A 57671-nucleotide genomic window follows, 5' to 3' on the forward strand; every position below is an offset into this window, starting at 1 on the left:
TAATTTTCTGGAATGGAGAAAAGTTTTTTCAAACGAGTAATCGTTTCATTATGAACCGCATCATAATCTTTACTACGGTGGCTAAGTTCCATAACGGACATGCCAGTACCGTTAAAATCTAATAATTCTTTTTGTGCTTTTTCTAGTACTTCTAATGGTAATGCAGAAGGACCTGCATTAAAGTTGTAAGCGCGTTTGTTAGTACCCAATGAGAACACTCCCTAAAATATAAAATACTTTATGTTAATAGATAATAAACTTTTTTTAGAAAAATGGCAAAAGTCATTTTATTATGTAAAGTTGCCATAAAAGAAGTTAGAAATCTATGATTCACCAACTATATCGGGTGATACATTTTCTATTTTAAGAGTAATTGTGACAAAAAGTTCATTTTTATCTATGAAATAAAGCTCATTAGACCCTATAAAAGCTATTAATTCCATAATTAAAGGTATATTCCGCAAAATTAGTATATACTTATATGTATTATCTTTATTGGAGGAATTAAAATGAGTTTACCAAACTGCCCAAAATGTAATTCGGAATATACTTATGAGGATGGAATTCTATTAGTATGTCCAGAATGTGCGCATGAATGGTCAGCGGATGAAAGTCAAAATGATGAAGATGTGCTAGTTGTAAAAGATGCGAATGGTAACCTATTAGCAGATGGAGACACAGTAACAGTCATTAAAGACTTAAAAGTAAAGGGAAGTTCTCAAGCTCTTAAACAAGGGACGAAGGTAAAAAATATTCGACTTGTTGAAGGAGATCATAATATTGACTGTAAAATCGATGGATTTGGTGCAATGCAGTTGAAATCAGAGTTTGTTAAGAAAATTTAAAGCAAAATAAAACGCGTAAACAATCGATTACATTCGTTGTTTACGCGTTTTTTATAATAATTATTTAGCTTCTTCTTTATCAGTAGACTCTTCTGTTTCAGCTGGTAGGTAGTTAGCTAGAGCGCCTTTTAGATCTTCGTCTTTAATATCTACTTTCGCTCCACGTACTAATTCAATTAACTTTTCATTCGCTTTTTGGCCAACGAGTGTTTTACGAATATCAGCTTCTTTTTCTTCGAAAGTACCATAGTCTGCTACTTCTCGCTTGTCCGTTACTTCAATGATGTGGTATCCAAAGTCACTTTTCACTGGTTCACTGATTGTGTTTAAATCAAGGGCATAAGCAGCATCGTTAAATTCTGGAACCATACGTCCAACTGTGAACCAACCAAGTTCACCGCCATTTGCACCTGAACCAGGATCTGCACTATATTCTTGAGCTAGTGTTGCAAAATCTTCGCCATTTTGAAGTTTTTCATATACTTCATTTGCCGTTTTTTCGTCTTCTAATAAGATGTGACGAGCATTTAACTCATATTTCCCTTGTTCATATTGAGCTTTTACGTCTTCTTCTGAAACAGTTTTATCAACTTCTTCAGTTAACTTTTGACTAAGCATACCTAGTTTAATTTCTTCTTTGTAAGATGCTTCTGTTAAGCCATACATACCTAACATCATTTCATACGAATCACCGTATGTTTCTTTAAATGCATCCCATTCAGCATTTACTTCATCTTCAGTTACTTCGTAATTGTTTTCTAATACTTGAGTAATAACAACCTTTTCTAACGCTTGTTGTCCAGCTGTTGATTTTAATTCATTATAAAAATCTTCTTTCGAAATATCACCATAAGATGTAGATACAACTACATCGTCTGTCGCTTGATCACTACAAGCTGCTAATGTGAATACAGAAGTTGCTAATCCTAGTGCTAATAATGTTTTCTTCATAAAGTAAGCTCCCTTAATTTCAGTATAAATGCAATAGATACTATAACATAAACGGTTAAAAAACGAAATGGTTCCATGTTGAATGCCCAAGGTACTATGATACATCCGCATAATATAGACCTAGAAAGGAGGTGTTCATGAATGGGCAATTCTTATAGCGGTGGTTACGGTCATGGTTCTGGATTCGCGCTATTAGTTGTGTTATTCATTCTATTAATTATCGTTGGTGCAGCGTTTATGTACTAATCGATTAAACTTAGAGTGAAACCTCTATCAGTTGGGTACGTCCAGTACTGGTAGTAAATTGAACCAATCTGCGTGATAGCGTCCGTTACTTGCACCTATCTTTCATAACATAGGTCCTCGAGTTTACGGACGCTTTTAACGAGAAAAAATTGGTATGCAAACTTAAAGAGAGAGCTAAAGGCAATATGTCTTTAGCTCTTTTTTTGTATTTTTTAGTATAGAATTACATAGCTAATGTAACCTCAACATAAAAGGAAACTAATAAAATTGTAATAAGTACGTTAATCGTACGGAAAATTTTCGGATGCTTTTCCTCAGGAATTTCTCTTTGCATAATTAATGCATAGGTCATTCGGTTAATTTGGAATAAATAAAATAATGAGAATAGTACTATTACTAAAAGTAGCAAGTCTATTCCTCCCCTCTTTCACTTCATTTTAGCATATCAAACGTTGATTCTAGTTACAAGTTAGAGACTACTTACACTAGGTGGAACTAAAATTTCATAACCTTTTGGTGTTTCCTCAATAAGCGCATTTCGAGGTGCCGGTAAAAGGTTTTTAACACATAATATGTCCATTAAACAAATACTACAGTGATACGCCAAAAGAATACTTGAATAATGTGTATATTGGGGAAGAGCATAAGCTACATACCCTAAAAGGACATTAATAAGTATGAATGGCAACAAAAGAACAATTATATAACGATTTTTTGGGATTAGATCTTTCAATCGCAATATAATGAAAGGAATAAAAGCAAATTCGAATTTAATTTTAAAATGCACATTTTTACGGTATTTGAATAATCCAAAGTAATGAATCAGTTTATGAATAGGGTATAGCAGTAAAAGTATAATTAAAAACAACCAAGTGTAATCATCAGAATAGACTAATGGTTTTAAGTAACCAAAAATAATAAAGGATAACGAAAATACAAGGACAAAGATTATGATAGACCATAGTGTTAAGCGAGTTATCCCATACTCATGTTTTATGTTTATTGTTTTCCAACAATGCATGTAGAACACCCTTTTTTTATCATCGTAAAATTAATTTTAATTTAAAATTTTATGTTATGCCACATTGAATGAATCTACACAAGTAAAAAATATGTAAATAAAAAAAGAGTGCTTTTTAGACACTCTTAAACTATCTATCTAGTAATCATTTCTTTCTCGTGAACCTCTTCAAATGCCCCTTTGTAATTATTGTGGGAACGTTCGAAAATTTCCACAAAATCGTCTCCATAAATATTACGAATAACGGCCATAACATCTAGGAATTCTGGGAATCTACCATACAACTCTTTTAATGGTAGTGAACCATCTAAGATTGTGTGTGGTGTATCTAGATAATGTCTGTTCATACGAAGGATTAACTCTGTTCCTGCCTCAGTTAGTTCAATATACGTATTTCGTTTATCATCATCGCGTTTTGAGAACTTTAAATAACCACGTTCTTCTAATTTTTTTGAGAAGTTAAATGCTGTGGAAACATGCATTACTCCAAATCTAGCAACATCAGAAATCGACGCGCCTTTTAAATGATAGGAGATCCATAAAATATGATGCTCGTTAATGTTTAAGTCAAACGGTTTAATCCACAATTGCCAATCTTTCTCTACTGCTTTCCATAGTGCTTTTGATAAATGTCCAATTCTTTGACTATAAAGCATTGCTTCTTTAATTGAATACGTTTCTTCAGACAAAGGAATCACCTTCTTCTTTCATGGCGTTTTAAATTATTATAGCAATAAAAGAATAAAGTTTAAAGTTAGAAAAGTTAAATAATTGAAAATAGATTAAAAAATATTATAATAATGTAAATTTTAATAGAAAAATAACATATTAAAATTAATGAATAGGTATAAATACACCGGCTAGTAATAGCTAAAATGTTTATTTTTTAGCCAATTTGTTTAAATTATTCTCGATTTCGGCAATAGAATTCTGTAATTCATCCAATTCTTCTTTTAACTTCGTTGCGTCAGGTTCTATTTCTTGGTTAAATTTAGAAATACTAGTTTTTAAATCGGATATTATTTTTGGTATATTATTTTTAGCTTCATTTTTCAATTCAATAATAGAGTCCTTCAAATAGGAAACCTGTTGTTTTACGTCATGTAAATTTTCCTTAGTTGTTTTTGCATTTCTTGTAACTGTTGATCGGAATTGTTCACCAGATTGAGGTGTCGTAAAAATAGTTGCTGCTAATCCACCTATTAAACCTACAGTAACCCCGATAAAGAACGTTTTTGCTTTCATTTTCATCCATCTCCTTACATTGTTAATTTGCGTAATATTGCTGAAAATTATGAATCGTAACAATTTAATCATATATTATATTATTTCCATTTGAAAATATAAAAAGCTATCCAAAGTAAATTGGATAGCTTAAATGGTTTTATTATTATGCAGGTGTTACTGCTGTATGGAATTTTGAACGTTTTAAAATGTTTGTAATGATTGGGAAAATAATGATAAATGCGATAGCATTCATAGCAACTGCTGGTAGTACAACAATTGTGTATAATACACCAAACGCATCAGGTAATCCGCCAATTAGTAATGCAGATGTTAAGAAAATCGCACCTGATAGAAGTGTTCCTAAACCAACTAAAATTACTCCAACAGCGATATTTTTAGATAAGTGTTTTAAAGCAAGTACAACAGCTAAAAATACTAAACCAGTAATCGCTTTATCAATAATATTTGGTACTAATCCGCCAGGGAATGTTGTAAAAATACCAGATAATACACCAGTTACTAATGATATTGAAAATGCTTCTTTAAATGTAGGGAATAGGAAGATCCCTATAAACATCATTGTTAGCATGAAGTCTGGCTTCATACCATTTCCGTAACCAGGAATTACAAAGTACAGTACCGTACCCACACCTACTAGAAGTGCCATTAAAACAAGATTTTTCGTATTCAATTCTCATCTCTCCTCATTCTTTTCTAAGCTCTCTCTCATTTCCTAACGTGTTCTCATAACCGTCAGCGAAATATTATTATGATTTTATACTTAATAGAAATATTTTGCAACTACATTTAATAGAATAAGATAGATAGTATTTCTTACAACTTATAGATTTAGATTTTCTCTAATTTGTGCACCAAATGTTTGTAAAACTTCTTGTGTTAATTCGCTTTGTTTTGTTTCCCATTTAACTTTTAATCCATCAGTTTCGTCATAACGAGGGATAAAGTGAAGGTGATAGTGGAAAACGGTTTGTCCTGCGAAAGAGCCGTTATTGTTAATTGTATTCATCCCTTGAGGGTTAAATGCTGATTTAATTGCATTTGCAATTTTCGGAGCTGCTGCATATAGATTTCTAGCAACATCCTCAGGCATTTCAAAAAGATCGGCAACATGTTGTTTAGGAACGAGTAGTGTATGTCCCTTTGTTAAAGGTGCAACATCCATAAATGCATACACATGATCATCTTCGTAGACTTTTATACTTGGAATCGAGCCATCAATGATTTTACAGAAAATACAATTAGACATAAAAAACATCCTTTCATTACAAGTTTTGTATTCATTTTAGCATATTAAAACTGTTTCCATTCACAATTTTTGCTAAACTGTAAATTAGAATAGGAGTGACGTGTAAATGGCAGTGTTAGAACTAATCAATGTAACTGGTGGCTATACTAGAAAACCAGTAATTAGAGATTTAAATTTCACCATTGGACAAGGAGAATTAGTCGGACTAATTGGTCTTAATGGGGCGGGGAAAAGTACAACGATTAAACATATCATCGGTACACTCATTCCTCAACAAGGAGAAATAAAAATTAATGGCATTACTTTAAAAGAAGATATCGATAACTACCGTTCTTCTTTTTCATATATTCCTGAAACACCTGTATTGTACGATGAACTAACTTTAAAAGAGCATTTAGAATTGACTGGAATGGCTTATGGCCTTGATGAAAAGACGATGAAGGAAAGAGCTAGTCGATTACTAAGTGAGTTCCGTATGGAAAAAAGATTGAATTGGTTTCCTTCACACTTTTCAAAAGGAATGCGTCAGAAAGTAATGATTATGTGTGCCTTTTTAGTAAACCCGCATTTATATATCATTGACGAACCTTTTGTTGGGCTCGATCCATTAGGAATTCAATCGTTGCTAGACCAAATGGATGAAAAGAAGCGGGAAGGTGCTTCTGTATTAATGTCAACGCATATTTTATCTACTGCTGAAAAACATTGTGATCGTATAATATTGCTTCATGATGGACGTGTACGAGCGCAAGGAACAATGAATGATTTACGAAGAGCCTTTAATATGCCAAATGCTACCCTTGACGATTTATACATTGCAATGACAAAGGAGCAGGACAATGAATAGTTTGTCGCAGATTTGGTCAAAAAGGTTTACTCACTATTTAACTGAAGTTCAAAAATATATGCGTTTTGTGTTCACGGGGCATTTAGCAATTGTTTTAGTCTTTGTATTTGGCGCTGTTGGTTACAATTATAGCGAATGGTTGAAAGTAGTTGAATCTAGCTTTCCAGCAGAATGGCTAGTTGCGGTTATTATAGGAGCTATATTAGCTTTTAGTAGACCGATAACTTTATTAAAAGAGCCTGATCAAGTGTATCTTTTACCTTTGGAAACAAAAATGGATTATTACTTTAAAAAGGCGCTGCAATGGACATTCTTTTCACAAATTGGTTTAGTAGCGGTGGCTTATATCGTTGGCATTCCGTTATTAAATGAAGTGACAGAACTTTCATCAGGACAAATATGGCTAGGGTTAGGGATTGTTGCAGTATTAAAATATTTGAATGTGCAAATTGAGTTTAACTTTAGATACGCTTTAAGAGGAAAATGGGTTCTCATTGATCGGTTAATCCGAATAGTTTTATCCATTTTAGCTATTCAAACGGCATTAACAGAAAATCTTTTATTCACAGTTATCTATTTAGTCATTTTCATAGTGTATAACTTAATTTGGAAAAAAAGTGTGAATGATCAACCGATTCCTTACGAACATTTCGTTAAATTAGAGCAAAACCGTATGATGGCGTTTTACCGATTTGCAAATTACTTTACAGATGTACCTCATTTAAGAGGGGCCATTCGTAGAAGAGCATGGCTCAATTTTATGTACTCACTAGTTCCATACACAAAAACAAATACCCAAGGTTATTTAGTATTCCATACATTTATCCGTACAGATGATCACTTTTATTTATGGGTAAGGTTGACAGCTATTTCGGCACTTATTGCAGCCTTTGTTAACTTACCTGTTGTTATTTTAATTGTAGCGGCAGCGCTATCGTTTGCGACTACAATTCAATTAAAATATGCTCTTTTGTCCTCTAAAGAATTTCGTATGGACATGTTGTTCCCAGTAGATCCTAGTTTACGAACGAAGGCAGTTCACAAATTAATTCGTACATTTGTATTCCTACAAGCAATTATTGTTTTAATTTGCTCAATTGGAGACTCATTATTTTACCTACCACCGTTATTAATCTTAATAGTAAGTGAACTAACATTTTATTTATCAAAAAATCCAAATAATCGATAATGATAGAAATCCTAATAGTAAGGATGAAACCTTATTATTGGGATTTTATTTTGCATTGTTGTGACTTTTGAGGTGTTGACCGAATATTCGGAAAAATGTAATAATTGGAAATGTAGACTAAGTGTTACTTCAAATTGTTGCAAGTGAAATTATCTTATTCTCATTCATTTAAGTAACACTTGAATTACTTACTTAAATATAAGGGGGATGTTGGATGAGCAAAAATCAAATGCGGAGAGTTTGGATTGCTAGTTTAGTAGGGAGTTCCATTGAATGGTTTGACTATTTTCTATATGGAACTGTAGCAGCATTAGTATTTAACCAAGCGTTCTTTGCTGCTGAAGATCCTACGGTAGGGTTAATGTTAGCATATGCATCATTTGCATTAGCTTTCTTCATTCGTCCGTTGGGTGGAGTAATTTTCGGTTACGTGGGAGATAGAATCGGTCGTAAAAAAACCCTTGTTATCACATTAACAATTATGGGAGTTGCAACCGTTTTAATGGGGTTACTTCCTACGTATCAAGCGATTGGTGTAGCTGCACCTATTATTTTAATTACATTACGTTTAATTCAAGGACTTGGAATTGGTGGAGAATGGGGCGGTGCAGTTTTACTTGCTGTTGAATATGCTCCGAAAAGTAAACGAGGATTTTATGGTGCTTTTCCACAAATGGGCGTCACTATTGGGATGTTCCTTGGATCGGGTGCATTAACATTTATTTCCTCAGTTGTTTCCCCGCAAGCCTTTATTGATTGGGGATGGCGAATACCGTTTATTGCAAGTGCACTATTGGTTGTATTCGGACTTTGGATTCGTAAAGGTATTGATGAAACACCATCCTTTAAAAGGGTACAAGAGTCTGGTGAAACTGCTAGATTGCCTTTTGTAGATATATTTAGAACACAATGGAAAGAAGTATTAATTGCTGTAGGTGGTAAAGTAGTTGAGACAGCACCTTTCTATATTTTCGGTACATTCATCGTTTCTTATGGGACGAATCAATTAGGATTCACGAATACACAAGTTCTTGTGTCAGTTATGATAGCAACAATTATTACAACGATCCTTATGCCATTTATGGGGGGCTTATCAGATAAAATTGGTCGTAAAAAAGTGTATATTTACGGAACCGTTGCTATGTTGCTATACGCGTTTCCGTACTTCTGGTTATTGCAACAAAAAACATTTGCTACTTTATTAATTGCAACAGTTTTAGGTTTAGGAATTATATGGGCGCCAATTACTGCTGTTTTAGGGACAATGTTCTCTGAAATTTTTGATGCAAAAGTTCGTTATACTGGAGTGTCATTAGGGTATCAGATTGGGGCAGCAGTAGCGGGTGGTACAGCCCCATTAATAGCAACGGCTTTACTAGTTCAATTTAATAATTCTTACGTTCCTGTAGCGTTTTATATTATTTTAACTTCGGTTATTTCTTTAATTGCAGTTTTCTCTGTCAAAGATAAGAGCAATCAGGAGTTAGATGAATTTACTGATTTAGAGACAAATTCAAACCAAGATGTGAAGGTGAGAGAAAAGACTACTACTATATAAACAGGTTAGTAGCAAGTATAAACAACGGAGAGTGTAGCTAATGATACTATTAAATCAAGAAGAAATTATGAAATTTTATACGATGGACGATGCGATTAGCGATGTTCGCAATACTTTAATAGCAAAAGTAGAAGGAAAAGTTCAATCACCACATCGAACTGTATTAGAATTCCCAGAACAGAGCGCATCTTCGATTTATATGCCTAGTAGTGATTTAGAAAGTAATGTTGCAGCAGTAAAGGTTGTAACGATTTTTCCAGACAATCCTTCAAAAGGAATGCCAACGACGCAAGGGATTATTATTTTAACGAGTACGGAAAATGGAGAGCATTTGGCTGTTATGAATGCATCCTATTTAACGAGGTTACGTACAGGTGCGATGACGGCTTTAGCAACAGATGCGCTATCTCGAAAGAGTGCTTCTGTTTTAACTGTAGTTGGAACAGGTGGAATGGCGTTTGAACAAACAATAGGAATATTAGCTGTTCGCCAGATTGAAAAGATTATTCTATATAATAGAACTATAGAAAAGGCACACAACTTTGCTGAAAAGCTAAAAGACTATGGGGTGGATGTGGAAATTGAGATTGCAAATGAAGTAAATGATGCCGTGAGTAAAGCAGATATCGTTTGTTGTGCCACAAAGTCACACACACCTGTATTTAATGGGGAATATTTAAAAGCTGGTACACACGTGATCGGTGTAGGTTCTTATTTACCACATATGCATGAAATCGATCAAACAACAATTACGAGAGCTTCGAAAATTGTAGTAGATGATTTGCACGGCGCAAAAGATGAGGCAGGCGAACTGATTAACGCTGAGGAAAAAGGGATTTGGTCCTTTGACAATGTTTACGGTGAATTAGAATCTTTAGTAAGCGGGAAAATCAGTGGGCGTGAAAATGATGAAGAAATCACGTTTTTTAAATCGGTTGGAGCTTCTTATTATGACTTAGCTGTTGCTAAAGGAGTTTATCAAAAAGCGATAAGTGATAGCATTGGATTGAGTATCAAAATCTAGAAATTAAAAAGACGGGATGGATTGAAAGTCAACCTTTCAAATCCATCCCGTTTTATTTCTTTTCAGGGAGTTTTCCAGAATACGTAGAAATATAGCTTGCAGCATTGAATATATTTTGTTTTTTTACACCGAGTTCAGGTGTTGGTTTTGAGTGTGCTTTCGCAAAAGCGTTTGATTCTTTCCAGTTGTCAAAAGCTTGTTTACTTTCCCACTGAGTTAAAACGATATACATTTCAGATTTAATAGGTCTCAATAATCGATATGCTACAAAACCAGGCATTTTTTCAATCTCTCGTGAGCGGCTTAAAAAACGTTGTTCAAATATTGGTCTTCCCTCATCATCAACGGGGATATTGTTAAATACAAAAAAACCTTTTTGCTCAATTTGATTGACTGAATCAATAACTTCAAACTTACGTGGGGAAGCAAAAACCGTTTTTCGTTCTGTTTCGTGTAAAAGCACTGTACTATCTGTTCCATATAAAATAAACATATTTTCCTTATCGTGCTTCTTCAATACTTTCTCCATAAAATCAGGTGTACCAAAAGTTAAATAAACATACATAAAAACACCCTCCCCTTTTAAATTCTGTTAATTTCATTTAATGCAAAGAGATAGATTAATGTCAAAGAAAGTGATTGGGTAAACCGATGGAGGAGGACAAATTTATGACAATTGCTTGATTAAACTATACAATATAATAAGAAAAGTTTATATTTGAAAACGGATAGCATTAGTAAAGTTTATAGATTAAGTATTAATCGTATGTAAAAAAATATTACAAAATCATATTTTGTAATAAAATTAACGAATAATTTGAGGGGCAGGTACAGATTAAAATGAGAGTAATTAATGATACACTACTGCGTGCTGCAAAAGGGGAAAGAACAGAGTATACACCGGTATGGTACATGAGACAAGCAGGTCGTTCGCAACCAGAATACAGAGCGATTAAAGAAAAGTATTCTTTAGAAGAAATTACTCAACAGCCTGAATTATGTGCATATGTAACTCGTTTACCAGTTGAAAACTATAATGTTGACGGAGCAATTTTATATAAAGATATTGTAACTCCACTACCGGGAATAGGTATTGATGTGAAAATTAAGGCTGGTGTTGGACCAGTTATTTCAAACCCAATTCGTACAGTAAGTGATATTGAAAAATTAGGTGAGTTTAATGCGAAAGCGCATACACCATTTGTATTAGAAACGATTAAATTGTTGACAGAGGAACAATTAAACGTACCACTAATCGGTTTTGCTGGTGCACCATTTACATTAGCAAGTTATATGATTGAAGGGGGACCTTCGAAAAACTATGCGAAAACAAAATCATTAATGGTGTCTGAACCAGTTGCATGGTTTGCATTAATGGACAAACTTGCGGATATGATCATCGCTGATATTTCTGCTCAAGTTGAAGCAGGTGCAAAAGCGGTACAAATTTTTGATTCTTGGGTAGGAGCACTAAATATTGAGGATTACCGTGTATTTATCAAGCCGGTAATGACGAGAATTTTTGCAGAGCTTCAAAAAGAAAATGTACCCTTAATTCTATTTGGCGTTGGAGCAAGTCATTTAGTAAATGAATGGAACGATTTAGATATAGATGTAGTTGGTTTAGATTGGCGTTTACCGATCAGAAGAGCACGTGAACTTGGAGTAACTAAGGCAGTTCAAGGAAACCTTGATCCAACACTTTTACTAGCAAATTGGTCAGTAATTGAACAACGTGCAAAAGAGATTATCGATCAAGGGATAGAAGTACCTGGACATATCTTTAACTTAGGACACGGTGTATTCCCAGAAGTGGACCCAGCAGTATTAAAACGATTAACAGCATTCATTCATGACTATAGTAGAGAAAGAATTGCACAAATAGGGCAATAATTTAATAGAGGTGAAAATCATGAAACCAATTCGTGGATTACTAGTAATGGCATATGGAACACCATATAAAGAAGAAGATATTGAAAGATATTACACACATATCCGTCATGGACGAAAACCGTCTGAAGAGCATTTAGAAGATTTAAAAAGCAGATATAAGGCAATTGGTGGAATTTCACCTCTTGCAAAAATGACACAAAAACAAGCTGAAACACTAGTGAATCGTCTAAATGAAATTCAAGACGAAGTTGAATATAAATTATTTATCGGTTTGAAACATATCGAGCCATTTATTGAAGATGCTGTAGAAGCAATGGTAAATGAAGGAATTGAAGAAGCTGTTTCAATCGTTCTTGCGCCACACTTCTCTACGTTCTCGATTAAGACATACAACGGTCGTGCACAAGAAACAATCGAAAAATTAGGTAGTTCGTTAAAACTTACTTCAGTAGAAGCTTGGTACGATGAGCCTAAATTTATCGAGTATTGGAAACAAGCGGTGAATGCAACGTTTGCTGAAATGGATGAGGAAGAACGTGAAAAAGCTTGCTTAATCGTTTCAAACCACTCACTACCAGAGAAAATTAAATTAGCTGGGGATCCATATGAAGATCAGTTAATCGAAACAGCTCGTTTAATCCAAGAAGCTACTGGTGTGAAAAATGTAGAAGTAGGCTGGCAATCAGCAGGTCAAACACCAGAACCATGGTTAGGACCAGATGTTCAAGATTTAACGCGTGAACTTTATGAAACAAAAGGATATCGTTCCTTTGTTTATATACCGGTTGGCTTTGTAACAGAACATTTAGAAGTTTTGTATGATAATGATTATGAATGTAAAGTGGTCTGTGATGAATTAGGTGCTAATTATCACCGTCCACCAATGCCAAATGTACATCCATTGTTCATTGATGCAATGGTCGATGCAATTTACAAGAGATTAGGTAACTAATTCAGGAAGTGTGATAAAGGTGACTTTAAGGAGAAAAAAGGTTGCCATAATAGGCGGTGGAATCACTGGCTTAACGGCAGCGTTCTATATGCAAAAAATGGCTGATGAGCACAATCTCCCTCTTGATATTATTTTAATAGAATCATCTTTACGATTAGGTGGGAAAATTCAAACTTTAAGAAGAGATGGTTTTATCATTGAAAGAGGGCCAGAGTCTTTTATAGATCACTCAAACAGTGTGCGTAATTTAGCTCGTGATTTAAATATAGAAGATCAAATGGTATGTAACAACGAAGGAAAAACCTTCGTAGCAGTTGGTAATGAGTTATATCCAATTCCGACAAACTTTATGTTTGGTGGCCCGCTTGAAGTCTCCACCTTCATCACATCTGGAATCATTTCCCTTGCTGGTAAACTTCGTGCTGCAGGTGACATATTATTGCCGAAAAGTACGGAGGATGATGAACCAATTGGCGACTTCTTCCGTCGGCGGTTTGGTAAGGAAGTGGTAGAGAACCTTGTGGAGCCATTACTTGCAGGAACCTTTGCAGGTGATATTGACCACTTAAGTTTGCAGTCGATGTTTCCGCAATTTTCCCAACTTGAAAAAAAACATCGTAGTCTAATTTTAGGGATGCGAAAAGCAAAACCAACTATTAGTAATCAAATGGTTGGATCTTATCAATCATTCCATAATGGACTTGAAACGTTGATAGAGACTCTTGAGAAGAAACTAGAGTCAAAGAACGTACTAAAAGGTGTTAAAGTTGAGAAAATCGAAAAAGAAGAAGAAAAACTCAAGATTATATTGAACAATATGTCACCTATTAAATGTGATTCAGTAATATTAACTACGCCGTTTAATGTAGCTAAAGATATTTTGAGCGAAGTACATCTAATGAATGAAATGCCAAACATGAACTACGCAACAATTGCAACTGTTACAATGGCTTTCAAAAAGGATCAACAAAAGACAGATAAACATAACGCAATGACATTTTTCGTTTCTAGAAATAGTGATTATGCCATTACAACGTGTACTTGGTGTAACCATAAATGGAACAACGTTGTGCCTGAAGGTTATGATTTGTTCCGTGTCTATATTGGTCGCGTTGGCGATGAAGCAATTGTTGAATTATCCGACACAGCTATTGAAAATACTGTCCTAAATGATTTGAGAAAGTCGATTGGTATTGAAGGATCTCCTGAATTTACGGTCGTGTCTCGTTGGAAGGAAGCAATGCCACAGTATACAGTTGGACATGATGAGCGCATGCAGCAAGTGAAAAATAGTCTATATGAACAATTTCCTAATATTCATCTCGTTGGAAGCTCTTACGAAGGCATTAGTATACCGGATTGTGTTTTCCAAGGAAAAAACGTTGCGCTTGAAATGTTAGAAAATATGTTTGAAAAACAGGTTCAATAATTCTTGTTCAATAAACGTAGACAAAGTTATATTGCTAACTTTGTTTACGTTTTTTTCAACTATTAAATAATTCATAGAAACATTTTTGTAAAAAACTTGTCGATTTTACTTCATTTTAACTTACAAATTTGAAGTAAGATTAAGTTAAGAGATGTGGAACAAAGTGAAGTAATTGGATGAAATTTCAATCCGAAAATCTATCGAAAAGCATTTATGTGCGTACTAACAAGAGTGTTGTGAGGACAAGCTATTATTGGGATTATTAACAATGGAATCGGTAAAACCATAGCGCGGAGTCTTCTAGTTATCAACTGTACAAGATTTTGTTAATAGAGAACTCGATGGATATAAACAACTGTATCAATTAATATACCTTTACTGGAGGAACAATAAATGAAAAAGTGGTTATTTAGTTTTGTAGCAGTACCATTATTATTGGTAGGATGTTCGGATGAACAAGCTGAACCAGTTACCGAACCAATTGATATATCAGCATTAGAAGTAAAAGTTGATATATTAACACCAGAACAAGTAGATGTGAATGTACCTGTAGAACTAGCAGCACATGTTCACCAAAATAATCAAAATTTAGATGATGCTTCGGTGAAATTTGAAGTTTGGGAATCTGGTTTACGTAATAGCGGGCAAATGATTGATGGTACATTAGAAGCTGAAGGTGTGTATAAAGCAGAAATTACTTTTGATCACGATGGTGTTTATTATATGTATGCACATACAACAGCTTCCAATGGAATGCATGTAATGCCAAAACAACAGATTGTAGCTGGGTATCCTGATATGGAAAATGTGTTACCTGATGATAGTACTGATTCAATGGATATGGAAGATCATGGTGACCATGGATCATCTGATACAGGTGAGGACCATGGTGAGCATGGTACAGATGATGACGAATCTGAACATGGACATTAATGAATAGGGTGTTTCGCCCGGACTTTTGGGTAGTTTTGTCCATAAGAGGCCAATGTTCATCAAAAATTACTAGATTTTAAGAAATCCAACCTTTTTTAAACCAAAAAGAAACCTCAAAGCTTGAGCGGGCTTTGAGGTTTTTTGTGTTAAGAAATTTAATTATAGATTCATGGTTCATTTATTAGTGTAAGCAGCAAATTTATTCAAAATTTATATATTTCTATCCTAATTAAAGGGAGTCACATTTTTCGCAAGTGTTATTGTAGCATTCACATTGCTCGTCAATTTTATCTCCACATTGAACACATACTTTGTCAGGTAAGTTTTTGAAAAACTCAACAACGTTTTCTAACATTTGAAATGTACCCCCTTCCGCCTATCTGTTATATATAACCTCTTGTTGTTTCTTATTGTATTATAACAGATGCGATTCGTCAATAAGCAATTTAGGAAAATTTTAAATAATCTTTCAATTATTTTGACAAAAGTTTTAATGGGTTGAAGCCGTACAACAGGTGTATATTCAAGAAGGCAACTTCAGTATTCATTTCGTAACAAAAACGTAAGGTATAAACGTTTGGAAACACTATAAATAACGTTTACAATAAAGTTGGATACAAAATCATTTAAATTGAGAAGGGGTACATCAACGTATGGAAAACCATCGTATTTTCATTGTTGAAGATGATATAAAAATTGCAACATTGCTTGCTGAAAAATTAATGAAATATCAATATCATGTAAAAACCGTTGAAAATTTTGAGGAAATTATAGAAGAGTGTTTAGACTTTGCTCCGCACATTGTCTTATTAGATATAAATTTACCATCCTATGATGGGTATTATTGGTGCCGACAATTGAGACAGCATACAACATGCCCAATCATATTCATATCAGCAAGGTCAGGAGAAATGGACCAGATTTTTGCCCTTGAAAATGGCGGTGATGATTTCATCACAAAACCATTTAACTATGAAATTGTACTTGCGAAAATTAAAAGTCACCTTAGAAGAACCTACGGGGAGTATTCGGCACGTTTGGAAGAGCGAACGATTAAATTAGGACAACTTACTCTATATCTTGAAAGAATGGAACTGAATATTAGAGAAGTAGACATACCGTTACAGAAAAAAGAGTGTATCATTTTAGAATTATTAATGAGTCAATCACCAAAAGTTGTTTCCCGTGAACATTTACTTGAGGAACTTTGGGACGATCAAGCATTTGTCGATGAAAACACGTTAAATGTTAATATGACGCGGGTGCGTAAAAAACTATCTGAGTACGGTGTTACATCTGTTATAGAAACAGTCCGTGGTGCAGGCTACCGTTTTGTACTTAGTGCGGAGGAAATGTAATGGGATTACGATTATTTATAAGGGAACACATCCCGTTTTTTGTTTTTGAGTTGTTAGTAGTTGTTTTTATTTTGTCATTATATTGGTTGGATGGCTTCCGAAATTTAAATACTGCCATTTATTCAATTATTATTAGTTTAATCTTATTGGTATCATTCCTATTAATTAGGTATTTTGCCAGAACAAGTTATTTGAACAAAATTACTCAACTACCAAAAACGATGGAAGATGCACTCCAAAAAAATGCAAAAACACCAGAATACATCCAAACAGAGCAATATATGCACGAACTGTATCACGTCTATCAAATGGAAGTACAAGCATTATATGAACAAAAAAGTCGACAAGAAAAGTTTCTAAATCAATGGATTCACCAAATGAAAACACCAATATCTGTTCTGGAACTACTTCTTCAAAACGAAGGCCCACTTGATAAGAAAAATGTACAAGAGGAAGTAGACCGCCTTAGACGAGGATTAGAAATGGTCCTTGTGAACGCAAGAATTGAACGGTTTGAAGAAGATATGCAAATTGAACGTGTCAATTTAAAAGCAATTGTTACGGAAACGATTAATGAATTAAAACGTTTATTTATTACGAATAAAGTATTTCCAGTCATTCATATTGATGAAGATTTAACGGTTGCAAGTGATTCAAAATGGTTAAAGTTTGCTATTAGTCAATTCATAACAAATGCAGTCAAATATACATTTGAGCCGAATAAAAAAATTATTATTTCAACAGAAGCATCTGATGGAACGATACTGTTACATATTAAGGATGAAGGAATTGGGATACCTAAATCAGATTTAACACGGGTTACAAAAGCCTTTTTCACAGGGGAAAATGGAAGAAAAACTGGAGAGTCAACAGGAATGGGGCTCTATTTAGCAAATGAAATCTGTATGAAGCTTGGTCATAAATTAACGATTGAATCGGGAGTAAATTCAGGTACGACAATTACATTAACGTTTTAACTTCATTCAGTAATCGAATACGCTGGGGCAATTTTATCTAACTATGAAAATCAGACGAGCGTAAGAAGGAGCCAACTTTGCTATGACTATTTTGCGAATTAAAGATGTAACAAAAGTATACGAAGGAAAAGTAACTCATCGTGCAATTAACCAACTAAGTTTTGAGGTTATGCGAGGCGAGTTTTTAGCGATTATGGGACCTTCGGGAAGTGGAAAAACTACATTACTAAATTTAATTTCGACGATTGATAAACCAACATCTGGAGAAATTATCGTCAACGAAATTATGCCGTCAAAACTAAATAAACATGAACTTGCATTATTTAGAAGAAGAGAATTAGGTTTTGTGTTTCAGGATTTTAATTTGCTGCCAATGTTAACAGTCGAAGAAAACATTGTCCTTCCATTAACCTTAGATGGAAAACCAGTATCCCTTATGGAAGAACGACTTGCAGAATTAGCTGAAAAATTGGATTTAACTTCTTTTCTTCAGAAAAAACCAAATGAAATATCAGGTGGACAAGCGCAACGTACAGCAATTGCTAGAGCTTTAATCCATGAGCCAACTGTTATATTAGCAGATGAACCTACTGGTAACTTGGATTCGAATAACTCCCGTGAAGTATTAGAATTGTTAAGTTCGATTAATAGGGAAAAGTGCGCAACGATTATAATGGTAACTCATGACCCAATTGCTGCGAGCTACTGTAACCGAGTTTTATTTATTAAGGACGGTGAATTTTTCAATGAAATTTATAAAGATGATCGCAGACAAACTTTCTTCCAACGAATATTAAATGTTCTAAGCTTATTAGGAGGGGGAAATGTAGGTGACCTTTCATCAATTCGCTTACCATAACGTCGTTCGAAATGCACGGATTTATGGCGCATTTTTCCTAGCTAGCTTATTTTCAGTTTTTGTCTTTTTCATCTATTCAATGTTAATGTTCCACCCTGATATTGAGAACGGTTTTTTAGGAAATGTCTCTATTCTTGGCATGATTGTAGCAGAAATAATATTAGTTTTGTTTTCTTGGTTTTTTATTTTTTATTCTATGAAAGCTTTTCTAGAAGCACGTTCTAAAGAGTTTGCGATTTTACTTCATTTAGGAATGGAAAAGAAACAGTTAAGTAAACTGATTTTTTTAGAAACATTCCTAATTGGAACTGTTTCAATTGTCGTGGGGATTTTATTTGGCTTTGCCTTTTCTCGGTTCTTTTTCATGATCGTTAGAGAAATTCTTATGCTAGATGAATTACCCCTTTATATTTCTTGGGAACCGTTTGTATTAACGATTACTGTCTACTTAAGCGCATTTATTTTAATTTCAATATTAAGTGTTTATGCGACACCTGAGAAAAATCTAATCGACCTATTTAAAGGGTATTCTGATTTCAATACACATCACATTTATTCGTTACCTAAAGCACTTCTTGGCTTTGTTTTTATTGGTACTGGTTATATTTTAGCGTTACTAACTTCCCGAATGACGTTATATAGTTTTGGAATTATCACCATTATTCTTATAACAATAGGAACCTATTTGTTTTTTACAGATACAACTCAATTCATATTAGAGAAAATTAGAAGTAAGAAGCATGTATATTGGAAAAAGTATCGCATGTTATCTATTGCTGAACAGTCAATGATTATGAAAAGTAATTCTAAAATGTTTTTTGTTGTAACGATGGTAACAGCCCTTGCCTTTTTATGTGTCGGATTACTTGCGGCTCTGTCATCTTACACATCCCAGTATGATAAGATGAATCCCCTTGGCCTTATATATAAAGGCCATACAGATAATCCGTATGAATATAGTCATATTACTTCGATTATGAGAGAACTAGAAAATAAAGGACTTTCATATCATATGGCGAGTTTTGAAGTGAAGAAACAGACTTCATCCTACACTCAATATGAAGTGGAAGTATTCAGCGAATCAGATATAAATAGTTTACTGTTTTCTTATGGGTATCCTTTTGTTAGATTGAGTCCCGGCGAGGCAATGTTTATTCCTTATTCAGAAGAATCCATTAAACAACTCTCCAACTTATCAGTGAAAACTGTCTTGATGGAAAATGGTGTGGAAATTAAAATTGATAAAGTTTATCCAAAGCTAATTTTCCCAAGTTCAATTATTAGTTTAAACTCTATTATTGTTAGTGATGAGGATTTTATTCGCTTAACAAACCCATATCAAGCATCACCTGATGTAGAGCCTGGGTATCATTTATTTACTTTTGATATCCCTCAATGGATTGAAACAAAAGATGTTGGTGTAGCAATTTATAACCGAGTTTCTCATGAATATTTAAAAGATCATTATTCTTTACCATATTATTTTGAAAACACAGGTTTAAAGTATTCTTTTATACTGTCTACTTATTCACTGTTTACGCTTGTAGGGCTTTTAGTAGCTGCGGTATTTTTACTCGCGGCGGGTAGTTTTATTTACTTTAAATTGCATACAAGTCTGGAATTAGAAAAGAAGAAATTTGATGTTCTGAAAAGAATGGGGTTAACTGATAACGAATTGAAAAGGTTAGTGAATGCTTATTTAGTTCCTCAATTTTTCATACCTTTAGGAGTGGCACTACTCCATAGTTTCTTTGCCTTTTTAGCTTTGCAAAACTTATTAAGGCATTTTGCGAATATTTCAATCGTAAAAGAATTAGTATTTGCTTTTGTATTTTTAATGATTATCGAAGTAATCTATTTCTATCTCATCAGATGGCGCTTTATCACACACGTAAGAGATTAGAAAGTTTGTAGGGGGATTTGAATTTTGAATTTAGTAGAACATGTACGAGAAATTGCAAAAAACGAACCAGAAAAAACGGCCTATCATTATTTAGGACAAGATACAAGCTATGCAGAGTTTGATGAAAAGGTAGGGAAACTTAGCTTTGCGTTGAAGGAAATGGGGATTGGGAAGGGCGATCATGTCGCCTTTTTATTAGGAAATTCACCAGAATTTTTACTATCCCTTTATGCTTGTATGCGAATTGGAGCAACTGCAGTTCCAGTAAATCCAATATTTTCTTTAGATGAAGTAGCTTATATTTTTAAAAATGGCGATGTGAACGTGGTCATTGCACTTGATTCGTTACTTCCTTTATTAGATGAAGGGAAATCGCTATTTCCCAAGGTCGACAAGTTTATCGTTTGTGAGACAGGGAATGGCAATGGTGCCTACGACTCCATTTCACATGAATTGAAGAGTAAATTGAAGCTTTTCTCTACTTTGGTTGATGAAGCTGAACAACAAGTAGAACCTTTGGAGATAAATGTAGAAGATACGGCAATCATTTTATATACATCTGGAACGACAGGCCATCCAAAGGGGGCGGAATTGTCCTACAGTAATTTATATGCAAATGCGCGGGATGTTGCTTATTTTATGGGGTATACAGCCGAAGACCGTGTAATTGCCACATTGCCATTATTCCATGTGTTTGCTCTTACAGTTGTTGCGAATGCACCATTGTTTGTTGGTTCTACAGTATTAATCGCACCTCGCTTTAGTCCGGGGGAGATATTAGAGTTGGCGAGAGAGCAGAGGGCAAGTGTTTTTGCTGGAGTGCCTACCATGTACAATTTCTTATATCAATACGAGTCAGGAGTAGCTGAAGATTTTGCAACATTGCGACTAGCCATTTCAGGCGGGGCACCACTACCTGCACAAGTTCTACATAATTTTGAAGGAAAGTTTGGAGTGCCGATTTCAGAGGGCTATGGTTTGTCTGAAGCATCACCGGTAACTTGTTTTAATCCCCAAGATAGGGATAGAAAAGTCGGTTCCATCGGTATGTCCATTACAAATGTTGAAAATAAAGTCGTCGATGATCAAGGTAATGAACTGCCTCCAAATGAAGTTGGGGAGCTAATTATTCGTGGACCGAATGTGATGAAGGGCTACTATAAAAACAGTGAAGCGACAAAGGATGCGCTACGTGATGGGTGGTTGTATACTGGCGATTTAGCGAAGAGGGATGAAGAAGGTTATTTTTACATCGTGGATCGGAAGAAAGACATGATTATTGTCGGCGGCTATAAAGTATATCCACGGGAAGTAGAGGAAGTACTCTACCAACATCCGTCTGTTAAAGAAGCCGTAGTAGTTGGCATACCTGATGAGAACTTCGGTGAAGCAGTTTGTGCGTTTGTTGTATTGAATGATCGTGAGGCAAGTGAAGATGAGCTAGTACAGTTTTGTTCAGGGCATCTGGCTAAGTACAAAGCTCCATCTGAATTTAGAATTGTGGATAGTTTACCGAAAAATTCAACGGGGAAAGTGTTGCGTCGAAATCTACAAGTGAATAAGTAATCAAGAATGGTTTTTGGAGAAGTTCCTCAGCATTTTATGATAGATATTGCATAGTGATTCAAAAGGGTTTTACATTAATTACTATATTATTATGGCTTTAAAAGACTTATAAAGGAAATTTTAAGAAGAATTCTTTTTCAAATTGTCCTTGAAAGGCTTTATATAAGACATTTAAAGGGGATATTTTATTCATTTGTCCTTTAGAAGCCAGATAAAAGACGTTTCTGATAGATTAGATTATTGTTTTGTCTTTTAGAGGTGTTATAAAAGACATTTCACTTGGATTTCTTAATTCATTTGTCCTTTAGAAGCCAGATAAAAGACGTTTCTGATAGATTAGATTATTGTTTTGTCTTTTAGAGGTGTTATAAAAGACATTTCCCTTGGATTTCTTAATTCATTTGTCCTTTAGAAGCCAGATAAAAGACGTTTCTGATAGATTAGATGATCGTTTTGTCCTTTAGAGGTGTTATAAAAGACATTTCCCTTGGATTTCTTAATTCATTTGTCCTTTAGAAGCCAGATAAAAGACATTTCTGATAGATTAGATTATCGTTTTGTCCTTTAGAGGTGTTATAAAGGACATTTCACTTGGATTTCTTAATTCATTTGTCCTTTAGAAGCCAGATAAAAGACGTTTCACGAAAAATTCCTGTCTCAACAGTTCCTTTATTGCTATATATTAGAGCCATATTTTAATAAAAATTGATGCAGGAAATAGATATTGTTAGATATTAGATCGTCAATGTATACCTTCTACCAAGGACAACACTATTGCCAGCTTTAATTATTCATTTTTTCTAACTTTTACTAAAAAACAATTTAATAGAATGATAAAATATTAGTATTAACTGACAAAGGTGGTATGGTGGATGAAAAGAAAGTTAGGCGCAGAAGATTTATTTAAAATCAATTCAGTTTCAAATCCTCAAATTTCTCCAAACGGGGAAGAGGCTGTATTTATTCGAACAGAAATAGACGAGAAAGATAATAAATATTACGCTCATTTATTTCATATACAATTAGCGACTGGTACCATATCACAATGGACTTACGGAAAAGAAAGAATTTCTTCTCCGAACTGGTCTCCAGATGGACAATCAGTGGCATTTCTTTCAAATCGTGACGAAAAAAATCAATTATACATCATCAATAAAAATGGTGGGGAAGCAAAAAAAGTTACGACTTTGGATTCCGGAGTTAATTCATTTTTATGGGATCCATCAAACGGAAAAATTTGGATCTCAAGTAAAATTAAGAGTGGTAAAACTTTCACAGATAAAGTTGAAAAAGAAGACAAGCCATTGCCAAAAGCATATGTAGTTGATGGAATGAAATACAAAATGGATGGCATTGATGGGGCAGGGTTAGTTCCACAAGACTCTTATTCTCAAATTGCTGTACTAAACTTAAACGATGAATCAATTGACCAATTTACAACGGGTGAATACCAGCATTCATTACAAGCTATCTCACCGGATGGCAAAAAGTTAGTTGTTGGGGTAAATCGTGCTGACAATTTAGATTATGTTTTCAAATCTCCGTTACTATTAATAGACGTAGAAACAAAAGAAGAGACTACGATTGTCGACCAAAATGGATATTATGGTGGAGCGGCATTTTCGTTTGATGGCAAATACATAGCGTATGCTGGAAGCGACCATAGCTATAAAAATGCGACTCATGGGAATATTTACATTTATGATGTTGAAGGGAAAACGACAGTTTCATTAACTGATGGTATTGATAGTCCTGTTGGGGATTATGCAGTAGCTGATACGCAACAAGGAATTTCTTCTCCAGCTGTCGTTTGGACTGCAGCAAATGAATTATACTTCCAGCTTTCTACAATGGGTGATGTTCGTTTGTATTATGCGACTTTAGATGGTGCGATCTATCCTGCTTCACCAGAAGGGGAACATATTTATGATTATGCCGTTACTAAAGATGGGAAGTTTGCACTGATTGCAGTTTCTAATCCTACGTTCCCTGGTGAATTATTCAATTATGAAATTGCTGCTGGTGAAAGAAAGCAACTAACTCATTTTAATGAAGAGTTCTTAAAAGAAGTTGAGCTTGTTCAACCATCAGATATTTCTTATGAAGTTTCAGACGGTAACACTGTCTATGGTTGGTTAATGAAGCCAGCTGGGTTCGAAGAAGGGAAGAAATATCCTTTAATCGTTGAAATACATGGTGGCCCGCATACGATGTATGCAAATTCATTCTTCCATGAGTTACAATTACTAGCTGCAAAAGGCTATGGGGTACTTTATGTAAATCCACGTGGTAGCCATGGTTATAGTCAAGCCTTTGTTGATGCAGTGCGCGGTGATTATGGTGGTGGCGATTATACAGATATTATGGCTGGATTAGATTATGCAATTAGCCAGAATGATTGGATTGATACGGAACGCTTAGGTGTTACTGGTGGTAGTTATGGTGGATTTATGACGAACTGGATTGTTGGTCATACAAATCGCTTTAAAGCTGCTGTGACACAACGTAGTATTTCAAACTGGATTAGTTTCTTCGGTGTTTCAGATATTGGCTATTACTTTACTGACTGGCAAATTGGAGCTGACATGCAAGACCCTGAAAAACTTTGGAACCATTCGCCATTAAAATATGCAAAAAACATTGAAACACCGCTATTAATTTTACACAGTGAGAAAGACTTCCGCTGTCCTATTGAACAAGCTGAACAACTTTATATCACTTTAAAATCAATGAATAAACAAGTAGAGTTTGTTCGTTTCCCTGATAATAATCATAATTTATCACGAACTGGTACACCAAACTTACGAATTGAACGTTTAAATCAAATTGTTCAATGGTTTGAGAAATATATTTAATTTATTGAGCAATCGACAAGTCGAAATTGATTGCAATAAATTAATAGAGAAAATTTACTGAAAGAGAGTTTAGTTATGTCATTAATTCAAGGGTTGATTGACTTTATTCTACATATTGACGAACATCTTGTTGAGATTATTCAACAATTTGGAGGATGGGCCTATGGTATTATATTCTCGATCGTCTTTGTAGAGACAGGGGTCGTCATTATGCCGTTTCTGCCTGGGGATTCACTTCTTTTCGCAAGTGGTACGCTTGCAGCATTAGGTGCCTTTAGTTTACCTGTTTTACTTGTTGGGTTTATAGCTGCAGCTATTCTTGGAGACACTGTCAATTACCATATTGGACAAAAGGTTGGCTTAGCGATTAAACCAAATACATTAATTGGTCGCTTTATCAATGAAGAAAAAATGATTGCTGCACAACGCTTCTTTAATAAACACGGTGGAAAGACGATTGTCATCGCTAGATTCATGCCCTTTATTCGAACGTTTATCCCGTTTGTGGCGGGTGCTAGTCGGATGAATTATAAATATTTCCTTATTTATAATGTAATCGGTGCAGTAATATGGGTAATGATTTGTACTTTAGCCGGCTATTTCTTTGGTAATATTCCGATTATTAAAGAGAATTTCTCTGTTGTTATATTATTAATTATCTTCATCTCCGTTATACCAGCAATATTCAGTGCGTTAAAGGTACGAAAAGGTTAACTTAATCAGCAATAAATTGCTATTGGGCAATTAAAACGGCACTTCGCTAACTTTAGTGAGGTGCTGTTTTTTGGGGTTTATTCGCCTTTAACTTGGCCTTTCGTTTTTTTCGTAATGGATTGCAACGATACTTTGTTTAAATTTGTATTTAATTGTGTATAAATATTATTGTTGAGAAAACAATTTTTTATGAATAAATAGTTCATTTTCAACGAAAAATAAAGTAACTCACTACGGATGTATTCCTTACTTATCCCTTTAATTCCTTTGTTCATTTATCTTTATGAAAACTTTGTCTAAGTTTTGTCAGAATTAGTAAAGATTTATGAAATGGGAGAAAACGGTTACATTAAGGAAAAAATCTACCTTATAATGGTTTAGTAGGAAAAAAATATAATTGGAGGGAAATCTAATGAAAAAAGCATTGCTTGCCTTAATATTTGGTTCAGCGATTTTCTTAGCTGCATGTGGGGGCGGAGATGAAGCAACAACTGACAATAATGCAACTGATAACCAGGGTGCAACAGAAAATACTGAAGGCGACAACAACGGTGATGCAGGTACAACTGATGAAACAACAACAAATGACGAAGCTGCAACAGATACTGAAACTGCAAACGAAGGTGCTGTAGCTCATGGTCAAGAAGTTGTTCAAAAAGCTTGTATTTCCTGCCATGGTCAAAACTTAGAAGGTATGGGTAATTTCCCAGCGTTAAATAATGTTGGATCTCGTTTATCACAAGATGAAATTCTTAATGTTATATTAAATGGACAAGGCGGAATGCCAGCAGGAATTGTTAAAGGTGAAGAAGCTGAAGCAGCTGCTGCATACTTAGCAACACTTAAATAATTAAGACTAAACAGGACTATTTAGAAATTCGATTTTCTAAATAGTCCTTTTATTATGTCGAATCTAGTTTGAATTGATTTCATTTCTCACATAACATGCTAAAATAAAAACAGAATGCTAAATAAGGTAAAGGGTGTAAAATTATGATATCAGTTACAACAAAAGATGTTATAGAAAAATTTAACTTAACATTAGTAAGTGGTAATGAGGGTATAGGTCGTTATATTAGAACGAGTGATATTTCACGCCCTGGATTAGAGATGGCAGGTTATTTTACTCATTATCCAGCCAATCGTGTACAGTTAATTGGTAAAACGGAACATTCCTTTTTAGAGATGCTTCCTTCCAATATAAAAAAAGAACGTATGCTACGATTATGCTCACATGAAACACCTGCAATTATTATCTCTCGTGGAAATGAAGCACCAGAAGAATTGATTCAAGCTTCAAATGAAAATAATGTACCAGTTCTTTTAACAACGATGAAAACAACAAGATTTTCAAGTAGGTTAACGAATTACTTAGAAAGCAAACTTGCACCCTATGTAGCAATGCATGGAGTACTTGTAGATGTCTATGGAATCGGTGTTTTAATCATTGGAAAAAGTGGAGTAGGTAAAAGTGAAACTGCTCTAGAACTTATTAAAAAAGGGCATCGTTTAGTTGCAGATGATTGCGTTGAAATTCGTCAAGAAGCTGAAGATTTGTTGATGGGTACACCGCCACCATTGTTGGAGCATCTGTTAGAAATACGTGGAATTGGTATTATTGATATTATGACCCTTTTCGGTGCAAGTGCGGTCAGATCACAAAAACGAATTACACTTATTGTTGAACTTGAAAACTGGGACCCAGAAAAGGTTTATGACCGTCTAGGATTAGATGAAGAAAAGATGAAAATTATTGATACAGAAATTACTAAGTTAACAATTCCTGTACAACCTGGACGAAACGTTTCAGTTATTATTGAAGTGGCCGCAATGAATTATCGTTTGAAAAGATTAGGCGTTAATGCGGCACAAGAATTTTCTCGTCGCTTAGAAGAAGTAATTTCAGTTCAGGATGAGTTAGAAGAGGATTATTGATTTCCTAATTACTAAGGACAGTCCAAAATACACCTAGATAATTTAATAGTTGAGCGCTTTAATTGAAAGGAGAAATAGGATGGATTTTTTATTATTAGACATTAACCCGATTGCATTCCATATCGGAAGTATTCCAGTTCGTTGGTATGGAATTTTAATCGCACTGGGGATTGTTTTAGCTTACATAGTTGGTCAACATGAAGGAAATAAACGAGGGTTACCTAAGGATTTCTTTGCTGACCTACTCATTTGGGCAATTCCAATTTCCATTGTTTGTGCACGTATTTACTACGTCGTTATGGAATGGGATTATTATGGCGCAAATCCCGATAAAATCATTCAAATCTGGAATGGTGGGATTGCAATTCATGGTGCGCTAATTGGAGCAATCGCTACAGCATATGTATTTTGTCGTTTTAAAGGCATTAATTTCCTTAAAGTAGCGGACATTGCCATTCCAAGTGTGTTAATTGGACAAATTGTAGGACGCTGGGGTAATTTTATGAACCAAGAAGCTTATGGCGGACCGGTTTCTGAAGAGTTTTTACGAAATTTAATGATTCCAGAATGGATTATTAATCAAATGTATATAAATGATCCGGTCTATGGACTATCTTATTTCCATCCTACATTTTTATATGAATCATTATGGAATATTTTAGGGTTAATTCTTTTATTAATTCTTAGAAAGGTAAATCTTCACCGTGGTGAAATCTTCTTTACTTATTTAATTTGGTATGGAATTGGAAGATTCTTTATTGAAGGAATGAGAACGGATAGTTTATATCTATTTGGTGAGTTACGAGCTGCACAAGTAGTTTCGATTTTAGGAATTATTATCGGAGTTGTTTTCATTATTTATCGTCGAGTAAAAGTACGCCCTGTCGTTAGATATAAAGATAAATAGACAGAACAGCTTTGTATAAGTGTTCGGTTCAAGTGAAGGAGTAATAAATATGTTAAAAGCTTTATTATTCGATTTTGATGGTACTTTATTAAATACAAATGACTTAATCATTCAATCTTTTATGCATGTCCTGGAGGAAAAGTTTCCTGGGCAATATAAACCTGAGGATTGTTTGCGCTTTATGGGCCCTTCATTAACTGAAACATTTGAAGAATTAACGCCGAATGAAGTAGAAGAGATGACATTGAAATATCGAAAGTGGAACATAGAACACCACGATGAGCTAGTAAAAGAATTTGATGGCGTCATGGAAACTTTAGAAGAGCTTCGTGCTTTAGGGATTCGTTTAGCGATAGTTTCCACAAAAAGACGTGACATGATTGAGCGCGGATTAAATTTGATGGGGGCAAGTCACTTTTTTGAATTGATTGTCGGTATTGAAGATGTGAAAAATGTGAAGCCTGATCCAGAGCCTGTATTACTTGCGATTGAAAAGCTTGGTGTTGGCAAAGAAGATGTCATCATGATCGGTGACAATTCTCATGATATTGAATCTGGTAAAAATGCAGGTGTGAAAACAGCCGGTGTAGCTTGGTCGCTAAAAGGGGAAGAATTTTTAAATCAATTTAATCCGGATTATATGCTTCAACATATATCAGATATTTTGTCGATTGTTAAGGAGTCTTAAGCGATGAGAAGGACAGAACGATATAAGGTAGAAGGATCAAATTCTTTATGGCAAATTTATAAAACCGTATCTTTTTGGAAGGTTGTTAAATGCTTTATTTTTGGTCAAATCGGTCGTATAACTCCTTTTATGAGCTGGAAAAATTGGATTTATCGTACGTTTTTAGGAATGAAAATTGGGGACAAAACTTCCTTGGCGTTGATGGTGATGCCGGACACAATGTTTCCTGAGCGTATTTCAATTGGTGACAACACAATCATCGGTTTTAATACGACGATTTTAGCCCATGAATATTTAATAGATGAATATCGATTAGGTGATGTGAAAATAGGAAGTAACGTCATGATCGGAGCGAATTCTACAATATTACCTGGTGTTGAAATTGGTGACGGGGCTATTGTGTCAGCTGCCACATTAGTACATAAAGATGTACCTGCCGGATCGATGTGCGGTGGCAACCCCATGCAAATTATTTTCACCGCAGAGCAAATGGCAGAAAGAAAAAAGAGAGACGTGCCCCAGTGGCATAATGCGTAAGAACGATGAACTCACTATTGATGATAATAGTGGGTTTTTTTCTTAAGTAGAGAAGGTGTTTGATTAACACTGGTGTTGCTGGTAGTGGAAAAGGTGAATTAATGGACAAATGAGGATGGGCAAAGGTGAGAATTGTCCATTATTGGTGAGTTAATGGACAAAACGGGTTGAAGAATTGGTTGAACTGTCTATTATAGATGAGTTAATGGACAGAAAAGGATGGAAAAAGGTGAGAATTGTCCATTATAAGTGAGTTAATGGACAAAACGAGATGGAAAAGTGGTTGAACTGTCCAATAGAATCGTTCTATGAGACAAAACAGGTTGAAAATTTGGATGAACTGTCCAATATAGGTGTTCTATGGGACAAAACCGGTTGAAAATTTGGGTAAACTGTCCAATAGAAGCGTTCTACGGGACAAAACGAGTTGAGAACTTGGGTAAACTGTCCAGTAGAAGCGTTCTATGAGACAAAACCTGTTGAAAACTTAGGTAAACTGTCCAATAGAAGCGTTCTATGGGACAAAAACGGTTGAAAACTTGGGAGAACCGTCCAATAGAAATATTCTATTCGACAATACATGACGGGAATGATAATAAAAGGTAACATAGAAACCCTCTCAGTGACCGAATGAATAATAACTAGAACTAGAACGAATAGGTAGCATAGAATCCCCTTCAGTGACCATTTGCATCAAAGACTGCATTATCAGGTAGGTGAAAAGCCATATACACATCAAATCCCAAGACTACCAACAATCCCAAGACTACCAATAATCCCAAGACTACCAACAATCCCAAGACACTACTGAATCCAACTTTTATTCAACACCAACAATTCATTGACTTACATAAAATAATTAGATAAAATACTTTCATATACTAGTTCTCTAACACTCTAATACACTAAAGTGAAAATGACAGGAAGTGGAAATATGACAACGATTAAAAAGTTTGAAAAGCCAATCGGGATGCGTGATACTTTCCCAGTCACATTCGAAAAAACAGAAGCAATCCGCAATTCAGGAAGAACGTTTCTTCGCGGGCGTGGATTCGAATTTGTAAATACACCATCATTGGAATATTACGATACAGTGGGTAAAGCTTCTGCAATCTATGACGCTTCCCTATTTAAATTAGTAGATAGCCAAGGAAACACACTTGTTCTTAGACCGGATATGACGACACCTATTACCCGTCTAGCAACATCAAAGTTATTAAAAGAGAAGATTCCATTACGTTTAGCATATTTTGCGAATGTTTTCAGAGCGCAACAATTAGAAGGTGGCCGCCCTGCAGAATTTGAACAAATGGGCATTGAAGTAATTGGGGATAAAACGGTGTACGCAGATGCGGAAGTCATCATTACTGCAATTCAGCTCGTTCAAGATTATGGTATTCAATCCTTTAAGGTGACAATTGGTCACGCAGGCATTTTAAATTGCATTTTAAACGACTATACAGAAAATGAAACTCAAGCGAACAAACTGCGCTCCCTTTTAATCGAACGTAACTATGTTGGATTTGAAGAAGCCGTTCATTCCTTTGATTTACCGAAAACGAAATCAGATGCATTGCTCCAATTTATTAATGAAGCTGCGAACATTGAATCAATTGAGCAAATTGAAAAATATGTTTCTAAAAATGAATCACTACTATACATGCGTCAATTAGCTGAAATTATAAACTTAGCAAACTTATCTAAGTATGTTTCTTTTGATTTCACGCTATCTAGTCATATGAATTACTATACTGGTATGCTTTTCGAAATCTTTGCTGAAGGTAGTGGATTCCCTCTAGGAAACGGGGGACGTTATGACGGACTACTTCATCATTTCGGAAGTGATGTAGGAGCAACAGGTTTTGGCATTCGTGTCGATCGTTTATTGGAAATCATACCCAACCAAAAGACGGAAGAAAAAACGGTTGCCATTATTTTTGAAGACGAAGAATTCATTAAAGCACTTGATTTGTCTATTACTTTAAGAACTGAAGGAAACCATGTTACATTGCAGTCGAGAAATGGTCTAGTGAACGAGGAAGCATTTATTAAAGTTTTTGATGAAGTGCTTTACGTAACCCAGGAGGATAAATAGCAATGACAGAACTAACAATTGCCATGCCAAAAGGGCGTATTTTTGAAGAAGCGTATCAAATGTTAATTGATGCGGGATTTAACCTACCAGAAGAAGTAGAGATGTCACGAAAATTAATGATCGAAATACCGGAAGAAAAAATTCGATTCATTTTAGCAAAACCGATGGACGTTCCTGTCTATGTAGAACATGGCGTAGCGGATATCGGGATTGCAGGGAAAGACACATTACTTGAACTTAAAAGAAATGTTCACGAATTACTAGATTTAAAAATTAGCCAATGTTATATCGCATCAGCAGGCTTACCAAATACAAAAATGAATGAAATCGCGCCACGCATCGCTACTAAATATCCGAACGTTGCAATGGACTACTATAAAGAAATTGGTGAACAAGTCGAAATCATTGAATTAAATGGCTCCATTGAACTTGCTCCAATGATTGGCTTAGCTGACCGAATTGTTGATATTGTTTCCACTGGGAGAACGTTAAAAGAAAACGGACTTGTAGAATATGAACGTATAACTGATGTCTCATCCCGACTCATCGCAAACCCTGTAAGTTATCGAATGAAGAGTGCTCGCATTCAAGATATCGTGACACGTTTGAAAAAAATCGTTAATTAGAGAGAAGGGCTACCATGAAAATTACACAACTAACTAACTCTATTTCGCTAAAAAGACAATTAGAAGGCGGCAATGAAGAGCAACTAAAAACAGTACGACAAGTACTTCAAGATGTTCGTGAAAATGGCGATAAGGCAATTAGAAAATATAGTGAGATGTGGGATGGAATTTCTTTAGATGATTTTCGTGTTTCCCAAGAAGAGATTAACGAAGCATTAGCAAATTTTGATCCTCAACTGAAAAAGGATTTGGAAGAAGCAGCAGAAAATATTCGCTACTATCACGAGGCGCAGAAGAGAAAGGATTACAAGCTACCTCTAGCAGATGGATCATGGCTAGCACAACGAATTATTCCACTGGATGCAGTAGGGTTGTATGTCCCAGGTGGATCTGCTGCTTATCCTTCATCAGTACTTATGAATGTGATTCCTGCTCAAGTTGCAGGAGTAAAACGAATTGTCATCACTTCACCAACAGGAAAAGATGGTAAGTTACCGCCAGCGGTACTTGTAGCTGCTCACATTCTTGGCGTTACTGAAATCTATAAAGTCGGTGGTGCCCAAGCTATTGCAGCGCTTGCTTACGGAACAGAAACAATTGCCCCAGTTGATAAAATAACTGGACCAGGGAATATTTATGTCGCTTTAGCAAAACGTGAAGTATTTGGTGAAGTAGCCATAGATATGATTGCAGGACCAAGTGAAATTTGTGTACTAGCAGATGATACTGCATATGCTGATGAAGTAGCGGCTGACTTACTATCTCAGGCTGAACATGATGCTCTTGCTTGTGCAGTGCTAATTACTACAAGTGAAAGCTTGGCAGAAGAAGTTTCTGAGCAAGTCGAAGAACAATTAAGCAAACTACCTCGAGAAGCGATTGCACGCCAATCGATTGAAAACTTTGGTCAAATTTATATTGCAGAAACGATGGAAGAAGCAATCCGTGCTGTTAACTCCCTTGCACCAGAACATTTAGAAATCGTCACTGAAAAGGCAGAAGCAGTATCTGAACAAATTCGCCATGCCGGGGCTATTTTCATAGGAAGATATAGTTCAGAACCTGTTGGGGATTACTTTGCTGGAACAAATCACGTCCTACCTACTAACAGTACGGCAAGATTTGCTAGCGGATTAAACGTAGATGATTTTATTAAAAAATCGAGTGTTGTTTACTATAGTGAAAAAACATGGAAAGAAAATGCACCGAAAATAGCGAGACTTGCTCGAATGGAAGGGCTTGAAGGGCATGCCCGTGCAGTTGAATCTCGCGGATGGTCTAAAGGAGAATAAAAAATGTCTGAACTAAAAAGAAGATATGCAAAAATTGATCGTAATACTAATGAAACTAAAATAAGCGTAGAATTAGATTTAGACGGCGAAGGAAAAGCTGAAATTAATACGGGAGTTCCATTTATGGACCATATGCTCGACCTTTTCGTGAAGCACGGTCTTTTTGATAGTAAAATCATCGCTAATGGTGATACGCACATTGATGACCACCACACAACTGAAGACCTTGGTATCGTATTAGGGCAAGTTATACGCGAAGCATTAGGTGATAAAAAAGGAATTAAACGCTACGGAAATGCGTTTGTACCGATGGATGATGCGTTAGCACAAGTAGTTGTTGATTGTTCAAATCGACCACACCTTGAATACGGTGTAGAACCACAACTAACTCAAAAAGTCGGAACATTTGATACAGAATTAGTCCACGAATTTTTATGGAAATTTGCTTTGGAAGCCCGTATGAATGTACACGTAATTGTTCCTTATGGCCATAATACACATCATATCATTGAGGCGATTTTTAAAGCACTTGCTCGTGCGATTGATGATGCAGTTCAGATAGATCCACGTGTAAAAGGTGTACCTTCAACGAAAGGACTATTGACATAATATGAAGATTGGCGTAATAGATTATGGAATGGGCAATTTATTTAGCGTTGAACAAGCGCTAAAACTATTAAATTGTGAACCAATCATTTCATCAAACATCGAAGAACTTAATAGCTGTGACGCCCTAATTTTACCTGGTGTTGGAGCATTTCCTGATGCGATGAAACGACTAGCTGAAACAGAATTAGATACTTTTATTAAAAGTCAAACGAAACCTTTACTTGGGATATGTCTAGGTATGCAGTTAATGTTTGAAAAAAGTGACGAAGTAGAGTTAACAGAGGGACTTGGAATCTTTAAAGGTCGCGTAAAACGATTCGAAGGAGTTCCTAGAATTCCGCATATGGGTTGGAATAACTTACAATTTTCACAATTCCCAGAATGGTTAAAGGAAACTAAATTGCCCGATGATCGCTTTGTATATTTCGTCCACTCTTACTATGCGACTGAACTGGCAAATAAAGAACTAGTTGCTTATGCAGATTATGAAGGTGTAAAAGTGCCTGGTGTCGTGAAAAACGGTAGCTTCACAGGGATGCAGTTCCATCCAGAAAAATCCGGAGCATTCGGTGTGTTTTTACTGAACCAGTGGCTTAAAGGATTGGAGAGAAACGAATGTTAACAAAACGAATTATTCCATGTCTTGACGTAAAAGAAGGAAGAGTTGTTAAAGGTGTACAGTTTGTTGAACTACGTGACGCTGGAGACCCTGTAGAACTTGCCAAATTTTACGATGAACAAGGTGCAGATGAATTAGTATTTTTAGATATTTCCGCTTCTAATGAAGGTCGAGAAACGATGATTGACGTTGTGCGAAAAACAGCAGCAACATTAGCTATTCCATTTACTGTTGGTGGAGGAATTCGTACATTAGAGGATATGAAGGGAATTTTACGTGCTGGTGCGGATAAAGTATCAGTAAATACAGCCGCTTTAGTACGTCCTGAACTGATTAAAGAAGGTTCCGATTTCTTTGGTGCTCAATGTATCGTAGTTGCAATTGATGCTCGTTACAGCGAAGAAGATGGTACATGGATGGTTTATACTCATGGTGGACGTAACAAAACTGAATGGACAGCTGTTGAATGGGCAAAAGAAGCGGTTCGTTTAGGTGCAGGTGAAATTTTACTAACGAGTATGAATCAAGACGGCGAAAAAAGTGGTTTTGATTTAGAATTAACAAGAGCAGTTCGAGAAGCGGTAACTGTTCCAGTTATTGCGAGTGGTGGCGCAGGTAATGCACAACACTTCTTAGAAGTTTTACAAGATGTTGACGCGGACGCGGCATTAGCAGCATCAATTTTCCACTATAAAGAAACGAGCGTAGCAGAAGTGAAAGCATTTTTACGCGAAAAAGGAGTACGTGTCAGATAATGATTGCTATAGATAATCTAAAGTTCGATGAAAAAGGGTTAATAACAGCTGTTGTGCAAGATGCTCAATCAAAAGAAGTATTAACCGTTGCATATATGAATAAAGAATCGTTACAAAAAACAATTGAAACTGGTGAAACTTGGTTTTACTCTCGTTCAAGACAAGAATTGTGGCATAAAGGTGCAACAAGTGGAAACACACAAAAAGTCATTTCAATAAAAACAGATTGCGATCAAGATGCACTTGTTGTGGAAGTGTTACCAGCTGGCCCAGCTTGCCATAACGGTACGACTTCATGCTTCACTGAAGAACTACTTAAAAATGATCAAGTGGGTACAGTAGGAATTATTCCTTATTTAGCAGAAGTAATTCGCACACGTGAAAGCGAAATGCCAGAAGGTGCTTATACTACATACTTATTTACAGAAGGAATCGATAAGATTTGTAAAAAGGTTGGCGAAGAAGCAACCGAGGTTGTAATTGGTGCGAAAAATCGTGATAAAAAAGAAGTAACATGGGAAGCAGCAGACCTTATTTATCACTTACTTGTTTTACTACAAGAACAAAAAATTAGTGTTTATGATGTGCTTGAAGTTCTTGTTGATCGTCATCAACAAAAAAGAGCTAGTACAAAGGGTAATTAACAATTCGAAATGAATGACGTATATAATATATGTGTTATAATAGGGAAGTGTTTTATTAGGGAACGTTGTCGAAACGTTCCTTCTTTCGTGTATACGGCGAATTTTACAGATAATTTTTTGGTAACTATTTGAGGTTTACGAAAAATCTAGATGCACATATTTGACTGCTTTTTGCAGAAAAGTGATCGATGCACATGTCTTAGACAGTAACGGAATGAAAGCTGTCAAAAATACGCCAACGCGAAATTGAATCATTTCGGAGGATTTAACTTGGAAAATCAACGTAGAAAAGAGCAAAAGAATAATATTGTGTCCTTTGTTCCTAATGGTGATTATTATTTTAAAAAAGCATTAAAAGCAATAGACCATGACCAAATGGATAAAGCTTATAAATATATGAAACGTGCAGCAGAACTGAGTCCATCAAATGCACATATCTTAATGCAATTTGGCATTATGGAAATGGATGCGGGGAACTTTGAAAGTGCCTATGAATGTATCCACACAGCCTATAGTTTAGAGCCTAGTGAATCGGAGTACGTATTCTTCTTAGCGGATGTGTCAGGATGCCTTGGTATTGTCCATGATGCTAAAAAATATGCAGAACAGTATTTAGAAATGGACCCTGAAGGTGTTTATTCTTTTGAAGCAAGTGAAATATTAGAGTTTATCGAATTTGAAGATGAATTTGAATCATTTGATGAAGAAGATGGCGAAAAGATTATCGCTCAAGAAAAAGCTCGCCGACTAATGGAGAATGGACGTTTTCCTGAAGCGATTGAGGTGCTTGAGGATTTAATTGAAACGTTTCCTGACTTATGGCCAGCCTTTAACAATTTAGCATTGGCTTATTTTTATACAGGTGAAATTGAAGATGCTAAAGCATTGCTAAACCATGTTTTACGTGAAAATCATGGCAATCTTCATGCAATTTGCAATTTAACAGTTATTGCCTACTATGAAAAGAAAGATAAAGAATTAGCGGAATTAGTAGAAATCTTAAAGAAAATTAATCCCTTTGATTGGGAAAATCGTTATAAGTTAGGTGCGACATTATCGTTAATTGGTGAGCATGAGTTAGCATTTAAATGGTTACGTAGTATGAGTAAACGTGGTTATGAAGGCGATAGTGGTTTTTATTTCTGGTTAGCCCAATCTGCTTACTTTTGTGGCCATGTAGACATAGCTGAGAGTGCATGGAAAACATTAGTTGAAATAGATCCATCTAAAAAGGGATTAGAGCCTTGGCAACATATTAAAACGAACGTAGGAAGTAACGCATTAGAGCAAAATCGTGAGAAAATCGTTGAAAAAATTACGAGTAAATATAGTGCTCATAGAATGTTTGGTTTTTTCTTATTAAGTAAATCTGCATATAAACAAGAGATTATTGCTCACCCAACTTGGATTGACTTAACAAAATATTCTGGTCTTGAAAAGTTATCTTTAGCCTATGCATTGAATCATCAATTTAATAGAAACAACAAAATTGAAAAATATTTTGAAAGAGCTATGGAAGTTGCTGAACAACTATATGAAAAAAGTGGAAGTGTTACTGTTGAAGAACAGTATTTATTCCAAATGTGGTTTGTTTTATGTGAAAAAGCATTGCAAGACTCATATGAATTTAAAAATGTAAAAGCATTGGCAGCGGCTGTAGACTTTATGTTTCATTCAACTATTAATAGTACCCGCGTAACGAAAAAAGAATATGCCGAGAAATATAATATTTCTGTCTCTACTTTAACAAAATATGTAGAAGACCTTATTAACTATTTGCCTTTTGAATCGAAGTAAGCTTAAGCATTTCATTTGAAGAAGTTCGCGTGATGCACTACGATGAAATTAAGCATTTTGCTTTATTAGGAGGATACAACAATGGCTGAAGAAAAAATTTATGACGTAGTAGTTATCGGAGCTGGTCCTGCTGGTATGACAGCAGCAGTATATACATCACGTGCTAATTTAGCAACTTTAATGATAGAGCGTGGAATTCCTGGTGGACAAATGGCGAATACGGAAGAAGTAGAAAACTATCCAGGATTTGACCACATTTTAGGACCTGAACTATCAACAAAAATGTTTGAACACGCGAAGAAATTTGGCGCGGAATATGTTTATGGTGATGTACAAGAAATCATCGACGGTGAAGAATACAAAATCATTAAAGCAGGTTCTAAAGAATATAAGACTCGCGCAATTATTATCTCTACAGGAGCAGAATACAAAAAAATGGGTGTTCCTGGTGAGAAAGAGCTTGGCGGTCGCGGAGTAAGTTACTGTGCTGTTTGTGACGGTGCATTCTTCAAACAAAAGAATTTAATCGTTGTAGGTGGAGGAGACTCTGCTGTAGAAGAAGGCGTTTATTTAACTCGTTTTGCAGATAAAGTAACAATCGTTCATAGACGTGACAAACTTCGTGCACAAAAAATTCTACAAGATCGTGCTTTTGCTAATGAGAAAGTAGATTTCATCTGGAATCATACTGTAAAAGAAATTAATGAAAGTAACGGGAAAGTTGGTAGCGTTACTTTAGTGAATACTGTTGATGGTTCTGAACAAGAAGTTCAAGCTGATGGTGTGTTCGTATACATTGGTATGGTACCATTAACTGCACCATTTAAATCATTAGGAATTTTAAATGAAGCTGGATATGTATTAACGAATGAAAAAATGGAAACATCAGTAAAAGGAATTTTTGCTGCTGGTGACGTTCGAGATAAAATGCTTCGTCAAATTGTTACAGCAACTGGCGATGGTAGTATTGCAGCTCAATCTGCACAACATTATATTGAAGAACTAGTTGAAAAAATCGGACAAAAATAAAATCTTAATAATGTCTTAATTTACGTGTAACTTATTTGAAACACAGAAGGGGTATACTATAAATATGAACGCGTTATCCCCCTTTTTGTGTATCATTTTTTAGTTGTTTCCATTTTACGTGGGAACAACTTTTTTTTGAGAAAAAGAGAGTTTATACATAGCTTTAAAGTAAGATGCCAACTCGACCTAGTTCTGGGTCGAGTTGTGTTATTTTCCTGTAAATAATGTTAATGATTGTTTAAATTCATTGGTGTAGACATATTATTTTGTAACCAACCTAATTTAACAGTTATAATAGAAATAAGAAGCTAGAAAAGATTTGGGGTGTAGTCATGCAAAGGATTGCTAATTTATTAGCCGTACAAGATGGAAAAGTTCTACTTATGCAAAAGCCTAGAAGAGGTTGGTATGTGGCTCCTGGTGGAAAAATGGAAAGTGGCGAATCAATAATAGAAGCTGCAATTCGTGAGTTTCAAGAGGAGACAAGTGCTACACCGAAAGATGTTCATTTAAAAGGTGTCTTTACGATTGTTATTAAAGAGGATGGACTCGTTGTTGATGAGTGGATGCTATTTACATTTGTCTCAAATGGAATTATCGGAACTCCTGTTAAAGAAAATCGGGAAGGGAAGCTGGACTGGCACCCTATTGAAAGTCTACATCATTTACCAATGGCTGAAGGAGATCGTGATAATCTTTTATTTGTATGTACAAAAGAGGGGATTCAATATGGAACGTTTGAATATACAAAGGATTATGAATTGTTAAGTTCAACATTACAATCATCGACGGAACAACAATAAGGGGAGTGTATTTCCATGGCGAGCAATAACTTATATAACCATGAGATTGTCATTATAACTGGGATGAGTGGTGCAGGTAAAACAGTAGCGGTACAAAGTTTTGAAGATTTAGGCTACTACTGTATTGATAATTTACCTCCTGCTTTATTAACGACGTTTTTAGCACTGATGAAAGAATCTGAACGAAATATAACTCGTGTTGCCGCAGTAATGGATATGAGAGGCGGAGAATTTTTTGATTCGCTAGTTGATGCATTAGATAAGTTAGAAAAGGTTGAAGATCTTCAAACGCGTGTTTTATTTTTGGACGCAGATGATGAGACACTTGTTCGTCGTTATAAAGAAACGAGAAGATCGCACCCACTTGACCCTCAAGGGCTGCCCCTTAATGGAATAAAAAAAGAACGAGCATTACTTTCTGAGCTTAAAGGACGAGCTACTTATGTTTACAACACTTCGACAATGAAACCACGAGAACTAAGGGAAAAAATAGCCTACGAATTTGCTACAGCATCTGGTCCGACTTTCTCAGTGAATGTGATGTCTTTTGGTTTTAAAAATGGAATTCCAATTGATGCAGATTTAGTATTTGATGTTCGATTCCTAAAAAATCCATATTATGTCGAAGAACTACGACATAAAACAGGATTACAAACAGAAGTTTCTTCATATGTTTTAGCTAATGAAGATACACAAGAATTAATTAATAAATTATCAGATCTATTCACATTTATGGTTCCACAATATAAAAATGAAGGTAAAACTCAATTAGTCATCGCTTTTGGGTGTACCGGTGGGCAACATCGTTCTGTAACCTTAGCAGAATACTTCGGTAAAGTATTCAAAGAAAGCTATCAAACTGTCATTACGCATCGAGATGTTATCCAAAGGAAGGATTGAAAAAATGCCAAGGAAAAAAACGAACGTCGTAGTAATAGGAGGTGGAACAGGTCTATCCACATTATTACGCGGATTGAAAAGATATCCTTTTGAAATTACAGCAATTGTAACAGTCGCCGATGATGGTGGATCCTCAGGACGTTTACGAGATGACTATGATATTCCACCACCTGGCGATATTCGAAATGTCATTGCTGCATTATCCGAAGCAGAACCATTAGTTGAACAAATGTTTCAATATCGATTCTCTCACTCAGTGGACTTAGGTGGCCATTCCTTAGGGAATTTAATGTTAACTGCTTTAACGGATATTACAGGTGATTTTAGTCATGCCATTGCAGAAATGAGTAAAGTATTAAATGTTCACGGAAAGGTACTCCCAGCAGCAAATAAAAAAATTACATTGCATGCGGAGTTAGTTGATGGATCGGTTATCGTTGGGGAATCAAAAATCCCAAATTCAACGCGCCCAATTCGGAAGGTTTTTTTAGAGCCAAATCATGTAAAACCACTACCGGAAGCAGTACGTGCTATTCATTCAGCGGATGTTATACTAGTTGGTCCAGGAAGTTTATACACGAGCATTATTCCGAATCTATTGGTAGAAGATATAGGAGAGGCTTTAGTAGAAGCGAAGGGGCGTAAAATTTATATTTGTAATTTGATGACGCAAAAAGGTGAGACAATTAACTATAAAGCATCAGATCATGTTCAAGCAATTTTTGATCATGTTGGAAAACCGTGCTTAGATTCCATTCTTGTTAATAATTTTGATCTACCTTTACCTATTAAAGCAAACTATAAAGAAGAAAATGCTGAACCAGTACCTGTTGATGTGGAAAATTTGGAAAAGCTAGGATTAGAAGTGATTAAAAAGGATATTGCAACAATACAATCTGGTGTAGTGCGTCATGAATCTACCCACATTGCGCATTGGTTAGACCAATTATGTTCCGAAATTTTATAGTATTCCTATTCCTCGGATCGATTAGTATATGATATGATATTCCACATACATAATTTGAAAGGGGGTTATGAAAGTGTCATTTGCTTCGGAAACGAAAAAAGAACTGACGCAAGTTGAAGCGAATGATAGCTGTTTAAAGGCAGAGTTATCAGCACTTATTCGTATGAATGGTGTTGTATCATTTACAAATAAACAACTTAGCCTAGATGTTCAAACAGAGAATGCTGCAATTGCGCGAAGAATATATACGATTATTAAAAAGCTCTTTTCATTAAACGTTGAGTTACTCGTTCGTAAAAAAATGCGTCTTAAAAAGAATAATGTGTATATTTGTCGAATTCGAGATGGTGCAAAAGATTTACTATCAGACCTCGAGATTATTTCAAATGAATTTCAGTTCAATCATTCGATTTCTAATTCGTTACTTGAAGAAACAGATGAAAGACGTGCCTATTTACGTGGTGCATTTTTAGCAGGTGGCTCTGTTAATAACCCAGAGACGTCTTCATATCATTTAGAAATCTATTCTTTATATAAAGAACATGGTGAAGCATTAACAGAGTTATTAAATACTTTTCAATTAAATGCAAAAACTATTGAACGTAAAAAAGGATTTATCACTTATTTAAAAGAAGCAGAGAAAATCTCAGATTTCTTAGGGTTAGTTGGTGCTTTCCAAGCGATGTTGAAATTTGAGGATGTCCGAATTGTTCGAGATATGAGAAATAGCGTAAATCGTATAGTCAATTGTGAAACAGCGAACTTAAATAAAACGATCGGTGCAGCTATTCGTCAAGTGGATAATATTAAGTTTATTGAAAATGCCATTGGATTAGATCAACTTCCTGAGAAACTACGAGAAATCGCCAGGTTACGTGTCGAATACCAAGATGTTACATTAAAAGAATTAGGTGAAATGGTATCGACAGGACCAGTAAGTAAATCAGGTGTAAATCATAGATTAAGAAAAATTGACGAAATCGCTGATGCTCTTCGCAGAGGAGAACAATTATAGTTCGATGGAAATAGGCAAAAACAAACATTGTTCTTTTTTGGTAATTCCGATAAGATAAATATATATTGATGAACGGTTTGAAAGAGGGAGATTATTAGATGGTTGAAACCAATTTAGAAGTGAAGTTGAAATCGGGTTTACAAGCTAGACAAGCCGCTTTATTTGTCCAAGAGGCAAACCGTTATAAGGCCGAAGTGTATTTACAAAAAGACCATAAAAAAGTAAATGCAAAGTCCATTATGGGGATCATGAGCCTTGCTATCGCAAGAGGTACAACAGTAACTTTAATTGCAGATGGCAACGACGAAAACGAAGCAATCGCTGGTCTTTCTAAATTCATTGAAAAAGAAGATTAATGAATATTATTATGAAAACGCTCGCATAAGATTCACTTAGCATTTTTTAAGTGGAGATGCGGGCTTGTTTTTTGTGGGTGGGGGTTACGGTGGGGAAGGTGTCCCGGCTGGCTTCTCAAGGGCGGAAAAGGTGTGTTTTTCGGTAAAGTGTCTTCGAGAGTGCATCTCGAGGAAAAAAAAGAAGAGAATTTCAGAAAAAAGTCTTCAAGGTATCTAGTTTCTGACAAAAAACGAAGAAACAGTGGAAAAGTGTCTAGAAAAGCATAGTATTTGACAAAAAAATTATTCATTCATAAAATCTTGTCTAGAAAACTCCAGTTATTAGACAAAAAAGGTCTACTTCATAGAATATTGTCTTGAAAAACCAAAGTTACGAGACAAAAAATCACGGATCAATAGGAAAGTGTCTCGTAAAACCGAGTTATGAGACAAAAAATTGTGAATCAACATGAAAGTGTCTCGTAAAACCGAGTTACGAGACAAAAAATTGTGAATCAACATGAAAGTGTCTCGTAAAACCGAGTTACGAGACAAAAAATTGTGAATCAACATGAAAGTGTCTCGTAAAACCGAGTTACGAGACAAAAAATTGTGAATCAACATGAAAGTGTCTCGTAAAACCGAGTTACGAGACAAAAAATTGTGAATCAACATGAAAGTGTCTCGTAAAACCAAGTTACGAGACAAAAAATCAAGTTTCTCCAGAAAACTGTCTCAATCAATATTCAACCATCCAGTAATCGCACAAGCATAAGTAACCGCATTCCTAAAGAAGTCCTATCTATCAAGATAAACTTAATAAAATATCCTAGATCTCTCGATAATGAAAATATAATCCCATAAACAATCACAAACTATATTCACAACACATAAAAACCGAGGTGTAATTAATTGAATACAAATCTTGTTTATACATTAAGTAAACCAACAAATACAGACAAAGCAAAGCACCCTGCAATCTTTCTAATGCACGGTATGGGAAGTAACGAAAGTGATTTACCGAGTATCGTTCAAGAATTAAGAAATGACTATTATATCTTTAGTTTAAGAGGACCGCTTTCTCAGCCGCCTGGCTACTCATTTTTCACAATTGAACGTATTGGACTTCCGCACGAGGAACCATTTAAACATATTTTAAATGAAATCCAACAATTTATAGAAGAAGCGAAAAGTCAGTATGATATTGATGAGAATGGAATTTATTTAATGGGCTTTAGCCAAGGTGGGATATTAAGCCAATCTCTCGCAAGTATCATGGGGAACAAGTTAGCTGGAATAGTATCGTTAAGTGGGTACCTACCAGAAATCGTAGATACGATGGAGAAATCACCAATGGACGGATTGCGAGTGTTCCTTGCTCATGGAGAACAAGATCAGATCATTCCTTTTACTTGGAGTGAGAAGAGTAAACAATACTTCGAGGGAAATCACGCAGAAGTGTCTTATCACCCTTACACAGGCGGACACTTCCTAACACAAGAAGTCGTAAACAAAATTCTAACCTATTTTAAAGGCTAATAAAAAATCTCCCTTTACACGTAAAATGTAAAGGGAGACTTACTTGTTACTTATTTTTTTGCATCATCGCTATTTGTAATGATGTGGTCGATTAGACCGTATTCTTTTGCTTGTTCAGCTGTCATGAAGTTGTCGCGGTCTGTATCTTGAGCGATTCTTTCGATTGGTTGACCTGAACGATCAGCTAAAATTTTGTTTAATTTGTCGCGTAAGAATAAAATACGTTTTGCAGCAATTTCGATTTCAGTTGCTTGCCCTTGAGCGCCACCAAGTGGTTGGTGAATCATTACTTCTGCATTTGGTAATGCGAAACGTTTACCTGGTTCACCAGCTGTAAGTAAGAAAGCACCCATAGAAGCTGCCATACCGATACAAATTGTTTGAACTTTTGGTTTAATGTATTGCATTGTATCGTAGATTGCCATACCTGCAGTAATTGAACCACCAGGTGAGTTGATGTATAAAGAAATATCTTTATCTGGATCTTCTGCAGCTAAGAATAATAACTGTGCAACGATTGAGTTGGCAACATTATCATCAATTGCGCTACCTAACATGATAATACGGTCTTTTAATAGGCGTGAATAAATGTCATATGCACGTTCTCCACGGTTTGTTTGTTCAATAACTGTTGGGACTAAAATTGTCATAATTTAAAATCCTCCTTAAAATGAATTAAATCGAAACATACGCTGAATTGTTCATCAGCTGTATCATTATAATACACAGAATGGTCAAGAAAGGTCAAATATAAACTCTTCATATAGTTAGCGATTTTTACTGAATATAATAGTATCATATGTAAGGAAATAAATATAAAATTAAGAGTTACAAAGATGTCGATAAAAAAATTAGCATTTGATTAAAAAGTTGAATTATTACCATGAAATTCTGTATAATAGTTTAAGTCGCCACTAATTTATATTTTCTCTCGAATTGCCCTCGTGGTGTAATGGATAACACGTAAGATTCCGGTTCTTGCACTGGGGGTTCGATTCCCTCCGAGGGCGCCATTACCATTTATTTCTTCACTTAATCAATCTTTACCTATAAAATGGAAAAATATACTTACTTTAACTGGCATAAAATATTAAATATTTGACAAAATTGTGATATTTTATTAAAAAGGTTGATTAATTGCCCGAAAATTAGTAAATTAATTTAGGTTCCTTATGATTAATGATGAATATAGTACTACTTAGACTACCAAGCTGCATTTCAAACAACCTGTATGATTTGTAGCTATTTTTCATTAATCAGATAACAATATGCCCGAAAAGGGCGCCATTTTACTGTTTTTTATATAATATTATAGCAATACCTACTGTAAATATTAGTTTAGCAGCCTAATCATTTACAGAGGGAATGGAAATAAAGGGGTAGAATGTTAATTACTGTACCAATTCATTTTACCCCTTCTTCATTCTCTTTAAACTAGTTATGATCAAATATCTTTTCATATAAATTTAGAACAAAGCGATGTTTATACGTTAAGGATAGAGTAATATAGTTTGAAGGTTTAACATAAAAATCCACCTTATTCATATTTATGAGTAGGGTGGTTTTTTTATTTCTATGAAAAAAATGTCGAAAAACCTAAGTAAAATTGGGTTTTTAATATATTTCAGAAAATATAGTATTGTATTAAAATTGTATAATAATTATAATACTATTTATAATTACACAGTTTTAAATAATCATAGAACTGATTTATTAAGAAACAACTATTTTGAATTGGGGGTATTTACATGAAGAAAAAGAGTTTAATGTTAATATTTACGATTTTAGCTGCAGTTTCTGTCATTCTAGCAGCATGTGGAGCAGGTGGGGATTCAGGTTCATCTGATTCAGGTAAAAAGAAATATCTCGGTGGTACAGAAGCATCATTTGCTCCATTTATTTATTTAGATGAAAAAGGTAAGGTTTCAGGGATTGACCCAGATATCGTACAAGCAATTGCTGAAGAAATGGATGTCGAATTAGAATTACAAAACGTTGGTTGGGAGCCAGTATTCTCAAAATTAACAAATGGAGAAATTGATTTCGGTGCTGCTGGTATTACAATTACTGAAGAACGTAAAGAAACATACGATTTCACAGAGCCTTATTGGGAATCTACATTACTACTAATTGTCCCAGAAGATAATACAGAAATTAAATCAGTTGATGATATTAAAGATAAAAAAGTTGCTGTTCAGATTAATACTACATCTCACGTAGCTGCTCAAAAAATTCTAGGTAATACGAATCCAAATATTATGGCCTATGAAAATCAACCACTTGCTTATCAAGAAGTAATCAATGGAACAGCTGATGTAGCAATCGGTGATAATGCCGTTATTTTAGAGTATTTAAAAAATAATCCGGATGCACCAATTAAAACGATCGAAGACGATAGCTTCGAAAAAGAATACTATGCTTTAATGGTGAAAAAAGGGAATACGGAACTATTAAATCTATTAAACGAAGGTCTTAAAAAGATCAAAGAAAATGGTAAATTAAAAGAAATTACAGGGCAAGATGCTGATTTTTAATTTTATAAATGGAGGAGTTTCAGATGGACTTTTTGTTTAACTTACGCTGGGATATAATCTGGAACTACCGTGATTTATTTTTACAGGGTATCTGGATAACAATTGTATTAACGGTTTGTGGTTATATTGGTGGTGTCATTTTTGGTGTTTTCTTAGGTCTAGGAAAAACGTCCAAAAGAAAATGGATATATTGGCCATGTAAATTATATGTGGATCTATTCCGTGGAACACCACTGTTAGTGCAAATTTTAATTATCCACTTAGCATTGATTCCATCGATTTTCGGTCAATCATTAGGAGTTATGTTTTCTGGGATCGCTGCGCTTATTTTAAATAGCGCAGCGTATAACGCAGAAATTTTCCGAGCTGGTATCGAATCAATCGATAAAGGTCAAACAGAAGCTGCTCGCTCGTTAGGGCTAACACAAGGTCAAGCGATGCGAAAAGTTATCTTACCACAAGCATTTCGTCGTATGGTACCGCCATTAGGTAATGAATTTATCGCATTGTTAAAAGATTCTTCATTAGTAATGGTTATTGCAGTAAATGATATTTTATATGCTGCAAAAGTAGTGGCAGGAGCTTACCAAAGATTCTGGGAACCATACTTAACGGCTGCAGTATTATACTTAGTATTAACATATGTTGTAACAAAACTAGTTGCATATGTTGAAAGACGTTTTAGTATTGATTACAATCCGCGTAAAAATAAGGAAGGGCGGGTTGCAAGATGATTAAAATCGAAAATCTACACAAAACTTTTGGTAAACTTGAAGTTTTAAAAGGGATCGACTGCGAAATAAAAGAAAAAGAAGTGGTTTGTGTTATTGGCCCTTCTGGTTCAGGGAAAAGTACATTTTTAAGATGTATTAATTTACTTGAAGAAATTACTGATGGAGCAGTTTATATTGGTGGGGCACAGGTAAATGATTTGAAAACGAATATTAATGATATTCGTACTGAAGTAGGAATGGTATTCCAACAATTTAATTTATTCCCTCATATGTCGGTAATCGATAATGTGACAATGGCTCCAATGTTAATACGTAAAATCAATAAAAAAGCTGCAGAGGAACAAGCTTTAGAACTACTTGCTAAAGTTGGTCTTAAAGAGAAAGCTTACAATTATCCGCAACAGCTTTCAGGTGGTCAGCAACAACGTGTTGCCATTGCACGAGCTCTTGCGATGAAGCCGAAAGTGATGCTTTTTGATGAACCAACATCAGCTCTTGACCCAGAAATGGTTCAAGAAGTGCTAGATGTTATGAAACAACTAGCAAAAGAAGGGATGACGATGGTTGTTGTAACGCATGAAATGGGATTTGCTCGTGAAGTTGCAGATCGAGTTATTTTCATGGACGGCGGGTACATAGTGGAACAAGGTCTTCCAAGTGAGATCTTTAGTAATCCACAAAACGATCGTACAAAAGCGTTTTTAGGGAAAATTTTATAAGTAGTTTAGAATCCATTCAGTGCGCAGGCATTGAATGGATTTTTTTATTTAGAGTATTTGATACTGCGAGGCGGATTTCGCCAAAATGAATGAAATATTCGTCAAAATGCAGGAGTTATTCGCCAAAATACAAAGGATATTCGCTAGAATGCCAAACCCGTGCTTCTACGCTGCAGATAATCGCCAAAATGAATAAAGTATTAGCCAAATTGAGAGAGTTATTCGCCAAAATACAAAGGGTATACGCCAGAATGCCAATCTTTAGCTTTTATGCTTTAGAAAATCGCCAAAATGAATAAAGTATTAGCCAAAGTGCCAGAGTTATTCGCCAAAATACAAAGGATATTCGCTAGAAAGCCGAACTCGTGCTTCTACGCTGCAGATAATCGCCAAAATGCATAAAGTATTAGCCAAATTGAGAGAGTTATTCGCCAAAATACAAAGGATATTCGCCAGAAGGCCAAACGCCCCATTTCAATACATCCCTAAACTCTGTATATACAACTGCCCGTCAGATTGAATTTCCGCATAAAGAACTTCCTTAGTTGAATACACACCAGCATTTTCTAACTGTTTATTTAGCCAATCGTTACTTAGACCTAGCTCTTTTAGGTTATCCGCTATTATTTTTCCATCAACAATTATTTCTGTAGGTATGTAAGTCGGCATAATTAAATCTATATTTAAATCTTTCTTCTGTACGTTTTGGGATTGTTGTTTTTTCAAAACACTCAATGTCCCGTTAGGTTCTAATATTGCATAATCAACTTCCGTAATTGAAAAAACATCTTTTTGTCGTAGTAACATTGTTAAATCATCAATATTTAACTTTGTGCTTGATAAGGATTTTTTATCGATGACTCCTTTTTTAATTAAAATAGTAGGTTCCCCATCAAGGACGACTCTTGCTTTCCCTGACTTTAATCCGATATAGGCAATAATCATTGACAGTAAACACCAAATAATTAGTGTCGTCAGTTCTTTAAAGAAATCCCTAGTACTAATTAACACCATATTTGCAGCAAGTGAACCTATTGTAATGCCTGTTATATAATTAAAAAAAGTTAAATGACTTAATTGTTTCTTACCTAATAGTCTTGTCATTATTAACAGGACAAAAAATGTAGAAACTGTTTCAATTATTATCTGGAAGTAGCTTATATTTTCTTTCATCAATTACACCTCTATTCGTATTTTGTGTTGTCATGAATAATTAATACAAAACAAAAAAATCACCTTTCACAGAGTGTGAAAAGTGATTTTTTATTTAATCCAATGTTAGCTCGGCATTCCTGGTGCTTTATCAGCCTGACCATACATATTTAACATTGCTTGCATGTCTGCTTGTGATAATTGAGGAATTTGGTAATAGCCTTTTTGGTTTTGATAAAGTGACAATTCGTATGCCATTTCAATACAGTTAGGAATGGAGTCTTGTAACACACGGCGTACAACTGGGTTTGTTGCTTCAAGGGCTGCTGTCGTTTTACCAGTTGCGCCCATTTTATGACAGCTTAAAAGGAATCCTGAAATAATTCCGTCATTAATTTCAGTTGGTGACTGCATAGGTTTTTTCGGTTCACCTGGTGTTAAACCGTATTTAGAGTCGTTACCCATTTGCATTTTGTATGAACGAGTCGGGTGACTAGGATCTTGACCCGTTTTGAAACATTCTGCAGTAATATTGTACTCATCAAGCATAAATGCATATTGTCTATCCAAAATATTAAGAAGCTCTTGGTCTTGTACATGTTGACGGAAGAAAATAAATGTATTTAATGCACCAATTGAAGCACTTAACACTTCATGAACGTCTAATACTTCGTGAGCACCGTGATTCATAGAAAGTGGCATATTCGTTGATTGTTGCATTGATTGGTTTTGATCCATGAAATTGTTTGTCATATTGTTCCTCCTTAAGTGTTTAAAGGTCGTACGAAATTAGTGTGTGTAGGTTGTTTTTGATTATTCATCTTTTCTGATACAATAATTGGTAAAGTAGTTGGTTGTTATTGGAGGTTAATTGATGATTGTTAAATTTTATAGTCGACCTGATTGTCCGCTTTGCGAAGAAGGTTTAATTACCTTGAAATTAGTCCAAGAAGATATCCCATTTACAATTGAACATATTAATATTGAGGAGTTTGATGACATTCACGAAAAATATATGCTCATGATTCCTGTAGTGGAAAAGGATGACAAAGTAATCCAATATGGGCAACTAGATTATGCGACATTGTTGGAACACCTAAGTTAATCATCAAATCCAATGAGGGAGGTTAATATTTCTCTCAAAGGGTAAAAATAATAAAGGTACAATTATAAAAATTGTAATATTGGAGGAAAAATTATGCCCTTAAAAATTGCGATTAATGGTTTTGGACGAATTGGTAGATTAGTGTTTCGAGAAGCGATGAAAAGTGAACAATTAGAAGTGGTTGCTGTAAATGATTTAACGGATGCTCATCAATTAGCTCATTTAATGAAATACGACTCTATCCATGGAATATATGATGCGAAGGTTGAATCTGAAGATGATGCATTTATTGTAAACGGCAAAAGAGTGCGTGTTTTATCTGAAAAAGACCCTTCAAAACTTCCTTGGGGTGAACTAGATGTTGATGTTGTTATCGAAGCAACTGGTAGATTCCGTTCCATGGAAGAAGTATCTCAACACGTGCAAGCGGGTGCGAAAAAAGCAATTCTTTCTGCACCATCAAAAGGTGAAATGCCTACTTATGTAATGGGAGTTAACCATACAAACTATAAAAATACAGAAGATGTGATTTCGAATGCTTCATGTACGACAAACTGTTTAGCTCCAGTAGCAAAAATACTTGATGAAAAGTTCGGTATTAAACGTGGATTAATGACAACAGTCCATTCTTATACAAATGACCAACGAATTTTAGATTTCCCACATAGCGATCCAAGAAGAGCTCGAGCTGGTGCGGTTTCTATGATTCCAACTTCCACTGGTGCAGCGATTGCTGTAGCGAAAGTGCTGCCGCAGTTAAAAGGTAAATTAGATGGATTTGCGATTCGTGTTCCAACACCAAACGTGTCATGTGTTGACTTTGTAGCTGAATTAAACACTAAGGTTACTGTTGAACAAGTAAATGATGCACTAAAAGAGGCTGCAAACGGAGAATTGCAAGGAATCTTAGGCTACAACGAACTACCGCTCGTATCAATTGACTATAACGGAAATTCAAATTCCTCTACAGTTGATGGTCTTTCTACTATGGTATTAGAAGATAATATGATTAAAGTTTTATCTTGGTATGATAATGAAATCGGCTATTCAAGTCGTTTGATTGATCTAGCTCTTTATATAGCTGAACAAGGCTTAAACAAATAAATGTGCTATACTATTTGATTTGGTTCGAAAAAGTGTAACATAATTATCCTTAGTTTCTATATTAAGTATAGCCTTAAAAATGATTTCCATTTATAATGATGATGGGTAATAAGAGCGGTGGCGTGTCGGTGGCTCTCTTGGCCGCTGAGAAGGACCCATCGCTCTTTCTTAATTTTAAAAATGTATATAAAAAAGATGAAAATGGTTGTGAAATGATGATCAACCTTATGTAATTCAAGGAGGATTTTCTTCATGTTTTCAAAGAAGACGATGAATGATATTGATGTAAAAGGAAAACGTGTCTTTGTTCGCGTTGATTTTAATGTACCGATGGAAGATGGAAAAATTACAGACGAAACGAGAATTCGTGCTGCGCTTTCAACAATTGAACAATTGACTAATAATGGTGCAAAGGTTATTTTAGCTTCTCATTTAGGAAGACCAAAAGGTGAAGTAAACGAGGAAATGCGCCTTACAGCAGTTGGAGTACGTTTAGCCGAACTTTTAGGAACAGCTGTTACAAAATTAGATCAATCAATTGGTAGTCAAGTTGAAGAAATGATTGCGAACATGCAAGACGGAGAGATTGTTCTTCTTGAAAATGTGCGTTTCCATAAAGGTGAAGAAAAAAATGATGAGGAACTTGCAAAACAATTTGCGAGTTTAGCTGATATATATGTAAATGATGCATTTGGTGCTGCTCACCGTGCTCATGCTTCTACTGAAGGAATTGCAAAACATATTCCTGCGGTTTCTGGTTTATTAATGGAAAAAGAATTGGACGTTCTTGGTAAAGCATTATCGAATCCAGAAAGACCTTTTACTGCCATCATTGGTGGATCAAAAGTAAAAGACAAAATTGGTGTAATTGAAAATCTACTTGATAAAGTAGACCATTTATTAATCGGTGGAGGACTTTCTTACACATTTAGTAAAGCTCAAGGGTATTCAGTTGGTAAGTCATTATTAGAAGAAGATAAAATCGAGCTTGCAAAAGGTTTTATTGAAAAAGCAAAAGAAAAAGGTGTCGAGCTTCATTTACCAGTGGATGCTGTTGTGGCAAATGAATTCTCTAAAGATGCTGAAACAAAAGTTGTGGATATTAATGAAATTCCAGAAGACTGGATGGGACTTGATATCGGGCCTAAAACTGCAAGTAAGTACGCTGAAATTATTAAAAACTCTAAGTTAATTATTTGGAATGGCCCAATGGGTGTATTCGAAATGGAACCATTCGCAAATGGAACGAAATCTGTTGCAGATGCAATGGCAGAAACTGCTGGTTACACGATTATTGGTGGTGGTGATTCAGCTGCAGCTGTTGAAAAATTTAATGTTGCTGAAAAAATGGACCACATCTCTACAGGTGGCGGAGCTAGCCTAGAACTTTTAGAAGGTAAAGCACTACCTGGCATCGTTGCTTTAAATGACAAATAAGGAGGTAGGCCTATGCGTAAACCAATCATTGCAGGAAACTGGAAGATGTATAAAACATTTGATGAAGCAACTCAGTTTTTAGAAGCTGTACGAGATCAAATTCCTACTGAAGATAAGGTAGATGCTGTTATTTGTGCACCAGCTTTATATTTGCCAACATTGGTAGGTATCGCTGCTGATTTTGATTTAGCGATTGGTGCTCAAAATATGCACTATGAAAATGAAGGTGCATTTACAGGTGAAATCAGTCCAGCTCAACTTTCTTCCATAAATGTTGATTATGTTATTCTTGGTCATTCAGAACGCCGTGAATACTTTAATGAGACGGATGAAACGGTGAATAAAAAGGTGGCTGCTGCCCTAACAGCTGGCATTGTTCCTATTATTTGTTGTGGTGAAACATTAGAAGAACGAGAATCAGGTAAGACGGAACAAAAAGTGAGCGGCCAAATAAAAGCAGCATTGAACGGCTTTACTGCTGAACAAGTGGAACATATGGTCATTGCTTACGAACCGATTTGGGCAATTGGCACAGGTAAAACTGCAACAGCAGATGATGCCAATCAGGTGTGCGGTGCCATTAGAAATGTTGTTGAACAATTATTTAACAAAGACTGTGCCGAAAAAGTTCGTATTCAATATGGAGGCAGTGTGAAGCCGGAAAATATTGAAGAGTTATTATCAAAAGAACATATTGATGGCGCTCTAGTAGGTGGGGCTAGTCTACAAGTGGATTCATTCCTTGCTTTAGTGAATAAGGCAATTAGTTAAGTTTTTCTAAATAGCAGGAGCTCAAAATTAATTTTTAACTTAAAGACGTAGTTTATTTCACAAATTGGAGGCGAGAGCATTTGCCTAAACAACCCGTAGCATTAATTATACTCGATGGCTTTGCTTTCCGTGACGAAGTGTATGGAAATGCAGTAGCACAAGCAAAGAAACCGAACTTTGATCGATATTGGAACCAATTTCCTCACTCAACGTTAACAGCAAGTGGTGAGGCAGTGGGGTTACCTGATGGTCAAATGGGTAATTCTGAAGTGGGACACTTAAATATTGGTGCAGGAAGAATCGTGTACCAAAGTCTTACTCGAATTCATAAATCCATTCGTGAAGGTGACTTCTTTGAAAATGAAAAGTTATTACAAGCGATTGAGCATGTAAAGTCTAATAATTCAAAGCTCCATCTGATGGGCTTACTATCAGATGGCGGTGTACATAGTCATTACGAACATCTTTTTGCAATGTTAAAACTTGCAAAACAAAAAGGCATCGATGAAGTCTATGTACATGGTTTTTTAGATGGACGTGATGTTGGTCCAACAACAGCACTTGGTTATATAGAAGAAACTGAAAAACAGATGAATGAAATCGGTGTAGGTAAATTTGCAACAATCCACGGTCGTTATTATGCAATGGATCGGGATAAGCGTTGGGAAAGGGTTCAATTATCCTATAATGCCCTCGTAGATGGAATTGGTCAAACGGCCCCTAGTGCAAAAATCGGGGTTGAAAACTCTTATGGAAGAGAAGTTCATGATGAATTTGTTATTCCATTTGTGATCACACAAGAGGGCAAACCTGTAGCAACAATTGATACGAATGATGCGGTTGTATTCTTCAATTTCCGTCCAGATCGTGCAATTCAGTTGTCGACGGCTTTCACAAACGATCAATTTATTGGTTTTAAATTATCTGAGAAACATCCTAAAAATCTTTCATTTGTTTCATTTACACATTATAGTGCAGAGGTTAATGCACAAGTCGTGTTTGAAAATATTGATTTAGTAAATACTGTCGGTGAAGTTATTGCTAGAAGTGGAAAAACTCAACTTCGTATTGCAGAAACTGAAAAATATCCGCACGTTACTTTCTTTATGAGTGGAGGAAGTGAGCAAACCTTCCCAGGCGAGGAGCGAATATTAATTCCTTCACCTAAAGTTCCTACATATGATTTGAAGCCTGAAATGAGTGCATACGAAGTAACAGAAGCACTGTTACAAGCAATTGAAGAAGATAAATTCGATGCGATCATATTGAACTTTGCAAATCCGGATATGGTTGGTCATAGTGGAATGCTTGAGCCAACGATTAAAGCGATTGAAACAGTCGATGAATGTTTAGGAAAAATTGTGGATGCCATTATAGAAAAAGGTGGCGCTGCAATTATTACAGCAGATCACGGAAATTCTGATGAAGTAGTTACAATTAAGGGTGAACCGATGACTGCCCATACGACAAATCCAGTTCCTGTCATTGTGACTAAATCGGATGTTGTCGTTCGTGATGGTGGAATTTTAGCTGACCTTGCACCTACAATGTTAAAATTGTTAGGACTAAAGCAACCAGAAGAAATGACAGGTAAACCGCTTATCGAAGAGGTTAAGTAGTAATTTAGGTTTTTGGGCTTCATGCCATTAAAAATAAATGCAATTTTGCTAAAGACTAAATTGATTCATTAAGGAGACTTGATTACAATGCCATTTATTACACAAGTTTATGCTCGCGAAGTATTAGATTCACGTGGTAACCCAACAGTAGAAGTAGAAGTATTTACAGAATCAGGTGCATTTGGACGCGCAATCGTTCCATCCGGTGCATCAACTGGTGAATACGAAGCAGTAGAACTACGCGACGGCGACAAATCTCGCTATCTTGGTAAAGGTGTTTTAAAAGCAGTAGAAAACGTGAATACGTTAATTGCTGAAGAATTAGAAGGTAACTATTCTGTTCTTGATCAAATTCTAATCGACAAAGCGTTAATCGAATTAGATGGTACTGAAAATAAAGGGAAACTAGGTGCAAACGCTATTCTTGGTGTTTCATTAGCTGTGGCACATGCAGCAAGTGACTACTTAGATATTCCTTTATATCAATATCTTGGTGGCGTAAATGCGAAGCAACTACCAGTTCCAATGATGAACATTTTAAACGGTGGCGCACATGCGGATAACAACGTTGATATTCAAGAGTTCATGGTTATGCCAGTTGGAGCAGAAAGCTTCCGTCATGCATTACGTATCGGTGCAGAAATCTTCCATAGCTTAAAAGCTGTTCTTAAAGAAAAAGGCTACAACACAGCTGTTGGAGATGAAGGTGGATTTGCTCCAAACTTAGGTTCGAACGAAGAAGCAATTACTGTTATTTTAGAAGCAATCGAGCGCGCGGGCTATAAAGCTGGCGAAGAAGTTCAACTTGCAATGGACGTTGCATCTTCTGAGTTATTCAATAAGGAAGACGGCAAATACCACTTATCAGGTGAAGGAGTTGTGAAAACTTCTGAAGAAATGGTTGACTGGTATGAAGAATTAACTTCAAAATATCCAATCATTTCAATTGAAGACGGTCTTGATGAAAACGACTGGGCTGGTCACAAGTTATTAACTGAGCGTATCGGTGGACGTGTTCAATTAGTTGGAGATGATTTATTCGTAACGAATACTGCGAAGTTATCTCAAGGAATTGAACAAGGTGTAGGTAACTCAATCCTTATTAAAGTTAACCAAATCGGTACTTTAACAGAAACTTTAGATGCGATTGAAATGGCAAAACGCGCAGGCTACACAGCAGTAATTTCTCACCGTTCTGGTGAATCTGAAGATGCAACAATTGCAGACATCGCTGTAGCAACAAACGCTGGCCAAATTAAAACAGGTGCTCCATCTCGTACAGACCGTGTTGCAAAATACAACCAATTACTTCGCATTGAAGATCAATTAAACGAAACTGCGCAGTATTTAGGATTAAAAGCTTTTTATAATATTAAGCGATAGATATTTATGGACCTCTTTCTTAGGAAAGGGGTTTTTTTGCGGATGAGAACTATACAAATTAATAAGTAACCTAGATTTTTGATGTCTGCGAAAAAGATATTAGAAGAAATTGATGAGATATTAGACAAAATGCCTGAGTTATTAGCCAAAATTGAGGCATTATTAGACAATAACTATAAAGTCAAAGTCTTCGTTAAAGATATTAGAAGAAATCGATGAGATATTAGACAAAATGCATGAGTTATTAGCCAAAATCAAGGCATTATTAGACAATAACTATAAAGTCAAAGTCTTCGTTAAAGATATTAGAAGAAATTGATGAGATATTAGACAAAATGCACTAGTTATTAGCCAAAATCAAGGCATTATTAGACAATAACTATAAAGTCAGAGCCTTCGTTGAAAAT

Annotated in this window: 59 protein-coding genes, 1 tRNA gene and 1 pseudogene (1 of these 61 only partly in view); 47 read left to right on the forward strand and 14 right to left on the reverse strand. The window is 35.4% G+C overall.

What is annotated here, in order from left to right:
• On the reverse strand, nt 1-209 hold the beginning of the coding sequence (serC, locus tag CRO45_RS10770; RefSeq protein WP_097149650.1) for a 3-phosphoserine/phosphohydroxythreonine transaminase. It extends 886 nt beyond the left edge of the window; 209 of the gene's 1095 nt are visible here — the first part of the coding sequence; its start codon is at nt 207-209; its stop codon lies beyond the left edge, outside the window.
• Nucleotides 210-509: 300 nt separating this feature from the next.
• Between serC and CRO45_RS10775 the strand changes: the two genes are divergently transcribed.
• Nucleotides 510-845 carry a zinc ribbon domain-containing protein YjdM gene (locus tag CRO45_RS10775; RefSeq protein ID WP_097149651.1) on the forward strand — a complete coding sequence of 112 codons (336 nt, stop codon included), beginning with the start codon at nt 510-512 and terminating at the stop codon, nt 843-845.
• A 60-nt stretch (nt 846-905) separates the two neighbouring features.
• Here CRO45_RS10775 and CRO45_RS10780 read toward each other — a convergent pair whose 3' ends face one another.
• Complete coding sequence (locus CRO45_RS10780; protein WP_097149652.1) at nt 906-1796, reverse strand: peptidylprolyl isomerase; 891 nt, start codon at nt 1794-1796, stop codon at nt 906-908.
• A 141-nt stretch (nt 1797-1937) separates the two neighbouring features.
• On the opposite strand from CRO45_RS10780, the gene CRO45_RS10785 reads away from it, so the two are divergent.
• Nucleotides 1938-2042, forward strand: coding sequence for a YjcZ family sporulation protein (locus CRO45_RS10785; protein ID WP_097149653.1), 105 nt, complete (start codon nt 1938-1940; stop codon nt 2040-2042).
• 223 nt (nt 2043-2265) lie between these two features.
• Here the strand turns inward: CRO45_RS10785 and CRO45_RS10790 are convergent, their stop codons facing one another.
• The 6 genes from CRO45_RS10790 to CRO45_RS10815 all read right to left on the reverse strand — a co-directional run bounded on the left by CRO45_RS10790 (nt 2266) and on the right by CRO45_RS10815 (nt 5557).
• Nucleotides 2266-2451 (reverse strand): hypothetical protein, encoded by a 186-nt coding sequence (locus CRO45_RS10790; protein WP_097149654.1) that lies wholly within the window; start codon nt 2449-2451, stop codon nt 2266-2268.
• A 60-nt stretch (nt 2452-2511) separates the two neighbouring features.
• Entirely contained in the window at nt 2512-3063 is a 552-nt protein-coding gene (locus tag CRO45_RS10795; RefSeq protein ID WP_097149655.1) for a DUF3267 domain-containing protein, read from the reverse strand.
• A gap of 134 nt (nt 3064-3197) precedes the next feature.
• The gene (locus CRO45_RS10800; RefSeq protein WP_097149656.1) at nt 3198-3752 is read right to left on the reverse strand and encodes an HTH-type transcriptional regulator Hpr; all 555 of its coding nucleotides are present in this window, start codon (nt 3750-3752) and stop codon (nt 3198-3200) included.
• 190 nt (nt 3753-3942) lie between these two features.
• Nucleotides 3943-4308 (reverse strand): YtxH domain-containing protein, encoded by a 366-nt coding sequence (locus tag CRO45_RS10805; RefSeq protein WP_097149657.1) that lies wholly within the window; start codon nt 4306-4308, stop codon nt 3943-3945.
• Between the two features lie 145 nt (nt 4309-4453).
• The gene (locus CRO45_RS10810; protein ID WP_097149658.1) at nt 4454-4981 is read right to left on the reverse strand and encodes a tryptophan transporter; all 528 of its coding nucleotides are present in this window, start codon (nt 4979-4981) and stop codon (nt 4454-4456) included.
• Nucleotides 4982-5131: 150 nt separating this feature from the next.
• Nucleotides 5132-5557, reverse strand: a complete 426-nt coding sequence (locus CRO45_RS10815) for an HIT family protein (RefSeq protein ID WP_097149659.1) — start codon at nt 5555-5557, stop codon at nt 5132-5134.
• Nucleotides 5558-5663: 106 nt separating this feature from the next.
• On the opposite strand from CRO45_RS10815, the gene CRO45_RS10820 reads away from it, so the two are divergent.
• From CRO45_RS10820 to CRO45_RS10835, 4 genes are all read left to right on the forward strand, one after another.
• Nucleotides 5664-6404 carry an ABC transporter ATP-binding protein gene (locus CRO45_RS10820; protein ID WP_097149660.1) on the forward strand — a complete coding sequence of 247 codons (741 nt, stop codon included), beginning with the start codon at nt 5664-5666 and terminating at the stop codon, nt 6402-6404.
• Nucleotides 6397-7593, forward strand: a complete 1197-nt coding sequence (locus CRO45_RS10825; protein ID WP_097149661.1) for an ABC transporter permease — start codon at nt 6397-6399, stop codon at nt 7591-7593. The genes CRO45_RS10820 and CRO45_RS10825 overlap by 8 nt, the downstream gene beginning before the upstream one ends.
• Before the next feature lie 214 nt (nt 7594-7807).
• Nucleotides 7808-9151, forward strand: a complete 1344-nt coding sequence (locus CRO45_RS10830; protein WP_097149662.1) for an MFS transporter — start codon at nt 7808-7810, stop codon at nt 9149-9151.
• A gap of 40 nt (nt 9152-9191) precedes the next feature.
• Nucleotides 9192-10175 (forward strand): ornithine cyclodeaminase family protein, encoded by a 984-nt coding sequence (locus CRO45_RS10835; protein WP_097149663.1) that lies wholly within the window; start codon nt 9192-9194, stop codon nt 10173-10175.
• 52 nt (nt 10176-10227) lie between these two features.
• Here the strand turns inward: CRO45_RS10835 and CRO45_RS10840 are convergent, their stop codons facing one another.
• Nucleotides 10228-10740, reverse strand: a complete 513-nt coding sequence (locus CRO45_RS10840; protein WP_097149664.1) for an antibiotic biosynthesis monooxygenase family protein — start codon at nt 10738-10740, stop codon at nt 10228-10230.
• A gap of 275 nt (nt 10741-11015) precedes the next feature.
• Between CRO45_RS10840 and hemE the strand changes: the two genes are divergently transcribed.
• The 4 genes from hemE to CRO45_RS10860 all read left to right on the forward strand — a co-directional run bounded on the left by hemE (nt 11016) and on the right by CRO45_RS10860 (nt 15382).
• Entirely contained in the window at nt 11016-12068 is a 1053-nt protein-coding gene (gene hemE / locus CRO45_RS10845; RefSeq protein ID WP_097149665.1) for a uroporphyrinogen decarboxylase, read from the forward strand.
• Between the two features lie 19 nt (nt 12069-12087).
• A complete protein-coding gene (hemH, locus tag CRO45_RS10850; protein ID WP_097149666.1) occupies nt 12088-13020 on the forward strand; it encodes a ferrochelatase in 933 nt (310 codons plus the stop codon).
• 19 nt (nt 13021-13039) lie between these two features.
• Complete coding sequence (gene hemY / locus CRO45_RS10855) at nt 13040-14449, forward strand: protoporphyrinogen oxidase (RefSeq protein WP_408057132.1); 1410 nt, start codon at nt 13040-13042, stop codon at nt 14447-14449.
• Nucleotides 14450-14842: 393 nt separating this feature from the next.
• Nucleotides 14843-15382, forward strand: a complete 540-nt coding sequence (locus tag CRO45_RS10860) for a FixH family protein (protein WP_097149668.1) — start codon at nt 14843-14845, stop codon at nt 15380-15382.
• 229 nt (nt 15383-15611) lie between these two features.
• Here CRO45_RS10860 and yhfH read toward each other — a convergent pair whose 3' ends face one another.
• Nucleotides 15612-15737: a protein YhfH gene (yhfH, locus tag CRO45_RS10865; protein ID WP_097149669.1), complete on the reverse strand. Its 126-nt coding sequence runs from the start codon at nt 15735-15737 to the stop codon at nt 15612-15614.
• A 298-nt stretch (nt 15738-16035) separates the two neighbouring features.
• On the opposite strand from yhfH, the gene CRO45_RS10870 reads away from it, so the two are divergent.
• The 12 genes from CRO45_RS10870 to CRO45_RS10925 all read left to right on the forward strand — a co-directional run bounded on the left by CRO45_RS10870 (nt 16036) and on the right by CRO45_RS10925 (nt 29681).
• Nucleotides 16036-16740 carry a response regulator transcription factor gene (locus tag CRO45_RS10870; protein WP_097149670.1) on the forward strand — a complete coding sequence of 235 codons (705 nt, stop codon included), beginning with the start codon at nt 16036-16038 and terminating at the stop codon, nt 16738-16740.
• Nucleotides 16740-17717 (forward strand): sensor histidine kinase, encoded by a 978-nt coding sequence (locus CRO45_RS10875; protein WP_097149671.1) that lies wholly within the window; start codon nt 16740-16742, stop codon nt 17715-17717. The genes CRO45_RS10870 and CRO45_RS10875 overlap by 1 nt, the downstream gene beginning before the upstream one ends.
• An 82-nt stretch (nt 17718-17799) precedes the next feature.
• The gene (locus tag CRO45_RS10880; protein ID WP_097149672.1) at nt 17800-18576 is read left to right on the forward strand and encodes an ABC transporter ATP-binding protein; all 777 of its coding nucleotides are present in this window, start codon (nt 17800-17802) and stop codon (nt 18574-18576) included.
• Nucleotides 18548-20479 (forward strand): FtsX-like permease family protein, encoded by a 1932-nt coding sequence (locus tag CRO45_RS10885; protein WP_097149673.1) that lies wholly within the window; start codon nt 18548-18550, stop codon nt 20477-20479. The genes CRO45_RS10880 and CRO45_RS10885 overlap by 29 nt, the downstream gene beginning before the upstream one ends.
• A 24-nt stretch (nt 20480-20503) precedes the next feature.
• A complete protein-coding gene (locus CRO45_RS10890) occupies nt 20504-22045 on the forward strand; it encodes a long-chain-fatty-acid--CoA ligase (protein WP_097149674.1) in 1542 nt (513 codons plus the stop codon).
• An 872-nt stretch (nt 22046-22917) separates the two neighbouring features.
• A complete protein-coding gene (locus CRO45_RS10895; RefSeq protein ID WP_097149675.1) occupies nt 22918-24900 on the forward strand; it encodes an alpha/beta hydrolase family protein in 1983 nt (660 codons plus the stop codon).
• Between the two features lie 75 nt (nt 24901-24975).
• Entirely contained in the window at nt 24976-25614 is a 639-nt protein-coding gene (locus CRO45_RS10900; RefSeq protein WP_097149676.1) for a VTT domain-containing protein, read from the forward strand.
• A 412-nt stretch (nt 25615-26026) separates the two neighbouring features.
• Entirely contained in the window at nt 26027-26464 is a 438-nt protein-coding gene (locus tag CRO45_RS10905; RefSeq protein WP_097149677.1) for a c-type cytochrome, read from the forward strand.
• Nucleotides 26465-26607: 143 nt separating this feature from the next.
• Nucleotides 26608-27549: an HPr(Ser) kinase/phosphatase gene (gene hprK, locus CRO45_RS10910; RefSeq protein ID WP_097149678.1), complete on the forward strand. Its 942-nt coding sequence runs from the start codon at nt 26608-26610 to the stop codon at nt 27547-27549.
• A 79-nt stretch (nt 27550-27628) separates the two neighbouring features.
• Nucleotides 27629-28456: a prolipoprotein diacylglyceryl transferase gene (gene lgt / locus CRO45_RS10915; RefSeq protein WP_097149679.1), complete on the forward strand. Its 828-nt coding sequence runs from the start codon at nt 27629-27631 to the stop codon at nt 28454-28456.
• A 49-nt stretch (nt 28457-28505) separates the two neighbouring features.
• Nucleotides 28506-29144, forward strand: a complete 639-nt coding sequence (gene ppaX, locus CRO45_RS10920) for a pyrophosphatase PpaX (protein WP_097149680.1) — start codon at nt 28506-28508, stop codon at nt 29142-29144.
• Between the two features lie 3 nt (nt 29145-29147).
• Nucleotides 29148-29681 carry an acyltransferase gene (locus CRO45_RS10925; protein ID WP_097149681.1) on the forward strand — a complete coding sequence of 178 codons (534 nt, stop codon included), beginning with the start codon at nt 29148-29150 and terminating at the stop codon, nt 29679-29681.
• Nucleotides 29682-29744: 63 nt separating this feature from the next.
• Here CRO45_RS10925 and CRO45_RS20445 read toward each other — a convergent pair.
• Nucleotides 29745-29810 (reverse strand): annotated as a pseudogene (locus tag CRO45_RS20445) (DUF2933 domain-containing protein); the annotation flags it as partial.
• Nucleotides 29811-30615: 805 nt separating this feature from the next.
• Here CRO45_RS20445 and CRO45_RS10935 point away from each other — a divergent pair.
• The 15 genes from CRO45_RS10935 to CRO45_RS11005 all read left to right on the forward strand — a co-directional run bounded on the left by CRO45_RS10935 (nt 30616) and on the right by CRO45_RS11005 (nt 44706).
• A complete protein-coding gene (locus CRO45_RS10935) occupies nt 30616-31776 on the forward strand; it encodes an ATP phosphoribosyltransferase regulatory subunit (RefSeq protein WP_097149682.1) in 1161 nt (386 codons plus the stop codon).
• 2 nt (nt 31777-31778) lie between these two features.
• Nucleotides 31779-32402 carry an ATP phosphoribosyltransferase gene (gene hisG / locus CRO45_RS10940; RefSeq protein ID WP_097149683.1) on the forward strand — a complete coding sequence of 208 codons (624 nt, stop codon included), beginning with the start codon at nt 31779-31781 and terminating at the stop codon, nt 32400-32402.
• Nucleotides 32403-32416: 14 nt separating this feature from the next.
• Nucleotides 32417-33694 (forward strand): histidinol dehydrogenase, encoded by a 1278-nt coding sequence (hisD, locus tag CRO45_RS10945; RefSeq protein ID WP_097149684.1) that lies wholly within the window; start codon nt 32417-32419, stop codon nt 33692-33694.
• A gap of 3 nt (nt 33695-33697) precedes the next feature.
• Nucleotides 33698-34303 (forward strand): imidazoleglycerol-phosphate dehydratase HisB, encoded by a 606-nt coding sequence (hisB, locus tag CRO45_RS10950; RefSeq protein ID WP_097149685.1) that lies wholly within the window; start codon nt 33698-33700, stop codon nt 34301-34303.
• Between the two features lies 1 nt (nt 34304).
• Nucleotides 34305-34925 (forward strand): imidazole glycerol phosphate synthase subunit HisH, encoded by a 621-nt coding sequence (gene hisH / locus CRO45_RS10955; protein ID WP_097149686.1) that lies wholly within the window; start codon nt 34305-34307, stop codon nt 34923-34925.
• The gene (hisF, locus tag CRO45_RS10960; RefSeq protein ID WP_097149687.1) at nt 34919-35677 is read left to right on the forward strand and encodes an imidazole glycerol phosphate synthase subunit HisF; all 759 of its coding nucleotides are present in this window, start codon (nt 34919-34921) and stop codon (nt 35675-35677) included. The genes hisH and hisF overlap by 7 nt, the downstream gene beginning before the upstream one ends.
• Nucleotides 35677-36321, forward strand: coding sequence for a bifunctional phosphoribosyl-AMP cyclohydrolase/phosphoribosyl-ATP diphosphatase HisIE (gene hisIE, locus CRO45_RS10965; protein ID WP_097149688.1), 645 nt, complete (start codon nt 35677-35679; stop codon nt 36319-36321). The genes hisF and hisIE overlap by 1 nt, the downstream gene beginning before the upstream one ends.
• Before the next feature lie 270 nt (nt 36322-36591).
• A complete protein-coding gene (locus CRO45_RS10970) occupies nt 36592-38118 on the forward strand; it encodes a tetratricopeptide repeat protein (protein WP_097149689.1) in 1527 nt (508 codons plus the stop codon).
• 81 nt (nt 38119-38199) lie between these two features.
• A complete protein-coding gene (gene trxB / locus CRO45_RS10975) occupies nt 38200-39147 on the forward strand; it encodes a thioredoxin-disulfide reductase (protein ID WP_097149690.1) in 948 nt (315 codons plus the stop codon).
• Between the two features lie 332 nt (nt 39148-39479).
• A complete protein-coding gene (locus tag CRO45_RS10980; RefSeq protein WP_097149691.1) occupies nt 39480-39950 on the forward strand; it encodes an NUDIX domain-containing protein in 471 nt (156 codons plus the stop codon).
• A gap of 15 nt (nt 39951-39965) precedes the next feature.
• On the forward strand, nt 39966-40850 hold the full coding sequence (rapZ, locus tag CRO45_RS10985; RefSeq protein WP_097149692.1) for an RNase adapter RapZ: 885 nt from the start codon (nt 39966-39968) through the stop codon (nt 40848-40850).
• A gap of 4 nt (nt 40851-40854) precedes the next feature.
• Nucleotides 40855-41817, forward strand: a complete 963-nt coding sequence (locus tag CRO45_RS10990; RefSeq protein WP_097149693.1) for a gluconeogenesis factor YvcK family protein — start codon at nt 40855-40857, stop codon at nt 41815-41817.
• Between the two features lie 73 nt (nt 41818-41890).
• On the forward strand, nt 41891-42832 hold the full coding sequence (gene whiA, locus CRO45_RS10995; RefSeq protein WP_097149694.1) for a DNA-binding protein WhiA: 942 nt from the start codon (nt 41891-41893) through the stop codon (nt 42830-42832).
• Between the two features lie 98 nt (nt 42833-42930).
• Entirely contained in the window at nt 42931-43188 is a 258-nt protein-coding gene (locus tag CRO45_RS11000) for an HPr family phosphocarrier protein (protein ID WP_097149695.1), read from the forward strand.
• Nucleotides 43189-44079: 891 nt separating this feature from the next.
• Nucleotides 44080-44706 (forward strand): alpha/beta hydrolase, encoded by a 627-nt coding sequence (locus CRO45_RS11005; protein ID WP_097149696.1) that lies wholly within the window; start codon nt 44080-44082, stop codon nt 44704-44706.
• A 50-nt stretch (nt 44707-44756) separates the two neighbouring features.
• On the opposite strand, the gene clpP is transcribed toward CRO45_RS11005, so the two are convergent.
• Nucleotides 44757-45356: an ATP-dependent Clp endopeptidase proteolytic subunit ClpP gene (gene clpP, locus CRO45_RS11010; RefSeq protein ID WP_097149697.1), complete on the reverse strand. Its 600-nt coding sequence runs from the start codon at nt 45354-45356 to the stop codon at nt 44757-44759.
• A gap of 288 nt (nt 45357-45644) precedes the next feature.
• Here clpP and CRO45_RS11015 point away from each other — a divergent pair.
• The 4 genes from CRO45_RS11015 to CRO45_RS11030 all read left to right on the forward strand — a co-directional run bounded on the left by CRO45_RS11015 (nt 45645) and on the right by CRO45_RS11030 (nt 48693).
• Nucleotides 45645-45719, forward strand: a tRNA-Arg gene (locus tag CRO45_RS11015).
• 735 nt (nt 45720-46454) lie between these two features.
• Complete coding sequence (locus CRO45_RS11020; RefSeq protein ID WP_097149698.1) at nt 46455-47240, forward strand: basic amino acid ABC transporter substrate-binding protein; 786 nt, start codon at nt 46455-46457, stop codon at nt 47238-47240.
• Nucleotides 47241-47263: 23 nt separating this feature from the next.
• Nucleotides 47264-47974 (forward strand): amino acid ABC transporter permease, encoded by a 711-nt coding sequence (locus CRO45_RS11025; protein WP_097149699.1) that lies wholly within the window; start codon nt 47264-47266, stop codon nt 47972-47974.
• Nucleotides 47971-48693: an amino acid ABC transporter ATP-binding protein gene (locus CRO45_RS11030; protein WP_097149700.1), complete on the forward strand. Its 723-nt coding sequence runs from the start codon at nt 47971-47973 to the stop codon at nt 48691-48693. Before CRO45_RS11025 ends, CRO45_RS11030 begins: the two co-directional genes overlap by 4 nt.
• A gap of 474 nt (nt 48694-49167) precedes the next feature.
• Here the strand turns inward: CRO45_RS11030 and CRO45_RS11035 are convergent, their stop codons facing one another.
• Both CRO45_RS11035 and CRO45_RS11040 read right to left on the reverse strand, forming a co-directional pair.
• On the reverse strand, nt 49168-49866 hold the full coding sequence (locus tag CRO45_RS11035; RefSeq protein ID WP_097149701.1) for a YetF domain-containing protein: 699 nt from the start codon (nt 49864-49866) through the stop codon (nt 49168-49170).
• A 105-nt stretch (nt 49867-49971) separates the two neighbouring features.
• Entirely contained in the window at nt 49972-50598 is a 627-nt protein-coding gene (locus tag CRO45_RS11040; RefSeq protein ID WP_097149702.1) for a spore coat protein, read from the reverse strand.
• A gap of 121 nt (nt 50599-50719) precedes the next feature.
• On the opposite strand from CRO45_RS11040, the gene CRO45_RS11045 reads away from it, so the two are divergent.
• From CRO45_RS11045 to eno, 6 genes are all read left to right on the forward strand, one after another.
• Nucleotides 50720-50950 carry a glutaredoxin family protein gene (locus CRO45_RS11045; protein ID WP_097149703.1) on the forward strand — a complete coding sequence of 77 codons (231 nt, stop codon included), beginning with the start codon at nt 50720-50722 and terminating at the stop codon, nt 50948-50950.
• A 93-nt stretch (nt 50951-51043) separates the two neighbouring features.
• Nucleotides 51044-52054, forward strand: coding sequence for a type I glyceraldehyde-3-phosphate dehydrogenase (gap, locus tag CRO45_RS11050; protein ID WP_097149704.1), 1011 nt, complete (start codon nt 51044-51046; stop codon nt 52052-52054).
• Between the two features lie 252 nt (nt 52055-52306).
• Complete coding sequence (locus tag CRO45_RS11055; protein WP_097149705.1) at nt 52307-53491, forward strand: phosphoglycerate kinase; 1185 nt, start codon at nt 52307-52309, stop codon at nt 53489-53491.
• Nucleotides 53492-53503: 12 nt separating this feature from the next.
• Nucleotides 53504-54262 carry a triose-phosphate isomerase gene (gene tpiA, locus CRO45_RS11060; protein ID WP_097149706.1) on the forward strand — a complete coding sequence of 253 codons (759 nt, stop codon included), beginning with the start codon at nt 53504-53506 and terminating at the stop codon, nt 54260-54262.
• Between the two features lie 80 nt (nt 54263-54342).
• Entirely contained in the window at nt 54343-55881 is a 1539-nt protein-coding gene (gpmI, locus tag CRO45_RS11065) for a 2,3-bisphosphoglycerate-independent phosphoglycerate mutase (protein WP_097149707.1), read from the forward strand.
• A gap of 87 nt (nt 55882-55968) precedes the next feature.
• Nucleotides 55969-57264 carry a phosphopyruvate hydratase gene (gene eno / locus CRO45_RS11070; protein ID WP_097149708.1) on the forward strand — a complete coding sequence of 432 codons (1296 nt, stop codon included), beginning with the start codon at nt 55969-55971 and terminating at the stop codon, nt 57262-57264.
• Nucleotides 57265-57671: the final 407 nt, after the last annotated feature.

This window comes from Ureibacillus acetophenoni (genome assembly GCF_900220965.1).
Lineage (GTDB): Bacteria > Bacillota > Bacilli > Bacillales_A > Planococcaceae > Ureibacillus > Ureibacillus acetophenoni.

Coding starts and splice junctions, on each gene's coding strand:
- CRO45_RS10925 (WP_097149681.1), top strand. CDS start 29,148: ATGAGAAGGACAGAACGATATAAGGTAGAAGGATCAAATTCTTTATGG.
- gap (WP_097149704.1), top strand. CDS start 51,044: ATGCCCTTAAAAATTGCGATTAATGGTTTTGGACGAATTGGTAGATTA.
- CRO45_RS11035 (WP_097149701.1), bottom strand. CDS start 49,866: ATGAAAGAAAATATAAGCTACTTCCAGATAATAATTGAAACAGTTTCT.
- CRO45_RS11000 (WP_097149695.1), top strand. CDS start 42,931: ATGGTTGAAACCAATTTAGAAGTGAAGTTGAAATCGGGTTTACAAGCT.
- CRO45_RS10775 (WP_097149651.1), top strand. CDS start 510: ATGAGTTTACCAAACTGCCCAAAATGTAATTCGGAATATACTTATGAG.
- hisD (WP_097149684.1), top strand. CDS start 32,417: ATGAAAATTACACAACTAACTAACTCTATTTCGCTAAAAAGACAATTA.
- hemE (WP_097149665.1), top strand. CDS start 11,016: ATGAGAGTAATTAATGATACACTACTGCGTGCTGCAAAAGGGGAAAGA.
- CRO45_RS10815 (WP_097149659.1), bottom strand. CDS start 5,557: ATGTCTAATTGTATTTTCTGTAAAATCATTGATGGCTCGATTCCAAGT.
- hisH (WP_097149686.1), top strand. CDS start 34,305: ATGAAGATTGGCGTAATAGATTATGGAATGGGCAATTTATTTAGCGTT.
- yhfH (WP_097149669.1), bottom strand. CDS start 15,737: ATGTTAGAAAACGTTGTTGAGTTTTTCAAAAACTTACCTGACAAAGTA.
- CRO45_RS10825 (WP_097149661.1), top strand. CDS start 6,397: ATGAATAGTTTGTCGCAGATTTGGTCAAAAAGGTTTACTCACTATTTA.
- CRO45_RS11020 (WP_097149698.1), top strand. CDS start 46,455: ATGAAGAAAAAGAGTTTAATGTTAATATTTACGATTTTAGCTGCAGTT.
- CRO45_RS10905 (WP_097149677.1), top strand. CDS start 26,027: ATGAAAAAAGCATTGCTTGCCTTAATATTTGGTTCAGCGATTTTCTTA.
- CRO45_RS11045 (WP_097149703.1), top strand. CDS start 50,720: ATGATTGTTAAATTTTATAGTCGACCTGATTGTCCGCTTTGCGAAGAA.
- CRO45_RS11025 (WP_097149699.1), top strand. CDS start 47,264: ATGGACTTTTTGTTTAACTTACGCTGGGATATAATCTGGAACTACCGT.
- hemH (WP_097149666.1), top strand. CDS start 12,088: ATGAAACCAATTCGTGGATTACTAGTAATGGCATATGGAACACCATAT.
- clpP (WP_097149697.1), bottom strand. CDS start 45,356: ATGACAATTTTAGTCCCAACAGTTATTGAACAAACAAACCGTGGAGAA.
- CRO45_RS10870 (WP_097149670.1), top strand. CDS start 16,036: ATGGAAAACCATCGTATTTTCATTGTTGAAGATGATATAAAAATTGCA.
- CRO45_RS10795 (WP_097149655.1), bottom strand. CDS start 3,063: ATGCATTGTTGGAAAACAATAAACATAAAACATGAGTATGGGATAACT.
- ppaX (WP_097149680.1), top strand. CDS start 28,506: ATGTTAAAAGCTTTATTATTCGATTTTGATGGTACTTTATTAAATACA.
- trxB (WP_097149690.1), top strand. CDS start 38,200: ATGGCTGAAGAAAAAATTTATGACGTAGTAGTTATCGGAGCTGGTCCT.
- hisIE (WP_097149688.1), top strand. CDS start 35,677: ATGATTGCTATAGATAATCTAAAGTTCGATGAAAAAGGGTTAATAACA.
- CRO45_RS10840 (WP_097149664.1), bottom strand. CDS start 10,740: ATGTATGTTTATTTAACTTTTGGTACACCTGATTTTATGGAGAAAGTA.
- CRO45_RS10780 (WP_097149652.1), bottom strand. CDS start 1,796: ATGAAGAAAACATTATTAGCACTAGGATTAGCAACTTCTGTATTCACA.
- tpiA (WP_097149706.1), top strand. CDS start 53,504: ATGCGTAAACCAATCATTGCAGGAAACTGGAAGATGTATAAAACATTT.
- CRO45_RS11040 (WP_097149702.1), bottom strand. CDS start 50,598: ATGACAAACAATTTCATGGATCAAAACCAATCAATGCAACAATCAACG.
- CRO45_RS10900 (WP_097149676.1), top strand. CDS start 24,976: ATGTCATTAATTCAAGGGTTGATTGACTTTATTCTACATATTGACGAA.
- CRO45_RS10805 (WP_097149657.1), bottom strand. CDS start 4,308: ATGAAAGCAAAAACGTTCTTTATCGGGGTTACTGTAGGTTTAATAGGT.
- hisF (WP_097149687.1), top strand. CDS start 34,919: ATGTTAACAAAACGAATTATTCCATGTCTTGACGTAAAAGAAGGAAGA.
- CRO45_RS10895 (WP_097149675.1), top strand. CDS start 22,918: ATGAAAAGAAAGTTAGGCGCAGAAGATTTATTTAAAATCAATTCAGTT.
- CRO45_RS10875 (WP_097149671.1), top strand. CDS start 16,740: ATGGGATTACGATTATTTATAAGGGAACACATCCCGTTTTTTGTTTTT.
- hprK (WP_097149678.1), top strand. CDS start 26,608: ATGATATCAGTTACAACAAAAGATGTTATAGAAAAATTTAACTTAACA.
- hisB (WP_097149685.1), top strand. CDS start 33,698: ATGTCTGAACTAAAAAGAAGATATGCAAAAATTGATCGTAATACTAAT.
- CRO45_RS10990 (WP_097149693.1), top strand. CDS start 40,855: ATGCCAAGGAAAAAAACGAACGTCGTAGTAATAGGAGGTGGAACAGGT.
- rapZ (WP_097149692.1), top strand. CDS start 39,966: ATGGCGAGCAATAACTTATATAACCATGAGATTGTCATTATAACTGGG.
- CRO45_RS10860 (WP_097149668.1), top strand. CDS start 14,843: ATGAAAAAGTGGTTATTTAGTTTTGTAGCAGTACCATTATTATTGGTA.
- eno (WP_097149708.1), top strand. CDS start 55,969: ATGCCATTTATTACACAAGTTTATGCTCGCGAAGTATTAGATTCACGT.
- CRO45_RS10820 (WP_097149660.1), top strand. CDS start 5,664: ATGGCAGTGTTAGAACTAATCAATGTAACTGGTGGCTATACTAGAAAA.
- CRO45_RS10835 (WP_097149663.1), top strand. CDS start 9,192: ATGATACTATTAAATCAAGAAGAAATTATGAAATTTTATACGATGGAC.
- CRO45_RS10980 (WP_097149691.1), top strand. CDS start 39,480: ATGCAAAGGATTGCTAATTTATTAGCCGTACAAGATGGAAAAGTTCTA.
- CRO45_RS11030 (WP_097149700.1), top strand. CDS start 47,971: ATGATTAAAATCGAAAATCTACACAAAACTTTTGGTAAACTTGAAGTT.
- CRO45_RS11055 (WP_097149705.1), top strand. CDS start 52,307: ATGTTTTCAAAGAAGACGATGAATGATATTGATGTAAAAGGAAAACGT.
- CRO45_RS10785 (WP_097149653.1), top strand. CDS start 1,938: ATGGGCAATTCTTATAGCGGTGGTTACGGTCATGGTTCTGGATTCGCG.
- CRO45_RS10830 (WP_097149662.1), top strand. CDS start 7,808: ATGAGCAAAAATCAAATGCGGAGAGTTTGGATTGCTAGTTTAGTAGGG.
- lgt (WP_097149679.1), top strand. CDS start 27,629: ATGGATTTTTTATTATTAGACATTAACCCGATTGCATTCCATATCGGA.
- CRO45_RS10935 (WP_097149682.1), top strand. CDS start 30,616: ATGACAACGATTAAAAAGTTTGAAAAGCCAATCGGGATGCGTGATACT.
- CRO45_RS10880 (WP_097149672.1), top strand. CDS start 17,800: ATGACTATTTTGCGAATTAAAGATGTAACAAAAGTATACGAAGGAAAA.
- hisG (WP_097149683.1), top strand. CDS start 31,779: ATGACAGAACTAACAATTGCCATGCCAAAAGGGCGTATTTTTGAAGAA.